The organism is Niveispirillum sp. KHB5.9 (genome assembly GCF_048066115.1).
Classification (GTDB): Bacteria; Pseudomonadota; Alphaproteobacteria; order Azospirillales; family Azospirillaceae; genus Niveispirillum.
The window spans coordinates 55683-113353 of the sequence record NZ_JBLTYX010000018.1; the positions used below are offsets into that span (position 1 = coordinate 55683).

Consider the following 57671-nt stretch of genomic DNA (forward strand, 5'->3'; position numbering starts at 1 on the left):
TCAGGCGTTGCAGCTTTGGCGACGGGCCCTGGTGGCCAGCGTTCGCAAGGATGGGCCGGACCTGTCCGCGCGGCAGCTGGCGCTGCTGCTCACCGTCTTCCTGACGCCGCCGCCGCATACAGTGCGCGGACTGGCCGCGACCCTGAACGTGTCGAAACCCGCCATCACCCGCGCACTGGACCGGCTGGGCCGGCTGGGCTACATCAAGCGCAAGCGCGATCAGGAGGATCGCCGTAACGTGCTGGTCCAGCGGACCGTGAAAGGGTCCGTGTTTCTGACCGAGTTCGGCCAGATGGTGATCGACGCGGAGAAGGCGCCCCAGAACGGCGACGAAGGCGGGGCCGTCGCGGACCCTGTCCTGGATGTCAGCGGCGTCGTGTCTCCCGTCATGGTGGACGGCGCCCGAACGGAAGCCCTGGCCCCATCGGCATGACCGACCAAGCAAAACCCGACCCCCGTATCCATCCCTATCGTGATGATCTGGCCGCCTCCTATCTGCGCGGCCGCGTGCAGGCCGCGCGGTTCATCGATGGCGTACCCTGCCAGGTCCGCAGCGGCTTCGTGGCATTGAAGGAGGAACCGTCCTTCGAGGCGCGGCAATCCACCGAACTGCTGCTGGGCGAAGGCTTCACCGTGCTGGACGAGCATGATGGCTGGGCCTGGGGCCAGAACGAGACCGACGGCTATGTCGGCTGGCTGCGGGTCGAGGCGCTGGAAGCCGACCTGACCGAGGCCACGCACAAGGTGACGGCGCTACGCACCTTCCTGCAGCCCGAAGCCGATCTGAAGCTGCCCTTCCTGGATGTGCTGCCCATGGGTGCCAGCGTCGTGGTGACGGGCGAGCAGGGCGACTGGCGGCAGGTGGAGGGCGGGGGCTGGCTGCATGCCCGCCACCTAGCGCCCGTGGACGCGCATGCCGCCGATTTCGTCGCCGTGGCGGAGCGGTTCGTGGGCACCCCCTATCTCTGGGGCGGGCGCACCAGCATCGGCATCGATTGTTCCGGCCTGGTGCAGGTGGCGCTGCTGGCGGCGGGGGCGGAATGCCTGCGCGACAGCGATCAGCAGGCGGCCTTGCTGGGAACGCTGATCTCCGCCGATGGCACCGGCGTGGAATATCGCCGGGGCGACCTGGTGTTCTTCCCCGGCCATGTCGGCATCATGACCGACGCCACCACCTTGCTGCACGCCAACGCCTTCCACATGCAGGTGGTGGCGGAGCCGCTGGCCGATGTGCTGGCGCGCGCGGGTGCCAAGGGCATCAATGCGGTGAAGCGTCTGGGATAGGGTGTTGTTCAGGGTTTGTAGGCAGTTCCCTCAATGCCTCCCCCGCGAAAGCGAGACCTCTGCGATACTCTTGGGCACCATCGTTGCCATTCTCACTACCGTCACCCCGGCGAAGGCCGGGGCCCAGATCGTAAAGCGAAGCGCTTGTCACCTGGGCCCCGGCCTTCGCCGGGGTGACGGTAGAGTTTGCTGAAACCCTCACGGCCCAGACTTTCGCACAGGTCTCGCTTTCGCGGGGGAGGCAGGGAATGAGCATGTATCCCCAAATCTCAACAGATCCCGGGTGCCCCGCTATGCCAGCGCCTCGCTCAACGCGGTCTGCTGCTCCGTCGTCATCGCGGCCTGTTGTGTGCCGGTGAAGGCGCGTAGCTGGGCCTCCGTCATCGAGTGGAACTGGTAGGGCACCAGCCCGGCGATCTGGGTATTGGTCAGGGCCGCCACCTGTCCCACCGTCACGCCCGTGAGTTGCAGCGCGCTCAACTGCCCGACCTGGGCCGGGGTCAGGTTGGCGAATTGCGTGGTGCTGAGCGCGCCGATCTGCGTGGAGGACAGCTGGGCGAACTGCGTCGTGGTCAGGGACTGCAATTGCGTGCCCGCCAGGTTGGCGATCTGGGTGGTCGACATGCCGCCCACCTGCGTCGGCGACAGGGCGGCGATCTGCTGGCTGCTGAGCGAGCGCAGCTGCACCCGCAACAGGGCGGACAGCTGCGTCCCCGACATGCCGGCCACCGCCGTGGTCGTCAGATCCTGGATCTGGGTCGTGGTCAGCGACTGGAGCTGCGTGGTGGACAGGCTGTTCACCTGCGTGGCCGACAGGGCGTTCATATGGCCGGTACCCAGGCCCGACAGGGCGGTGGCGGGCACGGCACCCAGCCCTTCGGCCGTGACGGCCTGAAGCTGGGAGGGCAGCAGGGCCGCCATCTGGGTGGCGTTGAGATGGCTCATGAAGGTGGCGTTCAGGCCGCCCAGCTGGGTAGTGGACAGGCTGGAGAACTGGACGGCGGAAAGGGCCGCACCCTGCGTGGCGCTGAAATCATTGAGACGGCTGGTGCTCAGCTGGCCCAGCTGGGTGGTGGACAGGGCCACGATCTGCGTCGTGGACAAGGCCGCGAACTGGGTGCTGGACAGCGACGTCAGCTGCGTGCCCGAGAGCCCCTGCACCTGCTGTGCGGTCAGCCCGGCGACGAAGCTGGCCGACAGGCCTTGGATCTGCGTGGCCGACAGGGCGGTCAGCTGGCCCGCCGACAGGTAGCCCGCCTGCGTGGCCGTCAGGCCCGACAGCTGCGTGCTGGCCAGCGTGGCCAGATCGGTGGTGGTCAGCGCCTGCAGCTGTGCCGCCGACAGGGTGGCCATCTGGGCGGCACTGAAGGAGGTGAGGCGGGAACCGGCCACGACCTCGAACTTGGCGGCACTGAGGGCCCCCATCTGGGCGGGCGTCAGCGCCGCGATCTGCTGCTGGGTCAATGCTGAGATCTGGGTGTCGCTGAGCCCGTTCAGCAGGCCGGACGACAGGCTGGAGATGACCGACGGCTGGATGGCGGCGATCTGGCCGGTGGAGAGATTGCCGATCTGCTCGCTGTTGAAGGCGTTGACCTGCGCCGCCGTCAGCCCGGCCACCTGGGCATCGGTGAAATAGGCCATGCGGTTGGCATGCAGGGCCGACAGCTGCGAGGGCGGAACATTCTTCAGCTGGGCCGCCGACAGGGAATGGAACTGCGCCTCCGTCATGCTGGACAGCTGTCCGGAGCGCAGGCCGGCCGCGGCGGCCGTGCTGATGGCGGCGATCTGGGCGTTGCTGAGACGTTCGACCTGGGCGTCGGTCAGCACGCCGATATGGTCGTCCGACAAGGCGGCGATCTGGGCCGTGGAGATCACGGGCAGCTGGCTCTCGTTCAGCATGGGGATGCTGACCGGGTCCAGCGCACCGAACTGGGCCGGGGACAGGGCCTGGATCTGCGCATTGGTCAGGGCGGCGACATGATCGGGACGCAGGGCTCCCATCTGGGCCGTGCTGAAGCCGGCGATCTGGGCCACCGTCAGGCCGGATACCTGTTCTTCCGACAGGGCGCTGACCTGGTTTTCCGACAGGCCGGACAGCGATGCGGCCGGTATGGCGGCGATATGGGCCTGTGACAGGGCGCCCAGCTGCTGCGGGCTGAGCACGGAAACCTGATCCTTGGTCAAGCCGGCCACCTGGGTCAGCGTCAGGCTGCCCACCCGCTCCGGCGTCAGGAAGTTCAACTGGTCGGCGGTCAGGCTCGCCACCTGTGCGGCCGTCATGCCGGACAGCAGTTCCTGGGGCAGGTTGTAGATCTGGTCCGGCGTCAGGCCGGCTACGGCGGCGGGCGACAGTTCGGTGAACTGGGTCACGGTCAGGTTGTTGATGGCACCGTCGGGCAGCACGCCGACCTGGTCGGGCTTCAGCCCGCGCAGCTGGGCCACCGAGAGGCTGGCGAACTGTTCCCCACCCAGCTTGGCGACGCGGTTCAGGCTGAGGCCGCCGATCTGGGTCGCGGTCATGCCGGAAAGCTGGGCGGGCGTGATCTCGCCGAAACGCTCGTCGCTCAGCGCATTCAGCTGTTCCACGGTCAGGCCGGCGATCTGGGCCGGGGTCAGGCTGGCGAACTGCTCGCCCGACAGTTCCCCGAAGAAGGTGGTGGTGGCGCCGGCCATGTGGGCGGGCGTCAGGGCCGCCAGCTGTGCCGGCGTCAGGGCACGGATCTGTTCCTCCGCCAGGCTGTTCAGCTGGCCCAGGGTCATGTTCTTGACCTGGGCGGTGGACAGGGTGGCGATCTGGTCGGGGGTCAGCTGGGTGATGCTGTCACCCGACAGCCCGGCCATCTGGGTCGTGGACAAGGCGGCCAGCTGTTCGGGCGACAGGGCCGCCAGCTGTTCGCCGTTCAGCGCGTTCAGCTGGGTGGTGGACAAGGCGGCCAGCTGCGCCCCGGTCAGGCCGGACACCTGCGACCCGGACAGCAGCGAAATCTGGTCGGTGCTCAGCCCCTTCACCTGGGCCGGGGCCAGCTGGGCCATTTGTTCCGGTGTCAGGGCGGTAATTTCTTCCGCCTGCAGAACCGCGATCTGGGTCGAGGTCATGCCCTTCAGCTGGGAGGCCGACAGGCTGGCGATCTGTTCCCCGGTCAGGGCGCTGATCTGGGTGACGGACATGGCGGCGATGCCGGTGGCCGACAGGCCGGCGACCTGCGTCACGCTGAGCGCCCCGATCTGGCCGTCGGTCAGGCCCTTCACCTGGGTCGTGGAGAAATTGGCGATCTGGTCGGGTGCCAGCGAGGCCAGCTGGTCCGGCGTCAGGGCCGACAGGGCGGCGGGCGTCAGGTTCCTCACCTGCTCGTTGGTCAGGCCGGCGATATGTTCGGGTGCCAGGCCGGAGATCTGCCCGTCATTCAGGGCCGCCATCTGGGTGGCCGTCAGACCCACCAGCTGTTCGCCCGTCAGCCAGGAAAGCTGGGCGTTGCTGAGCCCGCCCAGGGCCGCAGGCGACAGGCTGGCCACCTGCGTGCGGGACAGGGAAGCGATCTGCGTTTCGTTCAAGGCCGCCGTCTGGGTGGCGCTCATCCCCTTCACCTGCGCCGCCGACAGGCCGCCCAGCATGGTGGTACCCAGGGTGGAGACCTGTTCGGGCGTCAGGGCGCCGACCTGGACGGAGGTGAGGTTGCGCAGCTGCGTCTGCGTCAGGCCGGCCAGCTGTTCGGGGCTCAGCGCCCCCATCTGCCCGGCCGACAGGGCCGCCATCTGCGCCGTGGTCAGCGCCTCCATCTGCGTGGTGGACAGATCGCTGAGGCGTTCGGCCGACAGGCCCTTGACCTGGGCGGGGCTCAGTGCCGCGATCTGCTTGGCCGACAAGGCGGCCATCTGTTCGCCCACCATGCCGTTGATCTGCGTCGTCGACAGGGCGCGCAGCTGTTCGGGCGTCAGGGCGGCGATCAGGCCGGAATCCAGGCCCGTGACCTGTTCGGGCGTCAGCGCCCCCACCTGGCCCGCCGACAGGGCCGCCATCTGGGTGCTGCTGAGGCTGCCCAGCCGCCCGTCGGGCAGGGCCTTGATCTGGGTGGCGGTCAGGGCCACCAGCTGGGCCTTGCCCAGGCCGGTGAACTGTTCCTCCGTCAGCAGCGACATCTGCGTGACGGTCAGCGCCTTGATCTGGACCGACGTCAGGCCGTTCAGCTGGGTGGTGCTGAGGGCCGCCAGCTTCTCTTCCGTCAGGGTGGCGACCTTGCCCGCCGACAGGGTGGCCAACTGGGCCGTGGTCAATGCCGCCACCTGGTCGGCATTCAGGCCCGCGAACTGTTCATTGGTCAGCGCGCCGATCTGGGTGCCGTTCAGGCCCTTGATCTGGTCCGGTGTCAGGGTCGACAGCTTGTCGGCGGAGAACCATTTCATCTGCGAGGCGGTGAAGCCCGCCAGCTGGGCGGAGGACAGCGAGACCAGCTGCGCATCCGTCATCGCCCCGATCTGGGTCTGGGTCATGCCCTTGACCTGGGTCGTCGACAACTCGCCCATCTGTTCGCCCGACAGGCTGGCGAACTGGTCCAGCGTCAAGGCGCCGACCTGGGCGGCCGTCAGTCCCTTCAACTGGCTGGACAGCAGGCCGGCGATGGCGTCGGGATGGATGCCCTTGATCTGCGCCGGCGTCAGGGCGCCGATCTGCGAGGCGGTGAAGCCCGACCATTGCACGGGCGTCAGCGCGTTCAGCTGGCTGGGCGTGAAGCTTTTCACCTGGTTGGCGGTCAGCGCGGAAATCTGGCTGGAGGAGAAGCGGGCCAGCGTATCGGTGTTGAGCGCCTTCAGCTGGGTCGGCGTCAGGCTCTTCAGCTTGGTATTGGAAATCGCGCCCAGCTGCGTTTCGCTGAGGCTGTTGAGCTGGTTGCCGGTCAGCACGGCAACCTGGCCCGCTGTCAGGGCGCCGATCTGGTCGGTGCTGAAATAGCCCATCTGGTCATTGCTGAGCGCCTTCAGCTGCGGGGCCGTGAAGGAAGCGACCTGGGCGGTGGACAGGGCGGCAATTTTTTCCGCGGAAAGAAGCGACACCTCGCGCGGGGTCATGCCGCGGATCTGGCTGAGCGACATGGCGGAGAAATCCTCCGCCTCCAGCGCGTTGAACTGGTCGTCGTTCAAGGCCGCCAGCTGTGCCGCGGTAAAACCGATCTGGCTGGAGGACAGGGCGCCGATCTGGCTGCTGGTCAGGCCGTGGATCTGCTTGACCGAGATGGCACCGATCTGTGCCTTCGACAATTCGCCGATCTCGCCCAGGGAGAAGGAGCCGATCTGTTCAGCCGTCAGCGAGGCCATCGCCCGCAGGGGAATGTCACCGACGGAGTTGTAGGAACTGATCGCAACCATGTTCTGGCTCTTTCGCTCATTGGGTTTCCAGCCGCGAAAACCTTATAAGCAAGAGCCGGGCCAACTTTCCGGCATGTTCGTGGGAAAATTCTGCCGCATATGAAAACACCCCGCCGGCCGGGGCCCGGCGGGGTGTTTGGAAGGTTGGACAGATAAGGATAAGGAAGGGGATCAGCCGGCGCGGACGCGCTGGAGGAACCCGTCCACCTCCTTGCGCAGGCGCGTGGCGCCGCCGGTCAGGCCGGTCGCCGCCTCGCGCATGCCGCGGGCGGCATCGCCGGTGCCGGCCGCCACTTGGGCCAGGGACTGCACCTCCGTCGCCGCCTCGCGGCTGGCGCTGGAGGCGGATTGGACCGACCGCGCGATCTCCTGCGTCGCCATGCGCTGCTGCTCCACGGCGGCGGCCACGGTCGTGCTGATGCTGGACACGTCGCCGATGCGGCTGGTGATCTCCCCCAGGGCGCCGACGACGGCGTCGGCGGCATGGCGGACGGCGCCGATGCGGCGTTCGATCTCCTCGGTGGCCTTGGCCGTCTGGCCGGCCAGCTGCTTGACCTCCGACGCCACCACGGCGAAGCCCTTGCCGGCCTCTCCGGCGCGGGCGGCCTCGATCGTGGCGTTGAGCGCCAGCAGGTTGGTCTGGCTGGCGATCGCCGAGATCAGGTCCACGACATTCTTGATGCCTTCCGCCTCGGTATTGAGGTTGCGGACCAGCCCGTCGGAGCGTTCCACCGCGGCCGTGGCCTGACGGGTGCTGCCGGTGACACCTTCCACCTGGCGGGCGACATCGTTGAAGCTGACGGCCAGTTCCTCCGCGGCACTGGCCACCGACTGCACGCCCTGGTCGGAGCTTTCGGCGGCGCGCGACACATGGTCGGCGGCGGTACGGCCATCCTCGGCTACCAAGCCCAGGCGCTCGGCCTCGCTCAGCACCCGTTCCGCCGTCTCGCCCACCGTGCGGACGGAGCCCAGTACCGTGGCTTCGAAACTGTCGGCCAGCGACAACAGCGCCTGACGGGCGCGGGTGTCGGCCTCCACCCGTTCCGCGGTCAGGCGGGCGGCGTCCAGCAGGGCCGCCTTGAAGCTGAACAGGCCGTCGACAAGGCTGTTCAACTCGTCGGCGCGGACCAGATTGGCGGGATCGACCGACAGGTCGTTGTCGGCCAGCCTGCCCATGGCGCGGGCGATATTGTCGATGCCGTCGCGGACCAGCCGGGTGATGACGAAGACCAGCAGCGACACGATGGCGAGCGCCACCAGCAGGCCCACGACCAGCAGCCAGGAGGCCGTCACGGCACTTTGCGCCTGGCGCTCCACGCTGGTGCGGGCATCGGCCTGGATCTGGGCCGTGGCCTTGTCCAGGGCGGCCACGATGGTCTGCACCTTCTCATTGAAGGGCAGGACGGCACCGGCGGCGGTGGCCAGGTCGACCTCCAGCATGGTGGAGACGACGTCGACGGCACCGCTGAATCCTTCCAGCTCCGCAGCCGACGCCTTCACCGCCGCTTTCAGGGCGGGGTCGGCGATGCTGCCGGAGATGGTATCCAGCCGCTTGGCTTCCTTGTCGATGGCGGTCTTCACCGCCTCCAGTTCCTTGATGGCACCCGCCGCCGGATTGCCGCCGGCCACGGACAGCACCGCGAAATAGGCGTTGCCCAGGCTGCCCTTCAATTCGGTCACCAGGGTCTGCATCTCGGCGGCCCGCGCCAGCTTCTCATCCACCAGCACACGGGTGTCGGACGCCTGCGAGCGCAGTTCGACAATGGAAAGACCGCCCAGGACCAGCATGGCCAGGGCGGTGATGACGGGACCGGCCATCAGCTTGGCCAGCAGGGACAACCGGTCGAGACGGGCGAGAAGCGTTTGATACATTTGGCATTTCCTTTTGGATAGGTCCGAACAGCGCGGATATCCGCAAGACCGCCGGAAAGCGGGCCGGGCCTCTCCTTACAGGAGCGCCCGACCCGCAAGCGGATCAGAACGTCTGGGACACGCTCAGATAGAGCCTGCGTTCGGTTTCAAGCACCGTCGTTGCCGGGGTGCTCGCCCGCAGGAAGTCGGTGGCCGTCGCCCTGATCTCGGTGCCGGTGGAGAGGGTGTAGGCAACCGAAGCTGTACCACTGACGTAGGAGTCGATCTTGGTCGGAACCAGGAAGCCGGCATCGGCGCCCGTACCGGACCGCAGCTGGTAGCGGCTGGACTGCCAAGTCATACCCAGGTCAGCGGACAGGGCGCCGCTGGTCCAGCCGATATTGCCCTGCAACTTATGCGTCGGGGTGGCCTTTTCATAATAGACCGGGCGTGTCGGCAGCCTGCCCTTGTTGATGGTCAGGTCATCGTCGATATTGATCCAGGTGTACGAAGCTCCGTAAGTGAAGCCACCTGCAATGGCTCCTCTGATATCTGCTTCCACACCCCAGGAGGAGGATTCGCCAGCGTTGATGAAGGTCTGGGTCAGCGTGCCATTGATCAGGACACGATCCGACGCAGCGCCCGTCGTCGCTTTGACATCCTTGGTCTTCTGGCGATAGGCAGAGAGGCCGAAACTGCCGTTGATCGCCGGCAGCAAATGATCATAGCCCAGTTCGAAACTGCTGATGCTGGCCGGTTTCAGGTTCGGATTACCGACTGAACCAGCGCCGTAGAAGCCACCGAGTTCAAACATGGCGGGCAATTGATTGGCCAGACCATAAGTAAAACGCAACGTATCTTCCGGTGTGGGCTTGTATACCACACCACTGTTGAAACTGAACTTCGTCAAGTCGGTGTCGAATTCCGACACCGTGCGCGGCGTCGGCACTGCACCTTTGTAGCCCAGGTTGAAATTATCGACCCGCGCGGCATTGGTGAAGGAGACATTGTCCGAGACTTTCCAGTCCCACATCAGCGAGCTGGCGAAGATATCGGCGCTGATCCGGCCGCCTGGCGTCGGCCAGCGACCCATTTCGGACTTGCGGTATTCACCGGTGATTTTCACTGTGTGCTCTGGGTTCAGCTGAATCAGATCGGAGATCTGCGCAACCGTGAGACGCGCATCAGATGCACCGGTCCCCAGGTAATCAAAGTCCAGCCAGTTGCGATAGGCTGAGAAGTTTATCAGGCCCACATTGCCAGCATCGACGTCAACATCCAGCTTTGCCGCCCGGGCGACATACTCGATGGCAAAGTAGGTATTGGTCGTGGTGTAATTGTCCTGCAGTGAATAGCTGCGGGACAGTTCAACACCCACCTGGATATTGTCGGCCACCTGCGCCAGACCGGCGGCGGAAACATGGTTGGCCTCCATATCCCTCAGGCGGTTACGCTCGGTGGTGGTGAGCTTGCCGCGCTGGAACTCATCAGCCTCCTTGTAACCAGCCGAAAGCTTCAGACCCAAGCTGTCGCCGAGCTTGAGTGTCTTGACCATATTGGCTTCGCGCTTGTCATTATTGCCGGCGCGCAGCGTGGCGGTACCCGTCTCGTCATACAGTGGGTTCACCGTGATGATGTTGATCACGCCGGCCACGGCGTTGAAGCCATAGATGGCGCCAACCGGACCCTTGACGATCTCAATCTGCTTGATTTCCGACAGGGCCACCGGAATGGTGTTCCACACGACCATGGCATAATGGTCGTTGAACACCTGGCGACCGTTCACTCGCACCAGCAGGCGTCCATAATGGCCATGGTTGTAGCCACGGATGGCCACGTCGGCGGCACCGGTACCCCAGCGCAACACATCCAGGCCGCTATAGCGGTTCAGAATGTCGGGAAGGTTGTCCAGGCCACTGGCCTTTATGTCGGCGGCGCTGATGATCCGCAGCGATGCCGGGGCATCCGATGCCACCTGCGGCTTGCCCGTGGCGCTGGTGGTGACGGGCTGGCCGAACGCGTCCTGGAGGGCGGTATAGTTGATCGTCTGGGCATTGGCGCCGACGGCGAGCAGGGCGGTGGCGCCCAGCAGGATGGATTTCTTCATCTTATGGTTCTCCTGGTGATGACGCCGGCTCAATGCGCGGTCACGAGCATCTGGAAGTTCTTGTCGAAGCTGACGCCGGCCTTGGTCAGGGCGGCCGTGTTGACATGATATTTGGCGGCACCCGATGCCTGGCGCTCGACGGCCAGGGCGCATTTGCCGGCTTCCATGCAGGCCATGTCGCCGATGACCAATTGGCCGGACGCGGCTTTCCCGGATATGTCGCTGGCGCCCGCCACGATAACCGCGACAGCGCCGGTCAGGTCGCCGCCGGCGCCGTCAACCACCTTGGCGGCGACATCGGCGCCAAGGGCGCCCTTCAGCTGATCGCCGGCGGCGGCCTGGCCACTGTCAGTGACGATAGCGACCGGTGTCGGCTTGGCTGGCTTGGGCTGCAGGAAGTTCAGGGCCTTAACCGCAACGACCGCTGTCGGGCCATCGACGGCCGCCGCGGCGGAACCGGCGCAGGCCAGGATCGGCAACAGCATCGCGGCGGTAAGCCCGAGCAGGGACTTGGATCGCAATTGGTGCATTTGGTCTCCCCATTCTCTTCATTATTGGGATTGAACTCGCAGGTTGATAATGCATACATAAGAGTGATTATTGACTCTATGCAACTGTTCTTAGGGTTATGTTTTCAATTAAAAATGATAACTGGTAAAATTGTATTGGATTTAACTGTGCGAAAATTGAATAGATTTACGTTCTGTTGATTTAATGAAATTTAACTCAGCAACTAGACAACAGCTACCTGTGCTTTTTCTTCATGGGCGCGCACCCCCGTGCGATCGCACAGGCGCGCGCGCTTCATGATCAGAACTTCTGCGATACGGTGGCATAGACCCGGCGCTCGGTTTCCAGCGCCATGCCCAGGGCCGTTTCCGGCCGCAGGAAATCGCTGGCCGTGAAGCGGACCTCGGTCCCCGTTTCGAACAGGTAGCCGATGCTGGCCGTGCCGGTCCAAGTGCTGTCGATCTGGACTGGGGCCTGCCCGCCCGTCACCGGACGCAGCAGCGTCCGCTTGGACTGCCAGGACAGGTTCAGGTCCGTGGACAGGGCACCATCCGACCAGCCCAGGTTGCCCTGCAGCTTGTGGCGGGGTGACGCCCCTTCATACCCGACGGGGCGGGTGGCGATCGCGCCCTTGTTCACGGTGAGGTCGTCATTGAGATCGTTCCAGGAATAAGACGCGCCATAGCGCACCCCGTTCGTGGCGCGGCCATCGAACGCCGCCTCGAAGCCCCAGGAGGCGCTGTCACCGGCGTTGATGACGATGGAGGCCGGGCGGCCATTGACGACACTGCGGTCGGAACCCAGGAACGCCTTGATGTCGTCCGTGGTCTGCCGGAAAACCGACAGATGCAGGCCGCCATTGATGTCGGCCAGGGCGCGGTCATAACCCAGCTCGTAGCTTTGCACCTTGCTGGGCTTGATATGCGGGTTGCCGGCTGAGGCGAAGATGCCGGCGGGCGTGGCCGTGGGCAGGTAGAAGCCCCCCAGTTCCAGGATCGACGGCAGCTGGTTGGCCAGGCCGTAGGTGGCGCGCAGCGTGTCGACGTCGGACGCCTTGTAGACCAGGCCACTGTTCAGGCTGAGCTTGCTGATCTGGCGGTCGAAATCGGCGGCGACATAGGGCGGGGAGGTGGCGCCCGAATAGCCCAGATCCAGCCAGTCGGAGCGCACGGCGTTGGTGAAGGACAGGTTGTCGGTCAGCTTCCAGTCCCACATGCCGGCCACGGCCCACACGTCGTAGGAGATGGTGGCGCCGGGGGCCGGGAAGCGGCCCATGCTGTTGTGACGGTATTCGCCGGAGATCTTCACCGTGTGGTCGGTGCCGATCTGGATCAGGTCGGACAGCTGCACCACGCTGGTGGTCACGTCGGACTTGCCGATGCCGTAATACTCGAAATCCAGCCAGTTGCGGTAGGCGGTGAAGGAGATCAGGCCGGCGTCGCCAGCGTCACCCGTCACGTCCAGCTTGGCCGACTTGGTCAGGTAGTCGTCGCCATAGAGGCTGTTGGTGGCCGTGATGTCGGTCTGCTTCATCTTGGAACGGGTCAGTTCCAGACCGGCCTGCACGCTGTCGGTCAGCTGCGCCAGCGCGCCGAAGGCGACATAGGAGGATTCCGGATCCAGCAGGCGCGCGCGCTCCGCTGCGGTGATGGCACCCTGGCTGAACTCGTCCTGCTCCTTGTAGCCGGCGGAAACGCGCACCCCCAGGCTGTCGGAGATCTGGACATTCTTCGACAGGCCGATTTCACGCGCACCATTGTTGCCGATGCGGGCCGTAGCCGTGCCATCGGTGTCATAAAGCGGGTTCTGGGTGATGATGTTGATCACGCCCGCCACCGCGTTGAAGCCGTAGATGGCGCCGACCGGGCCCTTCACGACCTCGACCTGCTTGATCTCCGACAACTGCACCGGGATCGTCGACCAGTTCACCAGGGCGTAATGGTCGGAATAGACCTGGCGGCCGTTCAGCAGCACCAGCAGGCGCGGGCTGTTGGGCTGGTTGTAGCCGCGCATGCCGATATCGACGCTGCCGGCACCCCAGCGCAGCAGGTCGAGACCGCCGACGCGCGCCAGAATGTCGGGTAGATTGTCCAGGCCGGTGGCCTTGATCTCTTCCGCCGTGATGATGCGCAGGGCAGCGGGGGCGTCGGAAGCAACCTGGGGCTTGCCGGTCACGCTGGTGGTGACGGGCTGGCCGAACGCGTCCTGGAGAGCCGTGTAATTGATCGTCTGGGCATGGGCGCCGACGGCGAACAGGGCGGTGGCGCCCAGCAGGATGGACTTCTTCATATAGGGGGACTCCTGGGGGTGACGCCGGCTTAGTGCGCGGTCACGAGCATCTGGAAATTCTTGTCGAAGCTGACGCCGGCCTTGGCCAGGGCCGCGGTGTTGACATGGTATTTGGCAGCACCCGATGCCTGGCGCTCGACCGCCAGGGCGCATTTGCCCGCTTCCATGCAGGCCATGTCGCCGATCACCAGCTGGCCGGCGGCAGCCTTGGCCGACACATCGGCACCGCCGATGACGATCACCGCGACGGCGCCGGACAGGTCGCCACCGGCACCTTCCACAACCTTGGCGGCGACATCGGCGCCAAGGGCACCCTTGACCGCATCACCCGCGGCCGCACCGTCGGCCACGATGGTGACCGGGGTCGGCTTGGCAGGCTTGGGTTGCAGGAAGTTCAGGGCCTTGACCGCCACGGCGGCCGTCGGGCCATCCACCGCCGCCAGGGCCGGGGCGGCACAGGTCAGCATCGGCACCAGCAGTCCGGCCAGAAGGCCGGACCGTGCCGGAGAACGCACATTGCGCATTATGTCTCCATTGAGGCAGGAGGAGGGAAATGCTCCTGTCTCAATGCGTACAGTCGAAGATCAGGGTGCGTCACTACGACCGATATAATCCCTTTGGTTAGGTTTCCACAGAAAACCATCGGCAATTTCGCGTTGTGCTATTTACGCAACATATCATCGTAGTCAGTTATGATATTTTAACCATAAGATTCATCAAAATTTATCTATTAAAATTTCCTGAACATGATGCTTTATTTCACGGTATGCGATCTATTCTGACCCGTGTGTCCATTCTGTTTTCTGCGCTGCAAAAAAGAAACCCACCGATCCCGGCAGGGACGGTGGGTTTCGAATGCACATGACGGGTTTCCCGCCGGTCCCGGAAGGACCGGCAGGGGGCCTTTGTCATCAGAACTGGAACTGCATGCGGACGGCGGTCAGGTCCAGTTCGACATCCTGGCCATTGGCGCGCTCCGTCTTGCTGATGACGTGGTTCACCATGAAGCGGATGGCCGGATTGACGTACCAGTTCAGGCCCAGCGTCCAGTTGGTCTCCTTGCCGGCGGTACCGGTATTGATGCCGGCGGCGCGGTCGATCAGGTCGATCTGGCTGTAGCGGGCCGCGACTTCCCAGGCGCCGAAGCCGTTCTGGCCGACGGGCCAGGAGGGCTTCACACCGGTCCACTCGCCGATGTTGTAGTTGCGGCGCTCACCGGTCAGGACGTAACCGGCGGAGACGTAATAGCCGGAGAATTCCGGATCGGCCAGCGTCTGCACCGCATTGGTGGCGGTGCGGTCGGAATACTCGGCGCCGAAATTATAGTACTCGGCGGCGGCCCAGAAGCTCTTGAAGTTCACGCCCAGGTCGGCGCCGTAGGCATAGGCGCTGTCGATCTGGTTCACCGTGACGTTGGTCAGGCGGTAGGAGGTGTCGCGGCTGCCGATACGCAGGCCCGGACGGTCACCGAAGCTGATGGTGGTGATGGCGGTGCCGGCGGTCTGCGGACGGGACAGGGCCTGCGGGGAAGCCTGGTACACGCCCGACACGCCGATGCCGGCCGAACCCTCGTTGGCCTGCCAGAAGGCATAGGCGGCACGGCCCAGCAGGTTGACCTGATCGTCGAAGTCGGTCGCGGCGGCGCCGCTGACATTGTTCGTGGCGCTGCCCGTGACATAGGCGGCGACGAAGTGGCTGGTGCCCTTGTTCGTCACGCCGACGGCGGTGCGGCTGTCGGAACCGCCGATGCCGACGACGACGTTGCCGATCGGGGCGCGTTCCATGAAGGCGATGTCGTTGGACGAGGTGCTGTCATCCAGCGTGAACTTCGGCTGCATCACGCCGGCGACGATGGTCCAGCCGGGGATACCGGTGTAACCGATGTTGGCGGCCTGGATCTGGGCCCCGCCGCCACGGTTGCTGGCGAAGTTGGCGGTGACCTCATAGGTCCAGTCGGTGAAGACCTTGCCGGCCACGCCCAGGAAGGCGCGGCGGACGCCGAAGCCGTCGGTGCCGTCGGCGGTGAAGTTCTTGCCACCGTTGCCGAAGCCGTAATCCATGTGCACGCGGGCGCGGATGGCGGCGTCGAAGGCCTTGTCGGCCGTCACCACGCGGATGCGGCCACCGTCGGCGGTGACCTTCGGCATGGCTTCCAGCGTCTTCTTGTTGGCAGCGCTTTCCTTGGCGACCGAATCCTTCAGCGAGGTCAGCTGGCCCTGCAGGGCCTGGATCTGCGCGGCCAGGGCATCGATCTGGGCCTGGGACGGGGCGTTCTGGGCCATGGCCGGGCTGGCGGCCAGGATGGCGGCGGCGGCACCGACCAGCAGGGTGGACTTGAGGCTCATTGTTGTTCTCCGGTGGGATCTCTCACGGCGACAAAGCCTGTCAGCGCGCCGATCCCCATTCCGGGGTATGTATCAGCGGCACCTCAGGCCCCGGGGGGAGGGCTAACAGAGGCGCATTGCCGATTTGATGCGGTTTTATTACGACTTCATGACACGGATGAGCTGTTGCATTATAGGCACGGCCCGACGTGCCGGACTTTCATTTCGCAATGTCATTAAATTGTCATCTATGGGGGCTTGTCGCGGCGTCCGGCGGGTGTGCGGGGCCGTTGCGAACAGGGTTGCAACCTACCCCGTTCGGGTAGAGGATGGGCGCCCAGCCCACCGGAGCGCCCATCCAGGCGATGCAGGATCCGCACCCCACACAGGCCCAGCCGCCCGCCGCGCATGCGCGGACGTCGCCGCCCCTGGCGACGGTGCCCGTGCTGTTGCTGCTGACCTTCGCGGTGCTGGCCATTGCCGCCATCCTGTTCACCACGGCCCGGCAGTTCGATGCCGGCGAGGCGGAGCGTACGGGCCATCGCGTGGAACGCATGGTGGCCGGTGCCGGCACGACCTTGGGTATGGTGGTCCGTGACTATGCCGGCTGGGACGACACCATCAACCATGTTGTGAACGAACTGGACACGGTCTGGGCCGATGAGAATATCGGCATCTACCTGTCCGGTGGCTACCGCATGTCCATTTCCCTGGTGGTTGATCGCCAGGGCCGCGTCACCTATGGAGTGGAGGATGGCAAGCGCCTGACCGATGCGCGGATGCGCGATTTCCAGGTGACAGAGGCCATGCGCCGCATGATACACCATACCGTTTCGGCCCTTCCCGGCGCGACGGAACCAGTGACGGGCATCGTGCGCCTGGGTGACGCGCTCTATATGACGGGTATCGCCGATATCAGGCCGGGCCTGGGTGGTCCGTCGCGTGCCGACGGGGCGGTGCTGGTGTTCATGCAGAGGCTGGACCGGGTAGCCATGACGCGCATGCTGGACCCGCTGCTGCTCGAGAATGTCGATGTCGGGTTGCACGCCGCCATCGGCGTGGAAGGCAGCCGCCTGGCGCTGCGCGAGTTCGGCGCCATGGATGCGGAGCCGCCCGTGGGCTGGGTTGCCTGGCGCATGCCGCGCCCGGCGCAGGATTTTCTGGCCGGGGTCTATTGGGTGCTGGCCGTCGTGCTGCTGATCCTGTTCGCCCTGACCGCCCAGGTGCTGATGCGCGTGCAGCGCGCCGCCCAGCGCGAGACGGGGGTGAGCGAGGCGTTGCGGCAATTGTCCGGCCGTTATCGCGGGTTGATCGACGCGTTGCCCGACATGGTCTGCCTGTTGGGCGAGGGGCGGGTGTCGCTGATCAACGCTGCCGGCCTGTCCATGCTGGGGCTGGATATCCGTGATGCGGACAAGGTCGTGGGCCGGCCCTTCCTGGACCTGGTGGCGGAGGCGGACCGCCTGGTCTTCCATCGCGCCATGCAGGCGCGCGGTCGTACGGGGACGGAGTGGGTGACGCTGGGCCTGACGGCTGCGGGCGGCCGGACCCTGCCCATCGAACTGGCCATGCTGCCCGTGCTGGACGGGCCGCTGGGCGAGGTGACGCTGGTGGCCCGCGACCGGCGCCCGGAACTGGCGCGGCGGGAGACGCTGCGCGCCGCGGAGACCCGCGCCGCCGTGGCCGACCGGGCCAAGGGCCAGTTCCTGGCCAATATCAGCCACGAGCTGCGCACGCCCCTGAACGCCATCATCGGCTTTTCCGAGATATTGCGCGACGAATTGCTGGGCGGGCTGGGTGCGCCGCAGTACCGGGAATATGCCATCGACATCCATGAGGGCGGGCTGCACCTGCTGCGGCTGGTCAACGACCTGCTGGATATCGCCCGCATGGATGCCGGCACGCTGGAACTGCGCGAAAGCTGGGTGGAGGTGGCGCCGCTGATCGACCGGTGCGAGCGGTTGCTGCGTCAGAAGGCGGCGGAACGCGGCGTGCCCGTGCGCCTGGACGTGTCGCCCCCCAGCCTGCGCGTGCTGGCCGACGAGGTGCGGCTGAAGCAGATCCTGGTCAACCTGCTGGGTAACGCCATCCGCTTTTCAGAGGCGGGACAGGGGGTGGTGGTCACCGTCCGGCTGGAGGCGCAGACGGGTGACGTGCTGGTGGAAGTGGCCGACCATGGCATCGGCATGAATGTCGAGGCCATGCGCATCGCGCTGGAACCCTTTGCCCAGGTGGAAGGGGGGCATAACCGCCGCCAGCCCGGTGCCGGCCTGGGCCTGCCGCTGGCCAGGGGGTATGCCGAGGCGCATGGCGGCAGCCTGACCATGCAGAGCACGCCCGCCGTCGGCACCACCGTCACGGTCCGCCTGCCGGCGTCGCGCGTCGCCGGCGTCCCCGTGGAGGCTTGATCCGCGCTCCCTCGGGAAGCCGGGGAACGCTCAACGCCGTTCCTTGAACATGGCCAGGACATGGGCGTGCAGGGCCGGGTCGCCGGCCGCCGCCACATTGCCGTCGCAGCCCAGGCGCAGGGGCTGCCCGTTCCAGTCGGTGATGACACCGCCGGCCCCCTCGATCACCGCGACCAGGGCTGCCCAGTCATAGGGCTGTAATCCCGCCTCCACCATCAGGTCGATGAAGCCGGCGGCCAGCAGGCCGAAGGCATAGGCATCGCCGCCCCAGACCATGTAACGGCTGGATGCCTGGGTGATGGCGAATTCCACCTGGTGGAAGGGCATGGTGGCGGCCTGGGTGGCGAGCGCGATGTCGGCGCAGGGCCGCGTCTTCACCGGCTTCCCGTTCAGGGTCGTCGCCCGGCCCGCCACGCCCAGCCAGCGATCGCCCACCACGGGCTGGTCGATGATGCCAAGCACCGGCACGCCCCGGTGCAGCAGGCCGATCAGGGTGGTGAACAGGGGCCGGCCGGTGATGAAGGACTTGGTGCCGTCGATCGGGTCGATGACCCAGACATATTCGGCATTCAGGTCCTGGCTGCCATGTTCCTCTCCCAGGATGCCGTCACCAGGCCGTTCGGCGGCCAGGATGGCGCGGATGGCGCTTTCCACCTCCCGGTCGGCGATGGTGACGGGCGAGGCATCGGCCTTCACATCCACGGCAACCGGCGTGCGGTAATGGCGCCGGGCCACGGCACCGGCGGCATCGGCGCAGCGCAGGGCCAGATCGATCAGGGAATCGGGAAGGTTGGACATGGCGCAACGACTCCGGAAGGCGGATGGCCTGGCAGGGGCAAATAAAAAGGGCGGCATCGCTGCCGCCCCTTCATAGCATGTTCCGTGCGGCTTGCCGATTACGGCAGGGCCACCGGGCTGTCGGACAGCGTGCGCAGATACGCGATCAGCGCGGCGCGATCCTCGACCTTCTTCAGGCCGGCGAAGTTCATCTTCGTGCCCGGCACGGCGGCCTTCGGATTGGCCAGGAACTTGTTCAGATGCTCGAAGTCCCAGGCGCCTTCCTGCGACTTCATCGCGTCGGAATAGCTGAAGCCTTCCATGTGGGCATGCTTGTTGCCGACCACGTTCCACAGGTTCGGGCCGACCTTGTTGGCACCGCCCTTTTCGAAGCTGTGGCACGCGGCACAAGCCTTGACCAGCTTCTGGCCGGCCGCGGGGTCGGCTGCGGCCAGGAGCGGGGTGACCGGATCGGGCTCCGCGGGGGCGGCGGGCGCGGCGGCATCGGCGGTCGCGGATTCCGGCACTTCCACCTTATAGGCACGTTCGGCCGGGAAGTTCGGGTGTACCAGCTTCTTGGAGACGAAACCCGCCAGGAGCGCAATCAGCGTCGCCGTCAGGATCGCCATGAAAATCTTATTGAAGGTGCTGCTCGCCATCAGTCCTAATCCCTTGGGTTCGCCAAGCGCGGGCACAATAACGCCAAGAAGCGGGCACGTCCATGCCCGCCTTCCCGCAAATCCATGCGCGATACTTAGCCGAAGGATGCGTGAACGCACATGGCTTTCCGTCTTGACCCGGCGGACCAAATGTCGCACGGGAAAACCATGACCGATCCGAACCGTCCCCTGACGCCCCACCCGTTGGCTCACCCGCTCGTGGTGATCCCCGCCCGCCTCGGCTCCACCCGGCTGCCGGACAAGCCCCTGGCCGACATCCATGGCGTGCCGATGATCGTGCATGTCTGGCGCCGCGCCAGGGAGGCCGGGATCGGCCCCGTGGTGGTGGCCGCCGCCGAACAATCCATCGCCGACGCCATTACGGCGGCCGGTGGCACGGCCGTGCTGACCGATCCCGACCACCCGTCCGGTTCCGACCGGGTGTGGGAGGCGGTGCGGAGGATCGATCCGGCCGGCCGCCACGACGCCATCGTCAATGTGCAGGGCGACCTGCCCACCATCGATCCGGCCGCCATCCGCGCTGTGTTCGGCCCCCTGTCCGACCCGGGTGTGGACATCGCCACCTTAGGCGCGGTGATTACCGAACCGGCCGAACGCACGAATCCGAATGTGGTGAAGGCGGTGGTTGAGATGGCACCCGGCGCCGATACCGGCCGGGCGCTCTATTTTACCCGTGCCACCGCCCCGTGGGGCGACGGGCCGCTGTTCCACCATATCGGGCTCTACGCCTATCGCCGTACCGCCCTGGAGCGGTTCGTATCGCTGGCGCCGGCGCAACTGGAACAGCGGGAGAAGCTGGAACAGCTGCGGGCGCTGGCCAATGGCATGACCATCGCGCTGGCGCGGGTGGACATCGTGCCGCTGGGGGTGGATACCATCGAAGACCTTGACCGCGCCCGCCATATGCTGGCCCCATCGCCCGCGCCGTAGGAACGGCGCTTTCTTCCGCAACACCGATCCAAGACAGAGCGACCCCATGCCCGCCTCCACCATCGCCTATCAGGGCGCACCCGGCGCAAATTCCGACCTGGCCTGCCGCAGCGTGTTTCCAGACATGGTGACGCTGCCCTGCGCCTCGTTCGAGGATGCGTTCGCCGCGGTGCATGAGGGGCGCGCCCGGCTGGCCATGATCCCGGTGGAGAATTCGGTGGCGGGCCGCGTGGCCGACATCCACCACCTGCTGCCGCGCGGCGGGCTGCACATCATCGGCGAGCATTACCAGCGCGTCGTGCATTGCCTGGTGGCGCCCAGGGGCGCCAGCCTGGAGGGGCTGACGGAGGTGCACAGCCACATCCAGGCCCTGTCGCAGTGCCGCAACTATCTGCGCGAGCGCGGTCTGAAGCCCGTGAACAATGCCGACACGGCCGGTGCCGCCGCCGACGTGGCGCAGTGGGGCGACCCGACCAAGGGGGCCATCGCGTCGGACCTGGCGGCGGAGATCTATGGCCTGGACGTGTTGGCCAAGGGCATCGAGGATGCGGCCCATAACACCACCCGCTTCCTGATCCTGGCGCGGGAGCCCAGCGTGCCGGAGCGCGGCACCGACAGCGTCACCACCTTCGTCTTCCGCGTCCGCTCGCGTCCGGCGGCGCTCTACAAGGCGCTGGGCGGTTTCGCCACCAACGGCGTGAACATCACCAAGCTGGAAAGCTATCTCGTCGATGGCCGCTTCACGGCGGCGCAATTCTATATCGACGTGGAAGGCCATCCGGAGGAACGGTCGCTGCGGCTCGCCATGGAGGAACTGGGCTTCTTCGCCAGCGAGGTGAAGTTCCTGGGCGTCTATCCCGCCCATCCTTTCCGCCGCGATCAGCAGCAGCAGGGCGGCATCTGACGACCGGGCCGCCGGCGGGAGCAAGGCGGTGATCCTGCTGTTGCAGGCGATCGCGCTGTTCCTGGACGTGCTTTACCCCTGAATCGCTTTTGTTCCGTCCAAATTCCGCCATCGGGGGCATATCTGATGGATAGGCCGGCGGATGGCCGGTGACGCCTTTCGCCCGAGGGCCAATAATCATGCGAAGCCGCCTGCTTTCCCTCTCCCTTGCCTCCGTGCTGTTGTTGGGCCTGGGCGCCTGTGCCCCCGACCCGGCCGTCAAGCAGGGAGAGTTGCGCAACCGCCAGATCGCCGCCGGGTCCTGGCGCCTGTCGGAACTGCGGCTGGTCTGCATGGGCAATCCCGACGGTGGCCTGCCCGGCCGCCCCCTGACGGAGGATGAGGCGAACGAGCAGCGCCGCTTGGTGCTGGAACTGTCGTCGCTGGCGCCGGATGTGTGGCCCAATGTGCCGCTGTCCAACCCGCGGGTGGAGGAATTCCGCCGCATCTGTGCGGGCGACCCGGCCACCGGTACCCCGGCCCGTGCCCTGACGCTGCAGGAACGCCTGGAACTGCTGTCGCTGATGGCCACCGCGCCGGTGAGCCTGCCATCGGTGGCGGGCAGTGGCGGCAGCAGCGGCTCGGCCGGTGCGGTGATCTGGAACGATGGCAGTTATTCCAGCGGCGGTGGCGGCTATTACGACGATTTCCGCGATCCGGATTATGACCGGATGCTGTGGGAGCTGGAACGTGACCGGGCACGGTGGGATTACCATCGCTGGGAACAGCGCCGCCGTGAGATCTATTGGGAGCATGAGCGCCGCCGCCGCGAGTGGGAGCGCGACCATGCCCGTTACGAGCGCGAACGGCGCGAGCGGGAACGCGACGCGGCGGAGGAGCGTCGTCGCTACGATCGCCCGCCCGTCTATCAGCCGCCGCCCCAGCGCCCGTCCGACGACGAAGCCCGTCGTCGCCAGGCGGAGGAACAGGCCCGCCGCCTGCAGGAGCAGCGCCGCCGCGACGGCGAGGAGGCCCGCGGCCGTGAGGAGGAACAGCGCCGGCGCAACGATGAGGAGCGGCGCCGGTTCGAGGAGGATCGCCGCCGGGCCTCCGACGATGCGGCCCGGCAGGCGGAGGAATCCGCGCGCCGGATGCAGGAGCAGCGCCGCCAGGCGGAGGATGAAACCCGTCGCCGCGCGGATGACGAACGCCGTCGTGCCTCGGAGGAATCGGCGCGACAAATGCAGGAGCAGCGCCGGGAAGCGGAGGAACAGGCCCGCCGCCGTGCCGCCGAGGATGCGGCGCGTCAGGCGGACCAGCAGCGCCGTCGCGACGCGGAAGAATCGGCGCGACAAATGCAGGAGCAGCGCCGGGAAGCGGAGGAACAGGCCCGCCGCCGTGCCGCCGAGGATGCGGCGCGTCAGGCGGACCAGCAGCGCCGTCGCGACGCGGAAGAATCGGCGCGGCAAATGCAGGAGCAGCGCCGGGAAGCGGAGGAGCAAGCCCGCCGCCGCGCCGATGACGATCGCCGTCGCGCCGCCGAGGATGCCGACCGCCAGCTTCGCGACCAGCGCCGTCAGGCCGAAGAGGCGGCCCGCCGCCAAGCCGATGAGGAGCGTCGCCGCCAGCAGGAACAGGCTCCGCCCCGGTCGAAGTCGGGTGCCGATACCCAGATCCCCTGATCGGGTCGTGGTCGCGGGCAGGAGAGCGGCGGGTGTTCCCGCCGCTCAATGAATGTTCCAGTTGGATGATCCACCGCTTTCGAGGTGACCGGCAATGCGCTCGACATTGGCTTCCGTGTCCATCGCCACGCTGTTGCTGACGGCTGGTTGCGTATCCGATCCGTCCGTCCTGGCCTATTACCCGTCCGGTTCGCAAGGTGCCTACGCACCCGCCGGTACCTATGGGAACCCCTACATTTCCAATTACGACAGGCCCAGCAAGAAGGAGTTGAAGAAGGAGGAGGAGCAGCGCCGGCTCAATGCCTACCTGCAAAAGCTGGCCGATGACCGGGAGGACTATGAGCGTCGCGAGCGGGAAAAGCGTGAGGAACGGGAACGCGAGGAACGGCGCAAGGGGCAGGAGCAGTACGAACAGGCCAAGAAGCTTATCGAGAGGTCCAGGACCCGGCCCCCCTGACAGTCGCCGGGTTCCGCATGATCCAATGCCGGTCATCCGGGGGAGCCATATCAAAGGGTGTATATATCCTTCCCTTTTTCACCCTCCGGCTTGTAGATTGTCGCCGGTTTGCGCGGATGGGGGCGAAGGATGAGTGCGGTGGAAACGGGCGGGGAAGCGGGCGGCGACATCGCCCCGCTGCTGCGCCGCGAGGTGGTGGCGATGGTGCGCTATGCGCTGGGCAATGGCACGGGCATGCCGGCCGAATTGCTGCCGAAACTGTCGCTGCTGGACAAGGATGCGGTGCCGCTGGCCGATCTGGCCGAGTTGCACGGCCAGCTGGCCGGCCTGGTGGCGCCGGCCAGCCCGCGCACCATCCTGCTGCTGGCCGAGGACAGGTACGCGGGACGGCTTTTGTCCAGCTTCGGGCCCCTGCCCAATGTCCGCCGGCTGCTGCTGGCCGCCGTGCTGTTCATGCTGCTCTTCATCCTGGCCAGCCTGTCGGAGCATGTGAACGCCACCACCATCCGCCAGGATATCTACAGCCTGGACCGGCAGCACCTGCTGCATATGCTGATCTATCTGATGAGTGCGGCCGGGCTGGGGGCCAGCTTCAACGCCCTGTCCACGGCCTACCGGTTCGTGCGGGCCGGTACCTATGACCCCAGGCTGGACAGTTCCTACTGGATCCGCATCGTTCTGGGCATCATCGCCGGGCTGCTGATCTCGCAACTGGTGCCGCTGGGGGCGGTGGAGATGCCGGAAGCAACGGCGGCGGGCCATCACGGTTCCAGCCTGGGCAAGCCGGTGCTGGCGCTGCTGGGCGGCTATTCCGCCAACATGGTCAATACCGTGCTGCAAAGGCTGGTCGAGACGGTGCAGGCCATGTTCAAGGGTGACAGCAGCGACAATGCCGCCGCGCAGGAGACCAGCGTGCGTGCCAAGGCCGACCATCGGGTCGAGCAGCACAAGCTGTCGGTGGCCGGCGACCTGCTGGCCTTGCACCATGCCATCCGCAACGGCACGCCGCCGGCGGGACTGCTGGCCCTGACGGGGCGATTGCTGAACCGGACGGCACCGGGATTGGCGCCAACGGACGAATCCACGAAAGATTGAGGCGCATCAAGGGTGGTAGAGGACGCCCGCGTCGGTTATCGTCGCCCGGGCCGTTCGTCTGTGACATGCGGCAGCCATAATTTTCCGGTTCCCTGTCCGGTATGATGATGCGCATCCAGACCGCCCTTTCCCTGTCGCTGCTTCTGTCCCTGGCCCCGATCGCCGGGGCGGGGGCGCAGAACAGCATTCCGCCGCTGCCCGCCGCACCGTCGGACGGTGCGGCCAAGCCGCGTCCGCCGATTTCGGTGCCGGCCACGCCCGACCTGTCCGTGGCGCCCCTGCCCACAGCACCGGCGCAGGCGGAGATACCAGCGGCACCGGTCACGGACTTGCCGCCTTCCCGCTATCCAGGGAACGTGACCGGTCCAGAGCCGGTGCGAATGCCGGCGGAACGCAGCACGCTGGTTTACGCGCCCGGCGCCGAACCGCTGCCGGCCGGGACCGATGCGGTGCTGGCCGATATCGTGGCGCGGCTGAAGGCGCGGCCCACGGAACGGCTGGAACTGCGCGCACATGCTAGCGGCCGGGCCGACCGGCCGACGGAGGGGCGGCGCACCGCCCTGATCCGTGTGCGCGCCCTGCGCGACCGGCTGGTGCAGCAGGGGATCGATCCGCTGCGCCTGCTGGTCTTCGCCGATGGTTCCCCGTCCGATGCCGCCCCCGGCGGCCCACCCCCCGACCGTGTCGACCTGGTGATCCGCCCATGAGCCTGTCCGCCGACCGCCGCAGCTTCCAGCCGGACCAGACCGAACTGCCGGGCCCGCCCGCGACGAAGCCGCGCCGGTTCCTGACCCGGATGGCGCTGTTCACGGTGGCGGTGGCCTTGATCGCGGCGGCCCTGCTGCCAGCCTTGGTGGAGGCCTTCATGGCCAATCCGGGGCTGAACGGCTTGATCCTGTTCACCCTGCTGCTGGGCATCTGGTTCATCTTCCGCCAGGTCACCACCCTGGGGCCGGAGGTGGCGTGGCTGGAGGCCTTCGCCGCCAACCGCCCGGTGGGTACGGCCCCCCGCCTGCTGGCCCCTATGGCCCGCATGCTGGGTGAGCGCCGGGGTGGGCGCTTTACGCTGTCCACGGTGGCCAGTCGCGCGCTGCTGGACGGGGTGGGCACGCGCCTGGACGAGGGGCGGGAGACGTCCAAGTACTTGATCGGGCTGCTGATCTTTCTGGGCCTGTTGGGCACCTTCTGGGGTCTTTTAGAGACCGTGTCTTCTATCGGATCGGTGATCGGTGGGCTGAGTTTCGACAATGCCGATGTGGCCGGTGTGTTCGGCAATTTGCAGGCGGGGCTGTCGGCGCCGCTGGCCGGCATGGGTATGGCGTTTTCGTCGTCTCTGTTCGGTCTGGCCGGATCGCTGGTGCTGGGTTTTCTGGAATTGCAGGCGGGTCAGGCGCAGAACCGGTTCTATACGGAGCTGGAGGATTGGCTGGCCGGCATCACGCGCCTGTCCAGCGGGGCGTTGGGTGAGGTGGAGGGCAGTGGCAGCGGTGGCGCATCCGTGCCGGTCTATATCCAGGCGCTGCTGGAGCAGACGGCGGAGAATATCGAGCGGCTGCAATTCACCATGGCCGGGGCGGAGGAGGGGAGGAAGGCCCAGAACCACCATCTGGCCCAACTGACCGAACGCATCGCCACCCTGACCGACCAGATGCGCACCGAACAGCAGGTGATGCTGCGCCTGGCGGAGGGCACGGCGCAGATGCGGCCTTTGTTCGAGAAACTGGCCGATGGCCTGTCCAATGGCGGCAGCTTGGGCATCGACGAGGCGACGCGGGCCCATATCCGCAACCTGGAACTCTATACCGCCCGCATACTGGAGGAGACGACCCAGGGCCGCATCCAGTCCACCCAGGAATTGCGCAGCGAGATCAAGATCCTGGCCCGCACCATCGCGGCCCTGGGCGACGCGGAGCGCTGATCCATGGCCTATGTCCGGCGGCGCGGGTCACGGGGCGACAGGGTCGATGTCTGGCCGGGCTGGGTGGACGCGCTGTCCAGCCTGACCATGGTGGTCATCTTCCTGCTGATGGTTTTTGTCCTGGGCCAATTCTACCTGACCAACGCGCTGCAGGGCCGCGACCGGCAGCTGGCCGATCTGCAAAGCCGCGTAGCCCAGCTGGCCGATGCGCTGGCCCTGGAACGCGACAGCAATGCCCGGATGCAGCTGGATTTGGGCCAGCTGACCGAACGGCTGCGCGCCACGCTCGCGGAAAAGGATGCGTTGCAGGGGCGGCTGGACGCGTTGGGCGCCGCGGCCGACGCCGCCGCCAATGGGGAGGACCCGCAGGCGGCCCTGACTCGCGAATTGGAAGAGGAAAAGAAGATCAGTGCCGCCGCCCGCAACGAGGTGGCGCTGCTGAACCAGCAGATCGCCGCACTGCGCGCGCAGTTGCAGCAGCTGGTGGCCAGCCTGGATGCGTCCGAAGCCAAGGCCAAGGAGCAGGAGGTGCAGATCGCCGACCTGGGGAAGCGCCTGAACGCGGCGCTGGCCGGCAAGGTGGCGGAGCTGGCCCGCTTCCGCTCGGAATTCTTCGGACGGCTGCGCGAGATCCTGGGCAATCGTGACGATGTCCGCATCGTCGGTGACCGGTTCGTCTTCCAGTCGGAAGTGCTGTTCGACAGCGGCTCGGCGGAACTGGGGGAGGCGGGGCAGGTGCAGTTGGGCCGGCTGGCCAGGACGCTGTTGGACCTGGCGGCGCAGATGCCGCCGGAGATCAACTGGATCCTGCGCGTCGACGGGCACACGGACGTGGTGCCCGTGCGCGGCGGGCGCTGGGCCAGCAATTGGGAATTGTCGACGGCGCGCGCCATTTCCGTCGTGAATTTCCTGGTGCAGATGGGCGTGCCGCCGGAGCGGTTGGCCGCCACGGGCTTCGGGGAGTTCCAGCCGCTGGAGGCGGGCAACAGCCCCGGTGCCCTGGCGCTGAACCGGCGTATCGAGCTGAAGGTGGACAGCCGGTAGGATCAGGCCGCGTTCCGGTCCTGTAACGGCCAGTTCGCCGCTAGGGTGCGTTTGGGCAGGACAAAGCCCAGGGCGCCGAAGATTGCGTACATGATGCGCGTGCCGAAGGGGGGCTTGCCCGTCTCCACGATGGATTTCAGGTTGGCCAGGATGAAATCGCCACCCCATGTCATCTGCTTGGCCGTCTCCGTACCCAGCGGCATGTTGTCCACGGTCAGGGTCACCTCCACCAGCCCGTCGGCCTGTGGCACCAGATCGTAGATCACGACGCAGGGTGCATCATCGAAGCGGGTGAAACGGAACGTGTGGGCGTAGCGGCGCGGCGGGTCGTACTCCACCACCTCTCCCACCACCAGGGTGCGGCTTGCATCGGCGGTGCGCATCTGTACGGCGGCGCCGGCGTGGAAGCCGGTATTGACCAGCAGGCCATTGAACACGGCCTGCTGCGGACTGTCGGTCTTGGTCAGTTCCCGCCAGATGGCCTCGACCGAGCCCTTGATTTTGGTCCGGAAGATCTTCCTGCTTTCCTCGCTCATGCTCGCTGCCCCCTGTTCATTGTCCGGTTTCGACCTTGCGTTTCAGGTCCAGCAGGCTGCCGGCCCAGAAATCATCGAACTCGTCCGACCAGCGGCGGTGGATGGCACGGAGCGGCAGGGTGTTGACGTACAACCGCCGCTCCCGCCCCGCCTTCTCCGACACCACCAGGTCCGCTTCCTCCAGCACCTTCAGGTGCTTCATGACGCCGATGCGGCTCATCTCGAAGCGGTCCAGAAGATCGGAAATGATGCAGCCCGGCTGCGCCCGGATCAGGTCCAGCATCCGCCGCCGTTCCCGGCTGGCCAGCGCCTGGAACACCGCATCGGTCGCCGCCTCATCCAGCTGGTACGGATCATGGTTCATAGGTAACCATAAGGTTACATATTTGGGCAGGAGTCAAGGGGCGCCGGAAAGGGGGGCTTCAAATGTCAAGCGAAGCCGCGGGCCGGGTCGTGGGTGGGGCGTTGCAGCCAGTTGCTGGCGGGATAGTCGCAGGCACCATCCACGACATGGATCGTATAGGCGTGGCGGGAATGGTCGGACCGGTTGGGGCCGGACAAATGCGGCAACAGCCCGTGCAGCAGGATCAGGGTGCCGCGTTTCGCTTCAAGGGGCACATAGCCGTTCTCAGGCGTGCAATCGGGCCAGGGGCTGGCATCCAGCACCTCCATACCGACACCGCCGGTGTCCGTGCGGTTGAAGCACTTCTTCAGACCATCCTTGTGACCGCCGGGCAGGGCCCACATGCAGCCATTGTCCAGGGTCGCGTCCTGGACCGCGAACCACAGGCCCACCACGCTCATCGGGTCGGTATAGAGGAAGGTGCTGTCCTGGTGGCACACCACCTCACCGCCGATGCGCGGCTGTTTGAAGATATACATGGACTGCATCAGCAGCGGCTTTTCCATGCCGATGTCACGGGTGATGGCGCCCAGGCGCGCATCGCGGGAGAAACGGTCGAAGACCGGGTCGCGATCATGCATGGCATGGCCGATCTTGTTGATCGACAGGTGCTTTTCCTGGCGCAGGCGGCCGGCCTGGTCAAACGCCTCCTCCTCGAAGAAGAAGCGGATTTGATTGCCCGACGACGTGAAATAATCGTCCGACGTCTTCTGCTGGTCCACCGTGGAGAAGATCGAGGCATGAGCACCGGCGTCGAACCCGTCGACCAGCCGGCCCGCCTGCGCCATCAGCGCGGCGCAATCGCCGTCGGTGGCGAAGCCGGGCAGCATCAGGAAGCCGTCGCGGTGATAGGCGTCGATCTGGTCTTGGGTGAGGTAGGACATGGGGGCACTGCCGGCAGGATGGGAACGATGCCCCATCCTAGCGCACAGCAGGCCCGTCGCGGCAATCGTCAATAATGCCCGTCGCTGTCCTTGGGCTTCTCCACCCGCATCAGGCCATCGGCGCCCAGATAGATCGCCAGGATCTTCACCGGCTCCTTGCCCAGGTTGCGGCCATTATGCCAGACGATGGTTTCCACGAACGCATCGCCGGCCTTGAACACGCGTTCAGGCAGCCCTTCCGCCTTCACCGACACCTCACCCGACACGATATAGCCGACGACGGGCATGGGATGGCGATGCAGCCCCGTCTCCCCGCCCGGCGCCAGTTCCACCAGCAGCGCCGACACGCGGGCCTGGCCTTCCGGGTATTTCAGCGGCTTGCCATCGCCCGTGGTGACGGTATCCAGCAATTGCTGGAACGTCAGGCCCTTGGCATCGGCCAGGGCAGTGCCGGGCAAAAGCAGGGCGGTGGTCAGCAGCAGGGCGGCGATACGCGTCATCATTCTCTCCCGGAAGATTATTTGTGCCGGGAAAGTACATCAACTGCTGGGTTGGAAACGCCTATCCGTTGGACAGATCAATCACTGCCCTAAAGCACGGGCCCGCAGGAAATGGTCGGCCAGGACGGTGGCCATCATCGCCTCGCCCACCGGCACGGCGCGGATGCCGACGCAAGGATCATGGCGACCCTTGGTCAGGATATCCGTTTCGTTGCCGGAAAGATCGACCGTCTGACGCGGGGTCAGGATCGACGATGTCGGTTTGACAGCGAAACGAACCACGATATCCTGGCCCGTGGAGATGCCACCCAGAATGCCGCCAGCATGGTTGGACAGGAAAGCCGGCTTGCCATCGGGGCCAATGCGCATCTGGTCGGCATTCTCCTCACCGGTCAGGCTGGCCGCCTCGAACCCGGATCCGATCTCCACGCCCTTGACGGCGTTGATGGTCATCATCGCCTGGGCCAGATCGCTGTCCAGCTTGTCATAGATCGGCTCTCCCCAGCCCGCGGGCACACCCGACGCCACGACCTCGATGACGGCGCCGACGGACGATCCGGCCTTGCGGATGCCGTCCAGGTAATCGGCCCATTCGGCCGCCATCACCGGATCGGGGCAAAAGAACGGGTTCTCATCCACCTGCGCCCAGTCCCAGCGCGACCGATCGATTTTCAGCGGTCCCATCTGCACCATGGCGGCGCGGATGCTGATCCCGCCATCGGGGGCGGTCTCCAGCACCCGCCGCGCCACCGCGCCGGCGGCCACACGGCTGGCCGTCTCACGGGCCGACGAACGGCCGCCGCCGCGATAATCGCGGATGCCGTACTTGGCCTGATAGGTGAAGTCGGCATGGCCGGGGCGGAACTTGTCCTTGATGTCCCCGTAATCCTTGGACCGCTGATCCTCGTTCTCGATGAACAGCATGATTGGCGTGCCCGTGGTCACGCCTTCGAACAATCCGGACTTGATCTGCACCCGGTCCGGCTCGCGCCGCTGGGTGACATACTTGCTCTGGCCGGGCTTGCGCTTGTCCAGGAATGCCTGGATGAAACCCTCGTCCAGGGGCAGGCGCGACGGCACCCCATCCACGATGCAGCCGATGGCCGGGCCATGGCTTTCGCCGAAGGTGGTGAACCGGAACAGGGTGCCGAAGCTGTTACCCGCCATTTTTGGATCAGCCCTCGCCCATGCCGGCCAGCAGCTTGCCCGTCTCCACGGCAGCGTCCACCTGGACCATGCCCACCGTGTGATAGCCGCTGTCGACATGCAGGTTCTCACCCGTCACGCCGCTGCCCAGGTCGGACAGCAGGAACAGGCCGGCATTGCCGACCTCGTTGATGGTGACGTTGCGGCGCAGCGGCGAATTCAGCTCGTTCCATTTCAGGATATAGCGGAAATCGCCGATGCCGCTGGCGGCCAGGGTCTTGATCGGGCCGGCGGAGATGGAATTGACGCGGATACCCTGCGGGCCCAGGTCGTTGGCCAGATACTTGACGCTGGCCTCCAGGGCGGCCTTGGCCACGCCCATGACATTATAATGCGGCATGACCTTTTCGGCGCCGTAATAGGAGAGCGTCAGCAGGCTGCCGCCTTCCTTCATCAGCGGCACGGCGCGCTGTGACACGGCGGTGAAGGAGTAGCAGGAAATATCCAGGCTCTTCAGGAAGTTGGCGCGTGTGGTATTGAGGTACAGCCCGTCCAGCTCATTCTTGTCGGAAAAGGCGATGGCATGCACCACGAAATCCAGCTCGCCCCACTTCTCCTTGATGGTGGCGAAGGCGGCATCGATGCTGGCCTCGTCCGTCACGTCGCAGGGCAGCAGGATGTCGGAACCGACCTGTTCGGCCAGCGGCTTCACGCGCTTCAGCAGGGCGTCGCCCTGATAGGTGAAGGCCAGCTGGGCGCCGTGCTGGGCGGCAACCTGGGCGATACCCCAGGCGATGGAACGGTCATTGGCGACACCCATGATGAGGCCGCGCTTGCCGGCCATCAGGCCGCTGCTGGTTTGGGTCGGGGCGCTGTTCGTCATTCTCTTTTCTCCGCCATGGCCGGTCGGCCATAAATCGGGGCGCATCCTACACGAACGGAATGGGGGGTCAAACGCATGGCAGGCGGGGCAGGGTTATTGTGGGAACGGGCGGCCAAGCCCTTGGCGCCGCTGATCGATGCGGCGGGCATCCTGCGCCATGCCGCCCACCGTTTCTCCCGTGACAAGGGCTTCGTGTCGGCCAGTGCCCTGACTTATACGACGCTGCTGGCGCTGGTGCCGCTGCTGACCGTGGTGTTCGCCATCTTCACGGCGTTTCCGGCCTATGGGCGGGTGCGCAAGCAGGCGGAGACGCTGCTGTTCCAGAATCTGGTGCCGCAGGTGGGCGATCAGATCCAGGCCTATGCCGGCACCTTCGTGGCCAAGGCGGGGGCACTGACCGGCTTCGGCATCGTCGGCCTGACGGCCACCGCCATATTGCTGTTCTTCTCCATCGAAAGTGCGCTGAATTCCATCTGGCGGGCGGCGGAGCCGCGCCCGCTGCTGATCCGGTTGCTGTCCTTCTGGGCGGTGTTGACCATGGCGCCGCTGGTGCTGGGCGGCAGCCTGTCGCTGGGCCTGGGGGCCATGGCGCAGTTCAAGGTGGGCGGCTCACCCGTGCTGATCTTCCTCTTGTCGCTGCTGCCGCTGCTGTTCGAGACACTGGCCTTTTCGTTCATGTATGTGGCCATCCCCAACCGGGAGGTGGGGTGGAAGGATGCGCTGATCGGCGGGGCGGTAGCGGGGCTGGCCACGGAGTTGGCGAAGACCGGCTTCTCCCTCTATGTCACGCTGTTTCCCACCTATGAGGCCATTTATGGCGCGGTATCGGTGGTGCCCACCTTCCTGCTCTGGCTCTACCTGCTCTGGTCCATCGTGCTGTTCGGGGCGGAGGTGGCGGCGTCGCTGCCGGAATGGCGGGCGGGCCGGCTGAACGAGAATGGCGAGGGGTTGACGGGCGGTCAGCGCCTGATGGCGGCCGTCGCCATCCTGGATGTGCTGCATCAGGCCAGCCGGCGCGGCGTGGGCCTGCGGCGGGAGACCATCACGCGGCGTCTTTCCGTGGGTGCACCCGTCATCGACGACATGCTGCATATCCTGCGCAGGACCCATTGGGTGGAACGCTCGGGCCGGGGCGCCTGGATGGTGTCACGTGATCTTCACAAGGCCACGCTGGCGGAATTGCGCGCTGCACTCGACCTCGCGATTCGTGGCGAAAAGGTCATGGCTGGGCGCCTGGACAACGCATGGGCGGCGGCAACGGCCGGTTTGATCACAAATGCCGAGCAGTCGGGCCAGGAGATGCTGAACGTTTCGCTGGCAACGATTTTTGCGTCGCAAAATGACCAGACGAACCCTTCGGAACCGGCCTGAAACCTTGAAACCCGCCTGTTACAAGGCGGTACCGGCGGGTTACAGGTGATCGGACCGGCAAGGCGCGGAATCCCTGCGCTTCGGACTGTACGAGTGCAAAGATGCAACGGTCCTTAGCAATGTGGAGTCACCAATGTGAAACACCTATTGCAAGCGCGAGAGAATAGATTGTTATTTGCGGGCAGCAGCTATGCGGCCCGCCGGTGCCTCGGTCTCTGATCCGGGAAACGGTGGGTGGTCCAGGCCCTGAACGGGGGTCTGGTATCTGGGGCAACCCCATCGGTGTCCACCAACGGGCATCTGGAAAAGGGAAAGAGATAGATGAAGCAGTCCGTATATTCCGCGCGGTCGATCCGCGGCCTCCTGATGGCCGGCGCCGCTGTCGGCGCCGTCGCCATGTCCGCCGCTCCGGCCATGGCCCAGGACATCGAAGAGATCGTCGTCACCGGTTCGCGCATCGCGTCGCCGAACCTGGTCGCGACGTCGCCGATCACCGTGGTCGGTCAGGACGAAATCAAGTACCAGGGCACGACCCGCGTCGAGGACCTGATCAACAGCCTGCCGCAGGCCTTCGCCGGCCAGAGCAGCCAGGTGTCGAACGGTTCGACCGGTACCGCCACCGTCGACCTGCGTAACCTGGGCGCCGCTCGCACCCTGGTGCTGGTCGATGGCAAGCGTCTGCCGCCGGGTTCGCCGGGCTCGGGCGGTTCCGCCCCCGACATCAACCAGATCCCCGGCGCCCTGGTGGAGCGCGTGGAACTGGCCACCGGTGGTGCGTCGGCCGTGTACGGTTCGGACGCCGTCGCCGGCGTCGTGAACTTCATCATGAAGGACGATTTCGAAGGCGTGGCCTTCGACTATCAGTTCTCCTTCTACCAGCATAACAACGACAACGCCGTCGCCAGCGTCGTCCGCGCCCGCAACTTCCCGCTGCCCGATGACAGCGTGACGGACGGCTTCACCCGCGACGCCACCGTCGTCATGGGCGCCTCCACGGAAGACGGCAAGGGCAACGTGACCCTGTATGCCGGCTATCGTAAGATCGATGCCATCTCCCAGGCCGAGCGCGATTATTCCGCTTGTACGGTTGCCGCCGGTAACGGCGTGTGGACCTGCTCGGGTTCCGGCACCACGGCTCCGACGCGCATCCTGGCCACCGCCATCGGCGGCGGTACCGCCCCGGGCGACGCCCAGGTCCGTGAGAATGGCAGCGTGTCGGCCTATACCGCCGCCACCGGTGCCTACAATTTCGGCCCGATCAACTACTACCAGCGTCCCGACGAGCGTTACACGCTCGGCGCGTTCGGCAAGTACGAGATCAACGAGAACATCACCGCCTATACGCAGCTGATGTTCATGGACGACCAGACCGTCGCCCAGATCGCTCCGTCCGGCCTGTTCGGCGTGTCCGCCACCATCCGCTGCGACAACCCGATGCTGACCGCTACCCAGCGCACGCAGTATTGCGGCTCGCTGGCTGGCACCAGCAACACCGTCGGCATGACGCTGTTCCGTCGTAACGTCGAAGGCGGCGGTCGTCAGTCCGACCTGCAGCACACCTCCTGGCGCATGGTCGGCGGCTTCCGTGGCGATGTCGGTGGTTGGGACTATGACGTCTATGGCCAGTATGCCCGCGTCAACTTCGCCCAGACCTACTACAACGACTTCTCCATCGCCCGCGGCACCCAGGCCCTGGACGCCGTCCGTGACGCTGCCGGCAACATCGTTTGCCGTGACCAGTCGAACGGCTGCGCCCCGTACAACATCTTCACGCCGGGCGGCGTGACCGATGCGGCCCTGGAATTCCTGCAGACCCCGGGCTTCCAGCGCGGCTATACCGAGCAGAAGATCGCGTCGGGCAGCATTTCGAAGGATCTGGGTGACTATGGCCTGACCTTCCCGACCGCTTCCACCGGCGTTGCCATCGCCATCGGTGCGGAATATCGTGAAGAGTTCCTGCAGCGCACCGTCGATACCGCCTTTGCCACCGGCGACCTGGCCGGCCAGGGCGGCCCGACGCTGGGCGTGGCCGGTGGCTTCGACGTGACGGAACTGTTCGGCGAGCTGCGCGTGCCGCTGGTCGAAGATGCTCCGTTCGTCAAGCAGCTGACCCTGGATCTGGGCTACCGTTATTCGGACTACTCGAACTTCGGCGGCACCGACACCTACAAGATCGCCGGTGACTGGGCCCCGATCGACGATTTCCGCATCCGCGGTAGCTACAACCGCGCCGTCCGCGCGCCGAACGTCCAGGAACTGTTCACGCCGCAGGGCTTGGGCCTGTTCAACATGGACGAGGATCCCTGCGCCGGCGCCACGCCGACCTTCACCCTGGCACAGTGCGCCAACATGGGCGTGACCGCCGCCCAGTACGGCCGCATCGTGGAAAACACCGCCGGCCAGTACAACTCGCTGGACGGTGGTAACCCGAACCTGCAGCCCGAAACCTCCGACACCTACTCGATCGGTTTCGTGGCCACGCCGACGGCCATCGAAGGCCTGACGCTGACGGTTGACTACTTCAAGATCAAGATCAAGGACGTCATCTCGACCGTTCCGTCCGATCTGGCTGTCAACCGTTGCGGCACCACCGGCAACGCGGCGTTCTGCTCGCTGATCACCCGCGACCCGACTACCGGTTCGCTGTGGATCGGCACCGTTGCCAACGTGCTGGCGACCAACGTCAACATCGCCTCGCTGTCCACCTCGGGCATCGACGTCGATCTGGCCTACCGCTTCGATCTGGATGACGTGGGTCTGGCTGATGCCGGCTCGCTGTCCTTCAGCATGGTCGGTACCTGGATGGACACGGCGAAGAGCGAGCCGCTGCCGGGTGAAGGCGAATACGACTGCGTGGGCCTGCATGGCGCCACCTGCGGCGTGCCGACCCCCGAGTGGCGTCATCGTCTGCGCACCACCTGGGCGACTCCGTGGGATGCGAACCTGTCCATGTCCTGGCGCTATATCGACAGCATCAAGGCCCAGGGCACGTCGTCCAACCCGCTGCTGTCCGGCAACGTGAATCCGCTGAACCAGAAGTTCAAGGCCTACAACTACTTCGATCTGGCTGCGACCTTCAGCCCGATCGAAAACCTGTCGCTGTCGGCCGGCGTGAACAACGTGTTCGACAAGGATCCGCCGCTGTCCTCCGCTCTGGCCGCTGTTGTCGGTAACGGCAACACCTATCCGGGCGTGTATGACTCGATGGGCCGCTACGTGTTCATGGGCGCCCAGGTCAAGTTCTGATCTGGTTGTCTTAGGACATGAGTTTGGGAATGGCGGGGCTTCGGCCCCGCCATTTTCTTTTGTGCGCATGTTCCCTCAGGTGCCGGGCGGGCGCATACGGCACCCTTGGCTTCACGCCGCATGTGCGGCGGGCCGGCGGTCGCCAGCCTCCAACAGCCCTGCGGCTGTTGGTAAGAGATCGGGTCAGAATCTTGTCACAGGGTTCGGCCATTTCGTGCCGCCCCGCTGCCGTATTCCGGCCGTGATACGGGGTCAGCCTGTCCATCACGGACCTTCATCGGTCCGGGCAGTGGATTGGACAAGCAGATGAAAAAGGCAATCACCCTGGCCGCCCTGGCGGCCACGTTCCTGGCTCTGGCGCCGCTGAACGCAGCGCAGGCGGGACGCGATGATCACCACGGGCGCGACCGTCATCACCATCATTATTATGATCGTGACCATGATCGCGGCCGCCGCGACCGGCATCACCACCATCACCATTACCGGCCCCCGCCGCCGGTGCATTACTATTATTATGCACCGCCGCCGCGTCCGCCGGCCGCCATCATTTATCATGACCGCAACTATGGCAGCTCGATCCAGCTGAACCTGGATCTGGACGGTCGCCGCCGTTGATGAGGGGGCGCTTGCCTCAGGCGGGTATCAGGTCGAAGGCAATGGTGATGCGTGGCACCTCGTCCTGGAACGGCACGGTGCCGTGCCAGAAATACGAGGGGAACAGCACCAACCGGCCCGGCCGGGGCTGGACCGCATGCAGGGATGGCAGGCTGATCTCCGGCCCCAGATTGGGCACGCCGAAGGTCAGCCAGCCGGATTGGTCGCCGGCATCGGCTGCCGGCGGTACCTGCAGATAATAGACGCCGCTGATCCAGCCTTCGGGATGGATATGGTGGGTATGGAACCCGCCGTCGCGCAGGCGCGAGGACCAGGAACCGGCGAAGGCCAGGCCCTTGCCGCGCCGCCCGAAATAGGGATGCGCCCTGTCGGCCGGCATGGCATCGACATAGCCACGCACGGCGGCCAGAATCTGTTCGCGCAGCGCCACCAGAACCTTGTCGTCGCGCTGGGCGAACAAGTTGGCGCTGGTCTGCGTGCCCTTGCGCAGGGTCAGGTGGATCGGCTCGTTCACCGTATCGTGCAGCCGGTCCAGCAGGGCGAGGCAGTCGCGCAGGAACATGTCGCGGTCGGTCCATCCCGCCGGGGCGGGCAGGTCGAACACGGCCACGCAGCCATCGATATCCGGATTTTCAGCCCCTTCCAGCCGATCCAGCGTGCCCAGCAGAGCCAGGGCGTACTGGTCATAAGGGTCGCGTGCCAGGGCCTGGCGGGCGACATCGCGCGCCGCGTCGCGGTCGCCGGAGCGGGCCAGCGCCAGGGACAGATCGTTGCGCAGCGGCTGGTTCTCCGGGTGTGCCGCAACCAGCTGACGCAGCAGCGGCACGGCCTCTGCCGGACGGTCGGCGCGCAGCAGCAGGGAAGCCTGTCTGCGCAGTATCGACGGATCGTCCGGGGCCAGCGTCAGGGCCAGGGCGCAGTTCTGCATGGCGGCATCGACGAAGCCGAATTCCGCCTGCAATTCCGACGCGATATCCAGCGCGCGGGGTGATTGCGGCTGGGCTCGCATCACGACGTAGATGGCGTCGAACACATTATCCAACCGGCCCAGGGTCCAAAGCCGGCGGGCCAGGTTGCGGTGGGCATCGCGGTCCAGCGGATCGCGGGCGATGACCGTCTGGAACGCCTCGATGCTTTCCTCATAGCGGCCGACATCGCCCATCAGGTTGCCCAGCAGCAGCCAGCCCTCCTTGGCGGCGGGGGCTGCCTGGATGGCGCGCCGCGCCAGCGGCTCCGCATCGGCATAGCGATGCTGGCGGCGCAGGGTGCTGGCCAGATTGAGCAGCGCCAGCGGATGGTCAGGCGCCTGGGCCAGGGCCTGCCGCAGCGTCGTCTCCGCCGCTTCCGGCTTCTCCGCATCCGCCTGGGCCAGTCCCAGCATCAGCAGGCTGGGCACATGCGTGGGTGCCAGACGCAGGGCGGCGGCGCAGGCCTTCTCCGTCTCCGCCAGCCGGTTCAGGGCATGCAGGGCCTTGGCGCGGTGGTAGTGGAACTCGGCATTGTTAGCCACCAGGGCGATGGCGCGGTCATAACAGGACAAGGCGTCGGCCGGCCGGCCCTCGCCCAGATGCAGATTGCCCAGGTTGCTCCACACGCCGGGCTGGCGCGGGTTGGCGTCCAGGGATCGGCGCATATGGTCGGCGGCCAGGTCCGGCCGCCCCACCGCCTTGGCCAGCAGGCCCAGCAGCTGCCAGGCATCGGGATTATGCGGGTCGATGGCCAGGACCTGACGGTAGGCGTTTTCCGCCGCTGTCGCCTGCCCCGCCTTCTGCGCGGCAAGGCCCGCCTGCAGCAATTGTCCGATGCGCTGGGCCGCCGCCCCTGGAAACCCGGCCATGGGATCAGGCCGGCACGGCCAGATGGCCCAGTTCCGCCACCACCTGTTCATAGGTGGCGCGTTTGAAAGGCACGATCAGCGCCGTCAGCTTGTCCATCGCCACCCATTGCCAAGCGTCGAATTCCGGATGCGCGGTGGCGATATTGATGTCGGCATCGGTGCCGGTGAAGCGGCAGGCCACCCATTTCTGGGTCTGGCCGCGATATTTGCCGCCCCAGACCTTGCCGATCAGATGCGGCGGCAGGTCGTAGGACAGCCACTGGCTGCTTTCGGCCAGCAGGGTGGCCTTGGCGGTGCCGATCTCCTCCTCCAACTCGCGCAGGGCGGCATCGGCGGCGGTTTCGCCCTTGTCGATACCACCCTGGGGCATCTGCCAGGCGTCGGGCGTGTCGGTGCGTTTGGCCACGAAGATATGGCCATCCTTGTTGATCAGCATGATGCCGACACAGGGACGGTAGGGCAGGGTGGCGGGGTCGGGCTTGTGCTTGGCCATTGTTTTATCGGTCTTTGGATTGCTGATGCGTTGGTCGGCAGCCTAGCCCAGCGGCGGGGGCGGCGTCACCTGCCGCGATGGATCAAAAATGCCGCGACCTTCCCGTCAAAGGTTAACGGCGTGCCCGATTCCGGGCAGGGTGGACGGGTGGCTGACCCCTTAGAAGCCGGCGGCGAATCGGAATTTCCCCGTTGCAGCGCGATGGTGCGGCGCAGCAGTAACAAAGCGCCGGGAAGCCAGTAAATCCCGCACGATTCCACGCATGACGATGCCTGAAACAGATCGAAAATAAGTCAGTAGCATTGACCTATTTTGTGGGTTACGGTCGAAGTCGACAGGGTCAATAATCGGGCTTCGATAGAGCGGCCCGATAGGGGAGGGTATTAAGAAATGGCCAACGCCGCCCGCACGCTTGCGACCGTCGCCTTGGACGACAAATACACCCTCCAGCAGGGCCGCGCCTTCATGAACGGTACCCAGGCGCTGGTGCGCCTGCCCATGCTGCAACGGCAGCGGGACCAGGTGGCCGGGCTGAACACGGCCGGCTTCATTTCCGGTTACCGCGGCTCGCCGCTGGGTGCCTATGACCAGGCGCTGTGGCAGGCCAAGAAGTTCCTGTCCAAGGGCAATATCCATTTCCAGCCCGGCGTGAACGAGGAACTGGGCGCCACCGCCGTCTGGGGCAGCCAGCAGGTGAACCTGTGGCAGGGCGCCAAGGTCGATGGCGTGTTCGGCATCTGGTATGGCAAGGGGCCGGGCGTGGACCGGTCCATCGATGCCATCAAGCATGCCAACTTCGCGGGCACCAGCCGTCATGGCGGCGTGCTGGCCTTTGCCGGCGACGACCATTCCTGCAAATCCTCCACCCTGCCGCACCAGTCGGATCAGGCCTTCATCCACGCCTTCATGCCCACCATCAACCCGGCCGGGGTGCAGGAATTCCTGGATATGGGGTTGGTTGGCTTTGCCCTGTCGCGCTATTCCGGCGCCTGGGTAGGCTTCACCTGCATCGCCGACACCATTGATACGACCGCCATCGTCGATATCGATCCGGCGCGTCTGGTGATCAACGAGCCGACGGATTTCGAACTGCCGCCGGGCGGGTTGAATATCCGCCTGCACGACACGCCGCTGATCCAGGAAGCGCGGATGATCGATTGGAAGCTGGACGCCGCCCGCGCGTTCGCCCGCGCCAATCACCTGGACAAGATCGTCTTCGGCCATCAGGCCCCCCGCCTGGGTTTGGTCACCATCGGCAAATCCTATCTGGATGTCCGTCAGGCGCTGGACGAGTTGGAGATCAACGAGGAGATGGCCCGCGAATGGGGCCTGGGTATCTACAAGGTGGCCATGGCCTGGCCGCTGGAACCGCAAGGCATGCGGACCTTCGCCCAGACCACCGAGGAATTGCTGGTGGTGGAGGAAAAGCGCTCCGTCCTGGAACTCCAGATCAAGGAGCAGCTGTTCCATTGGGACCGTCGCCCCCGCGTGTTGGGCAAGACCGACCATACCGGCAAGCCCCTGTTCACGGAGAAGGCGGAGCTGAGCCCCGTGGACATCGCCCGCGTGCTGGCGGCGCGCCTGCTGTCCTTCGGGCCCAATGATTACGTGTCGGAGCGTCTGGCCCGCATGGAGCACCGGGTGCGGCAGAGCACGCCGTCATCGACGGTGGTGCGCACGCCCTTCTTCTGCTCCGGCTGCCCGCACAACACCTCCACCCGCCTGCCGGAAGGCAGCCGGGGTCTGGCCGGCATCGGTTGCCATTACATGGTGACCTGGATGGGCCGCGGCACCGACGTGTTCAGCCAGATGGGTGGCGAGGGTGTGCAGTGGATCGGCCAGTCGGCCTTTTCCGGCGAGAACCATGTCTTCGCCAATCTGGGCGATGGCACGTACTTCCATTCCGGCCTGCTGGCGGTGCGTGCCGCCGTGTCGGCCAAGGTCAACATGACCTACAAGATCCTTTATAACGATGCCGTCGCCATGACCGGCGGGCAGCCGGTGGACGGCACCCTGTCGGTCTATGACATCGCCCAGCAGCTGGATGCCGAGGGCGTGGCGCGCATCGTGGTGGTCAGCGACGGGCCGGAGAAGTACGGGCTGGGCCGTGGCCTGCCGCACGGCACCAAGGTGTTCCATCGCGACGAGCTGGACCAGGTGCAGCGCGACCTGCGCGAGGAGAAGGGCGTCACGGTCATCATCTATGAACAGACCTGTGCCGCCGAGAAGCGCCGCCGCCGCAAGCGCAACAAGTACCCCGATCCCGCCAAGCGGGTGGTGATCAACGAACTGGTCTGCGAAGGTTGCGGCGATTGCTCCGCCAAATCCTCCTGCCTGTCGGTGGTGCCGGTGGAGACGGAGTTCGGCCGCAAGCGCCAGATCGACCAGTCCAGCTGCAACAAGGATTTCAGCTGCCTGAAGGGTTTCTGCCCCAGCTTCGTGACGGTGGAGGGTGGCACCCTGAAGAAGCCCAAGCCGGCGGCGGCAAAGGGTGAGGATTGGGGCGTGCTGCCGGAGCCGGTGATCCCGGTGCTGGACAAGCCCTGGAACATCCTGGTCACCGGCATCGGTGGTACCGGCGTGGTCACCATCGGCGCCATCCTCGGCATGGCCACGCATCTGGAAGGCCGCGGCTTCACCGCCATGGACATGGCCGGTCTGGCGCAGAAGGGCGGGTCGGTGACCAGCCATCTGCGCATCGCCGAGCGTCCGGACCTGATCCACGCCAACCGCATCGTGGCCGGCGGGGCCGATCTGGTGCTGGCCTGCGACATCGTCGTGGCGGCCAATGCCGATGCCCTGTCCAAGATGGCGGCGGGCCGCACCCGTGCCGTGGTCAACACGGCGGAGACGATGACGGCCGCCTTCATCGCCAATCCGGACGCCAATGTGCCGTCGGGCAGCCTGACCCGTACCATCGCGTCGGCCCTGGGCGGAGTGGATGCCGTGTCGGCCATCGATGCGCAGAAGATCGCCACCGCGCTGTGCGGTGACAGCATCGCCACCAACCTGTTCATGCTGGGCTATGCCTATCAGCAGGGCCTGATCCCGACGACGGGGGTGGCTATCGAGAAGGCCATCGAGATGAATGGCGCCGCCGTAAAGATGAACACGGACGCCTTCCGTTGGGGCCGCCGTGCGGCCATCGATCTGGCCCGCGTGCTGGAGGCCGCAGCACCCAAGCCCGACAAGTCCGGCGCCTTCGGTCATCGCCGCGCGTCGGAGACGCTGGCGGAGATGGTGGAGCGCCGCGTCGCCTTCCTGACCGATTACCAGGACGCCGCCTATGCCGGCCGTTACAAGGCTTTGGTGGACCGGGTGCAGGGCGTGGAGGCCGAGCGCACGCCCGGCCGCGATGCCCTGTCGCGCGCCGTTGCCCGCTACCTGTTCAAGCTGATGTCCTACAAGGATGAGTATGAGGTGGCGCGGCTTTACAGCGATGGCCGCTTCCATGCCCAGATCGCGAGCCAGTTCGAGGGCGACTACAAGCTGAAATTCCATCTGGCGCCGCCGGCCACCGCACCGCGCGACCCGATCACCGGCCACCTGAAGAAGCAGGAATTCGGACCGACCATGATGCTGGGCTTCAAGATGCTGGCCAAGCTGAAGGGCTTGCGCGGGTCCAGCCTGGACCTGTTCGGCCGCAACCCGGAACGGGTGATGGAACGCCAGCTGATCACCGACTATGTCACCGTGGTGGAGGAGCTGCTGTCGGGCCTGTCGCCCGCCAACGCCCATCTGGCCGCCGACATCGCCGCCATCCCGGAGAAGATCCGTGGCTATGGCCATGTGAAGGAAGAGCACTTGGCCAAGGCCAAGGCGGAGGAGGCGGAACTGCTGTCCCGCTGGCGCCGCCCGGTGCCGCCGGTCAGCGCGGCGGCGGAGTGATCTCTCTCCTGTGACGGGCCGCATAGCGCCGGCCTGTCACAACGCCTATCCTGTCCAACTGACCAGGAGGCATAATGGACAAGTTGCAGGCCATGCAGGTTTTCGTGCAGGTGGTGGAGCTGAACGGCTTCGCGCGGGCTGCCGACAAGCTGGGCCTGCCGCGCGCATCCGTCACCACCATCATCCAGAACCTGGAGGCCCATCTGGGCACCAGCCTGCTTCAGCGCACCACCCGCCGCCTGTCCCTGACCGCCGATGGCGAGGCGTTCCATGAGCGCGCCATCCGCATCCTGGCGGAGGTGGAGGAGGTGGAGACGGGCTTCATCGAAGGCAGGCGCCATCCCAAGGGGCGGCTGCATGTCGATATGCCCACTTCCATCGGCCGGCTGGTGGTGATCCCGGCGCTGCGGGAATTCCATGCCCGCTATCCGGATATCGAACTGAAGCTGGGCATGAACGACCGGCAGATCGATATCGTGCAGGAAGGTGTCGACTGCGTGCTGCGGGTGGGGGAACTGGCCGACAGTTCGCTGATCGCCCGGCGTCTGGGCTTGCTGTCGCGCGTCACCTGCGCCAGCCCGGCCTATCTGCAAAAGCACGGGGTGCCGAAGGGCCTGGACGATCTGGCGAGCCACAAGGGTGTGCGTTATTTCTCTCCCAATTTGGGTAACCGCTCATACCCGTTCGAATTCATGGCCGACGGGACCGCGCTGGAAGTCCCGCTCACGGGTGCCATCTCCGTCAATGACAGCGAGGCCTATATCGCCTGCGGCCTGGAAGGCTATGGCTTGATGCAGCCGGCTTTGTTCATGGTGCTGACCCAGCTGCAAAGCGGTGAACTGGTGGAGGTGCTGCCCGAATACCGGCCGCCGCACATGCCCATTGCCGCCGTCTATCCCCAGAACCGTCAGCCGTCGCAGAAGGTGCGGCTGTTCGTGGATTGGGTGGTCAGCCTGTTCGAGAAATGCCCGCTGTTGCAGGGCTCGGACAAGGCATTCGACTGCTATCAGCAGGAAGGACGAGCCGTCGCGTAGGTCGCGGGTGAGCGATAGCGAACCCCGACACCTTGAAGGCATTGTCGCTTGTCGGGGTTCGCTTGGCGCTCACCCGCGACCTACGGATTGTTCGCCCCAGACGAATTGTCTGCTCAGAAAAACCGGCTTTATTCATTGCGCCTGATGGGCGATGCTGCACCCGCTCACATGCCTCCGGATGTTCATCCGTGGGGCTTATCTTGTTTATCATCTTGAACTTAAAGGACTTCCCTCGCCGTCCAAAATTGCATGGGTGGCAGATGAAAATAATTTAATCCCTGCGACGGCCATCACAGTGGCAGCGCAGCAAATCCGATAAAAGCAACAATTGAGGGAGCTTCATCCATCCGGATGCGGTTCCGTAACCCGAAACCAAGGTGCTGGACAAGGGTCCCGGAAGGCCGGGCACCCAGCGGCGGAGCTGTCACGAAGGCAGGCCGGCCGTTCCGTGGTCCCCCGTCGCTGACGGCGGGAAACCCTTGTCCTCGCTCTTCTCGCAGGAGTTGACTCAATGTCTGTTACGCGCAGCAAGCTGGCCTATCTCATGGCCGCCGGTGTGTCGCTGGCCGTGATCGCCGGTGTCTCCATCCAGGGACAGGCCGAGGACAAGCCCGTCGCCATCGCCGCCGCCCCCGCCGTGGAGGTGGATGTGGCCCCCGTCGTGGCCCGCAAGGTGGTGGATTGGCAGAGCTATTCCGGCCGGCTGGAAGCGGTGGAGCGGGTGGATGTCCGTCCCCGCGTCTCCGGCACCATCACCGAAATCCACTTCAAGAACGGCGCCCAGGTGAAGAAGGGCGATGTGCTGTTCACCATCGACCCCGCCCCCTACCGGGCCGAAGTGTCCCGGGCCGAGGCGCAGCTGGCCGCGGCCCAGGCCCGCGTCCGCTTCGCCGGGGCTGAACTGGAACGCGCCACCAAGCTGGTGGCCGACAGCACCATTACCCGTCGCACCATGGACGAGCGCGAGCATAATGCCCGCGACGCCCAGGCCACCTTGCGCGGTGCCCAGGCGGAGCTGGAGGTGGCGCGGTTGAACCTGGGCTATACCAGTGTTGTCGCCCCCATCGCCGGCCGCGTTTCCCGTGCGGAAATCACCGTGGGCAATGTCGTGGCGGCCGGGGCGGGTGCGCAGTCGCTGACCACCCTGGTTTCCGTCTCCCCCATCTATGCCTCCTTCGATGTGGATGAGCAGACCTATCTGCGCCATATCGCGTCGGTGAAGGATCAGGCTGGTGTGCCCGTGCAGCTGGGCTTGGCCAACGAGGCGGAATATTCCCGCAACGGCACCATCGATGACGTGGACAACCGGCTGGACCCGGTGTCGGGCACCATCCGTGTGCGCGCCCGCTTCGACAATCCCGACGGGTTGCTGGTTCCCGGCCTCTATGCCCGCCTGAAGGTGGGCGGGTCCGATCCGCAGCCGGCGGTGATGGTCGATGAACGCGCCATCGGCACCGACCAGGACAAGAAGTTCGTGCTGGTCGTCGGCGACGACAACAAGGTCTCCTACCGCCCGATCCTGCTGGGCAGCCGGCAGGAAGGCCTGCGCATCGTCACCGGTGGGTTGCAGCCGGGTGAGCGCATCATCGTCAACGGCATCCAGCGCGCCCGTCCCGGCGACGTGGTGAAGCCCAAGGCGGTGGCGATGGAACGCCCGGCCACACAGGTGGCGGCGCGGTAAGGTTTCCGGCAAGTGCCGTAGGTCAGGTCGAGGCGCAGCCGAGCCCTGACAGGACAAGGCAATGTGTTTTGCTGTCAGGGCTCGGCTGCGCCTCGACCTGACCTACGGTTTGTCCCGGCGTCGCCGGGACAGAGCCCGCTCTTTTATCCTTCATCCAAGCCCATTCCACTCCGCGTTCTATTCGCGGACCGAGGCTCCTATGAACATCTCCCGTTTCTTCATCGATCGGCCCATCTTCGCGGGTGTGCTGTCGGTGGTCGTCTTCCTGGCGGGGTTCATTTCCCTGTTCCAGCTTCCCATCTCCGAATATCCGGAGGTCGTGCCGCCATCCGTGGTGGTGCGGGCCCAGTATCCGGGTGCCAATCCCAAGGTCATCGCCGAAACCGTCGCCTCGCCGCTGGAAGAGCAGATCAACGGCGTCGAGGACATGCTGTACATGCAGTCCCAGGCCAACAGCGACGGCAACATGGCGCTGACCGTGACCTTCAAGCTGGGCACCGACCCGGACAAGGCCACGCAGCTGGTGCAGAACCGTGTGGCCCAGGCGCTGCCCCGCCTGCCGCAGGATGTGCAGCGGCTGGGTGTCACGACGGTCAAGTCGTCGCCGACGCTGACCATGGTCGTGCATCTGCGCTCGCCCGACAACCGCTATGACATGACCTACCTGCGCAACTACGCCGTCCTGAATGTGCGCGACCGTCTGGCGCGCATTTCCGGGGTGGGTGAGGTGCTGCTGTGGGGGTCGGGCGACTATGCCATGCGCGTCTGGCTGGACCCGAACAAGGTGGCCGAGCGTGGCATGACCGCCAATGACGTCATCAACGCCATCCGTGAGCAGAATGTCCAGGTGGCCGCCGGCGTCATCGGCGCCAGCCCGTCGGTGCCCGACGCGCCGTTGCAGCTGTCGGTCAATGCCCAGGGCCGGTTGAAGACGGTGGAGGAATTTCAGGACATCGTCCTGAAGACCGCCGATGGCGCTGTCACCTATCTGCGCGATGTGGCACGGGTGGAACTGGCCGCGTCGCAATATGGTCTGCGGTCGCTGCTGGACAACCAGCCGGCCGTGGCCATCGCCATCAACCAGGCGCCGGGCGCCAACGCGCTGGCCATTTCCGACAATGTGCGCGAGACGATGGCGGAGCTGCAGGCCGACATGCCGGACGGCGTGGAATATTCCATCGTCTATGACCCGACCCGCTTCGTGCAGGCCAGCATCGATGCCGTGATCCATACGCTGTTGGAGGCCATCGCCCTGGTGGTGCTGGTGGTGATCGTGTTCCTGCAGACCTGGCGGGCATCGATCATCCCGCTGCTGGCCGTGCCGGTCTCCATCGTCGGCACCTTCTCCCTGATGCTGCTGTTCGGCTTCTCGATCAACGCCCTGTCGCTGTTCGGCATGGTGCTGGCCATCGGCATCGTCGTCGATGACGCCATCGTCGTGGTGGAGAATGTGGAACGCAACATCTCCGAGGGCCTGTCACCCAAGGAGGCCACCTACAAGGCCATGCAGGAGGTGAGCGGACCCATCATCGCCATCGCCCTGACCCTGGTGGCCGTGTTCGTGCCGCTGGCCGCCATGTCGGGCCTGTCGGGCGAGTTCTACAAGCAGTTCGCGATGACCATCGCGATCTCCACCGTGATCTCCGCCTTCAACTCCCTGACCCTGTCCCCGGCCTTGTCGGCGCTGCTGCTGAAGGGCCATCACGATAAGCAGGATTGGCTTTCCCGGGGCATGAACAAGGTCCTGGGCGGCTTCTTCCGGGGCTTCAACCGCGTATTCCAGCGCGGGTCGGATGCCTATGGCAAGGGTGTCGGCGGCGTGGTGCGGCACAAGGGCGCCATGATGCTGGTCTATGTGCTGCTGCTGGGCCTGACCTTCGTGCTGGGCCGGGCGGTGCCGGGTGGCTTCGTGCCGGCGCAGGACAAGGAATATTTGATCGCGTTCGCCCAACTGCCCACCGGCGCCTCGCTGGACCGCACCGAGGACGTGATCCGCACCATGACCGACATCGCGCTGAAGCAGCCCGGTGTGGCCAGCGCGGTGGCCTTCCCCGGCCTGTCGGTCAACGGCTTCACCAACTCGTCTTCCGCCGGCATCGTGTTCACCACCCTGAAGCCGTATGAGGAGCGTCAGAAGGAGGGCCTGTCGGCCAATGTCATCGCCACCAACCTGCAGGGCCAGTATAATGGCGTGAAGGAAGCCTTCGTGGCCGTGTTCCCGCCGCCGCCGGTGATGGGTCTGGGCACGCTGGGCGGGTTCAAGATGCAGCTGGAGGATCGTGGTTCGCTGGGTTACGAGGCTTTGGCCAAGGCCGCCAACGACTTCGTGATGAAGGCGCGCCAGACTCCGGAACTGGGGCCGACCTTCAGCAGCTACGAAATCAACGTGCCGCAGCTGGATGTGAACCTGGACCGCGTCAAGGCCAAGCAGCTGGGCGTGCCCGTCACCGACGTGTTCGAGACGATGCAGGTCTATCTCGGTTCGCTCTATGTCAACGACTTCAACACGTTCGGCCGCGTCTACCAGGTGCGGGTTCAGGCGGATGCCCCCTTCCGCGCCCATGCCGATGATATCGGCCTGCTGAAGACCCGTAATGAGCAGGGCACCATGGTGCCGCTGTCGTCGCTGGTGACGGTGACGCAGAGCTATGGTCCGGAAATGGTCGTGCGCTATAACGGCTATACCGCCGCCGACATCAATGGCGGCCCGGCCCCGGGTTATTCGTCCGGTCAGGCTGAGGCGGCGGCGGAGCGCATCGCGGCGGAAGTGCTGCCGCGCGGCATCAAGTTCGAATGGACGGACCTGACCTATCAACAGATTCTGGCCGGCAATGCCGCGCTCTGGGTGTTCCCGATCTCGGTGCTGCTGGTGTTCCTGGTGCTGGCCGCCCAGTATGAGAGCCTGACTCTGCCGCTGGCCATCCTGATGATCGTGCCGATGAGCCTGATGTCCGCCCTGGCCGGCGTCTGGCTGACCGGGGGTGACAACAATATCTTCACCCAGATCGGCTTCATGGTGCTTGTCGGATTGTCGGCGAAGAACGCGATCCTGATCGTGGAATTCGCCCGCGAGCTGGAGCATCAGGGCCGCACCGTGGTCCAGGCCGCGATCGAGGCCAGCCGGCTGCGCCTGCGCCCCATCCTGATGACGTCCATCGCCTTCATCATGGGTGTGGTGCCGCTGATCACCTCGTCGGGTGCGGGTGCGGAGATGCGCCATGCCATGGGTGTGGCGGTGTTCGCCGGCATGCTGGGCGTGACCCTGTTCGGCCTGCTGCTGACCCCGGTCTTCTATGTGCTGCTACGCTTCATGGTGGGTGGCCACCGTAAGCAGAGCCAAGCGGAAGTCCCGGTGCATATGGTGCCGGCGGAGTAATCCTTCTCCGTTGATGCCAAGTGGAAAACCCCCGTCGGAGCGATCCGGCGGGGGTTTTTCGTATCTGGTCCCTGGATGCGTGAACTGGGATCATCTGTGCCTGTAGTTCACAGATATTGTGCTGACGCTCCGGATACCGCACGTGCCCGGAGAGGCATAGATTGATGTCCATGAACATCAACCGGCGAGCATCAAGGAGTTTCGCCATGGACTTGCAGATCAAGGGCAAGAAGGCCCTCGTCACCGGTTCCACCGCCGGTATCGGTTTGGAAATCGCCCGGCTTCTGGCCAAGGAGGGGGCGTCCGTCATCGTCTCCGGCCGCGACCGGGCCAAGCTGGATCAGGCGGTGGAGAGCATCCGCGCGTCCGGCGCCACGGATGTCACCGGCGTGCTGGCCGATGTGACGGTACCGGCGGGCGTGGAGGCACTGCTGGCCGCCGTGCCGTCGGTTGATATCCTGGTCAACAACCTGGGCATCTATGAAAGCAAGCCGTTCGCGGCGATCAGTGACGAAGACTGGCAGCGCTATTTCGACGTCAATGTGATGAGCGGCGTGCGCCTGACCCGGCATTATTTCCCGCAGATGCTGGAACGCAATGAGGGCCGCGTGATCTTCATCTCCAGCGAGACCGGCCTGGCTGTCGATCCCGGCATGATCCATTACGCCATGACCAAGACGGCGCAGCTGTCCATCGCCCGCGGCCTGGCCGCCGCCGCCAAGGGCACCCGCGTCACGGTCAATTCCGTGCTGCCCGGCCCCACAAGGTCGGAAGGCATTGTCGGCTTCCTGAAGTCGGTGGCCAGCAGTCCGGATGTGAGCGATGCCCAGGCCGAGGCGGAATTCTTCGCCGGTGCCCGCTCCGCCTCGCTGCTGCAACGGCTGATCGAGGCGGAAGAGGTGGCGAACATGGTGGCCTTCCTGGCCAGCCCGCTGTCGGCGGCCACCAATGGCGCCGCCATCCGCGTGGAAGGCGGGCTGGTCAATACGCTGGCGTGAGGGCTTGCCGGAGGGCACTGTCGTTCCCAGCCCCTCAACCGTCACCCCGGCGGAGGCCGGGGCCCAGATGACAAGCACTTCGCTCTACGACCTGGGCCCCGGCCTTTGCCGGGGTGACGGTGGATATTGGTGAAATCTCAGTGCCTTGAACCTTGCGTTACGGCGTGATGTTCACCGTCACGCTGGTCGGCTGGATGTTCCAGCCGCGCAGTGCGACCGCCGGCGCCCCTGCCCCTGCAGCCCCCGCCGGATAGGTCACCGTGACTTGCCGTGTCTCCCCCGGCAGCAGGGTGACATAATTGTCGCTGATATAGGCCGGCAGGATACGGCTGCCATCCGCCTTCTGCGGGGTCAGCTTGGCCAGCAGGGCGGGAGTGGTGCCGGGGTTGGTCAGCGTGACGTCCAACGTCACCTCCCCATTCGCCCCCACCTTGCCCTTGGCCGACAGGGTCACGGGCGTGGCCGGCAGTTCGTTCAGGCGCTGATGCGACGGTGCGTCGGCGGCCACCCAGTAATCGTTGCGCGACAGGGTGGCCCCCGCCTTGTCCTTCAGTTCCAGGCTGACCAGCACCAGCTTCTCCGCCGCCAGGGCGGCTTTCAGGTCCAGTGGCTTCAGATGGTTGGCCGACCCGGCGGCGGCATCCAGGCTGACGCTGCTGTCGGCAAGGGTCTTGCCGGACAGCAACCGTGTACGGATGGCAAGCGACAAGCCTTTCTGGTCCTGGCGGGTATTGTTTACCACCGTGATTCCGTGGTCGGGCAGATCCAACTGCGCATGCACCGGTTCCGACGCCTTCTTGACGCCATAGAAGGCGCCATGGGTGTCGTAATCATGGGTCAGGATCTGCCACATGGTGCTGGGCCAGGCGGGCTGGGTCATCCACAGCATGCGGCCGGAATGCCGGGTCCACAGGCCGGCATTCATGCCCTCGAAGATGGCGCGGTAGCCCTCGTAATTCAGCATCTGCGCCTTGCGCTCGAAATCCTCCAGGCTGGTGGCCGCCCCGAACTTCACCGCCATGGCGTCCATGAAGGTTTGGGTGGCGCCGTTCCCGGTCTGATGCCAGTCATGATAGGCCCAGGTATCGGAGATCGGCCATTGCTCGCTGGCCGGCACGGCTTCCTTGAACGCCTCCAGTGTCGGGAAGGACGGGGTGCCCAGTTCCACCGAGAAACCCTGGGCGTGCTCGGTGAAATAGGTGTCGGGCTCCCGATAATTATAGGGCCCGCTGCCGGCCAGATTGACGCGGTTGGACGAGCCGGTGAAGTGGCGGGTGCCATCCTCCACCCGGATCATGTCCGCCAATGCCTCGTTCAGAATGGGCTGCGGCACGCCCTCGTTCCGGCCGAACCACAGGACGATGGACGGGTGGTTGCGATAGCGGCGCACCGTGTCCGTGGCGTTGGCCATGAACAGCGGCACATCCTGCGGTTCCAGCTGGTAATCCTGGGTGCTGGCCCAGAAATCGTTCAGCACCATCAGGCCGTATTCATCGGCCAGCTCGAAGAATTCCTCCTCCGTGTTCTGGCCCACCCAGTTGCGGATGACATTGACATGGGCGTCGCGGTGCAGGCGGAAATAGGGCTCCAGCCGGCTCTTCTCCACACGCTTGCGCCAGTCATCGGTGCCCCAGTTGCCGCCACGCGCCGCGATGCGCACGCCGTTTACCCGGATCACCAGATGCGGCGACAGTTCCGCGGCCTCGGCCGGGGTGACGGCGGGCGAATTCTCCGCGCCGGGATAGAGCGAGGCGGCCCAGCCGTCCGGCACCTTGCGGATGCCCTCATGGCTGACATCGATGATCTTCTCCCCACGCGCCTTGGCCGTGGTCAGGTCGACCTCGACCCGGCGCAGCGCACCCCTCTGGTCCATCAGCGACAGCTCATAGGTGACCTCGCGGATGCCGAAGCGGATGTCCCTGGTGTCGGACGGCTGTCCATCGGCGGTGACGGAGACCTTCATCTGATGCAGGGCCTGTTCGCCATAGCCGTTGGGCCACCAGAGCTTGGGATTCTTCACCGACAATTGCGGGAATTCGGCCGGGGCCAGGGTGACGGTGTCGCCGCCGGCCGGGATGCTGGCATGCTTGGTGACCGATACACCGTCGAAGCTGGCGGTGACGGCGGCATTGATCGGCTTGTCCGACAGGTTCTCGACCGGCACGGAGACACTGATATCGGCGATGGAATTGTCCGCCTTGGGCAAGGCCGTCACCACCTGCGCATCGCCCAGGCGCAGATCGCCCGTCGCGGTCAGGGTGACGTCGCGCCACAGGCCGGTATTGCGGTCGCGAACCGAGGGGATCCAGTCCCAGCCTTCAGATGCCACGAAGGTGGGGCCGTCGAGCGCCATGATGCCGCCATTCTCCCCCACCGCGGAGGTCAGGCTTTCCTCATGCGGGATACCGGGGCGGGGCGGGGGGCTGACGCGGATGGCCAGCGCATTGGGCTGGCCGGGCTTGGCGATACCGGTCACGTCGAACCGGCCACGGATGAAGGCGCCCTTCATGCTGCCCAGACGTTGGCCGTTCAGCCAGACCTCCGCCTGGTAATTCACGCCGTTCAGCGACAATTGCAGGTGCTTGCCGGCCTGATCCGCCGGCACGGTGAATTCGCTGCGGTACCAATAATCCTGCTTGTTCAGGCTTTCCGGGATGGCCAGGTTGTTCAAGCCATAATCGGGATCGGGATAGACACCGCGATCGACCAAAGTGGTTAGCACCGTGCCCGGCACCACCGCCGCGTACCAGGATTTCGCATCATATCCCGGTTGCGACAACGCAACCCCGCCGGCAGTGAGCTTCGGCGTCTCCGCCAGCTTCCAGGCGCCCAGCACCCATTCATTGGCGGCTTTGGGCGCCAGGGCCGGCGTTTCGATGACCGGCTTGGCGACGGGGGCGGAGAAGCCGGTCTTGGATGTCGGCCGGGTCCAGGGGTCTTGCGGGGCCACCTGCCCATACATCTGCCGCACCTGCACGGGCCAGGTCGGGGCACCGCTCTCGAAATTCATCAGGTCGGCCACGGGCTTGGGTCCGCTGGCCAGTGCCTTCACCTCATCCGCCGACAGGGCACGGGGCAGGGCCGAGAACTCGGCCAGCCGGCCGGTGAAGGGCACGGCATTGGCCGGCACGAAGGCGGCGCTGCGGCTGCGGCGGGGCCCAAGCTGGATCTGGGCCAGGGCTGCCGGGGTCTGCACCTCGCCCGACGCCACTTCCCGCCCGTCGACATAGAGGCGGGCGCGGCCGCCATCGAAGCTGGCGGCCAGGAACATCCATTGGCCGGCACCCGGCACCTTGCCGCCGCTGATGGTCCTGGCGCCTGCCACCAGGGCGGGTTTGCCATCGACCAGCGCCAGGAACCAGGCCGGCGCCTTGCCGTCGGCCGTGGCGAAGCCGCCCAGCAGGGTCTGACCCTTGGGCGCCGTCTCCTCCTGCACCCAGCCATACAGCGTGAAGGGAGTGTTGGCGGGCACGGGCGCGCCGGGGGATTGCTTTTCGTCCAGCTTCGGCTTGGTGATGCCATCACCGCCGGCGGGAAGTTCCACGTCGAACGGGCCGAAACTGCCTGGCCCCGCCCCACCGCTGCCACCCAGCCCCTGATGCGCCTGTCCCCAGGCCAGCGGTACCGCCAGACCGGCGGCCAGCGTTGTCATCATGGATGCGCGCAGCCAACGGCGGGCAACTGCCTTCTTCATCACGGTTTCCTTCCCTGCCGGCCCCTGTTCCGGGACCTTCTCATCATGAGCGCCGTCGATCTTGATGCGACCGACAGCGATGTCAAAATAAATAAATCAAATTTCATAATTGGGAAAGCGCGAAGCTGTGCGGGTTTCCGCTTTTACCTGCTGCACTGCACCTTCGATGGCTGGGTGGCGGACTGGGCATGCCCGGCGCTGCTTATGGGGTGGACCCGGAAGCGGCTTCGGTCCATCCTGTCGCCCTCCAAAAAAGACCCCATCTGCCGCCGGGAGAATTTGGGCAAATGAGTGCCAAGATCGAGATCCGTCACATCCCCCATGCCAAGCCGACGCCCGCCGATGTCCGGGCCGGCCTGATCGCCGACCCCGGTTTCGGGAAGGTGTTCAGCGATCACATGGTCACGGTACGCTGGTCGGCGGAAAAGGGCTGGCATGACGGGCAGCTGCGCGCGCGCGAGGCCTTCACCCTGGACCCGGCCGCCGCCGTCCTGCATTACGCCCAGGAAATCTTCGAAGGCATGAAGGCCTATCGCACGGCCGATGGCGAAGTGTTGCTGTTCCGGCCGCTGGAGAATGCCCGACGCTTCCAGCGTTCGGCCGAGCGCATGGCCATGCCGGAACTGCCGGAAGAGATTTTCCTGGATGCGGTGGAGACGCTGGTCCGCGCCGATGTGGACTGGATTCCGGGCGGGGAGGGTTCCAGCCTCTATCTGCGTCCCTTCCTGTTCGCCGATGAGACGTTCCTGGGCGTGAAGCCGGCCGCCAGCTATATCTTCTGCGTCATCGCCTGCCCGGTCGGTGCCTATTTCAAGGGTGGGGCCAAGCCGGTCTCCGTCTGGGCGTCGCAGGATTACACCCGCGCTGCTGCTGGCGGCACCGGCGCCGCCAAGTGCGGCGGCAATTACGCCGCCAGCCTGATCGCCCAGGCCGAAGCCATCCGCAATGGCTGCGACCAGGTGGTATTCCTGGACGCGGCGGAGAAGAAGTGGGTGGAGGAACTGGGCGGCATGAACGTGTTCTTCGTCTTCGATGACGGCACGTTGCTGACCCCGGCCCTGACCGGCACCATCCTGCCCGGCATCACCCGCGACAGCATCATCAAGCTGGCCCGCGCCGACGGACTGACGGTGACCGAGGCGCCCTATTCGTTCGAGCAGTGGCAAGCCGATGCGGCGTCGGGCCGGCTGCGCGAAGTGTTCGCCTGCGGCACGGCGGCTGTGGTGTCGGCCATCGGCACCGTGCGCCACAAGGGTGGCAGCTTCAGCATCGGCGGCGGCAGCGACGGGGAGGTTACCCGCACGCTGCGCACCCGCCTGACCGCCATCCAGCGCGCCGAGGCCCCGGACACGATGGGCTGGCGGCATAAGGTGGTGGTGTAAGCAGCGACGCTCTGCCAAAGAAAAAAGGGGGCGGACGGGGATGACCCGCCCGCCCCCTTCGTCATTCCGGGAAAATCACTCCGCCAGCAGCTTCTCCATCTGGTCCATGGTGGCGTCCATGCGGCGCACCAGGGCCTGGTAGGGGGCGGGGGTGGCCATGTCCAGGCCCGCCTTCTTCAAGAGCGGATACGGGTATTCCGACCCGCCGGCCTTCAGCACGTTCAGGTAATTGTCCCGCGCTTTGGCGCCGCCCTTGGAAATCTGTTCGGCGAAATAGGTGCCGGCGGAGATGGAGGTGGCGTACTGGTACACATAGAAGGGACGGTAGAAATGCGGGATGAAGGCCCATTCCGCGCAATATTTCTCATCGATCTTCAGCACGCCCTCGGCGTCGCCATGATACTTCTTCAGCAGGCCGCAATAGATGTCCTTCATCTTGGCGCCCGACAAAGCCTCGCCCCGCTCCACCGCGTCATGGGTGGCCAGTTCGAATTCGGCGAACATGGTCTGGCGGAAGAAGGTGCCGCGCAGGTTTTCCAGCGACTGGCCCAGATAGAACAGCTTCTCCTGTTTGGTCTTGGCGTTGGCCACCAGATAATCGGTCAACAGCATCTCGTTCGCCGTCGACGCGATCTCCGCCATGAACAGGGAATAATTGGCCAGTTCATAGGGCTGGGTGGCCTGGGCCAGGGCCGAATGCATGCCATGGCCCCATTCATGGGCGTAGGTGGACATGGAGTTGTAATCATCCTGATGGTTCAGGAAGACATACGGGTCCACGCCATAGGTGCCCCAATGATAGGCGCCGCTATCCTTGCCGTCGGACGGGTAGACATGCATGGTCCGCTTGGACGTCAGCTCGGCCAGCTTGTCGGTATATTCCTTGCCCAGCGGCTTCATCGCGGCCAGCGTGATGGTGCGGGACTCATCCAGCGTGAACTTCTTGTCCAGATCGATGACCGACGGATAGATGTCGTAATAATAGAGATCGGGCAGCTTCAGCATCTTCTGCCGCAGCTTGAAATAGCGGTGCAGGGTCGGCAGACCCTTGTTCGCCTCCGCCACCAGGGTGCGGTAGACGCTTTCCGGGATGTCGTTATTGGCCAGCGACGCGGCGACGGCGGTGGGATAGCCGCGCAGCTTGGCATCGATGGTGCCGGCCTGTACGGCCGCACCCAGCGTGTTGCCCATGGTGGTGGCATACTGGCCGAACTTGCCCCAGAACGTGTCGAACACCTGCTTACGGACGGCCCGGTCGGCATGCTGGCGCAGGGCGGAATAGCCGGCCTGGTTCAGCTTGCGCTTGGTGCCGTCGGGCAGGGTGATCTCCGGCCAGTCGATATCGGCATTGGCCAGGGCGGAATAGGTGTTGCTGGCTGCCCCCAGCACCGGGCCATAGGCGGCCAGGGCCGCTTCGGTTTCCGCCGTCAGCGTGTGGGCCTTCAGGCGCAGGATGTCGTTCAGGCGGAAGGCGTGCTTGGCCAGGCCCGGATCGGCCTTGATGAAGCCCTGCACCTTGTCGGCACCCAGCGCCTGGATTTCCGGCGACAGCCAGGCCACGGCGGATTGTGCCTGGCTGGACAGGGCCTGGCTCAGGCTCTGGCGTTCCTGGTAGGTGTCGTTGCGGGTGTCGGTCGAATATTGCAGATAGGCATAGACCAGCACCTTCTCCACCACATGCCCGACCTCCGACATGCGGTCCAGGCTGGCGCGCAGGGTCGCGGCATCCTTGCCCAGCGTGCCCTTCATCGCCTCCAGGGCCGGCAGGTCGGCCAAAGCCTGCTTGCGGGCGGCATCCCAGGCGGCGTCATCCTTGAAGATCGGCGTCAGGTCCCAGATGAAACGCGGATCGACCTTGGCCGGTGCCGAGGCGGCCGGTGCCGTCTGCTGCGCACCGGCGGTGGTCAGCGGTGAAAGGGCGGCGGCGAGTGCGATGGCCGATGCGCCCAGCAGGCGGCGGGTGGAATTCACGCGATGGCGATGCTTGTTCATGCTGTCCCTGTCCGTTCGGGGGCCGTGTTCGCGTTGTCCGCGCCGGCCGTTGGTGGGAAAGTTATAAATCGGTGGCTTGAAGGTGCCGGACGGAAATTTGTAACGGGGTGGT

40 protein-coding genes (1 of these 40 only partly in view) are annotated in these 57671 nt (G+C 65.6%); 21 read left to right on the forward strand and 19 right to left on the reverse strand.

Translation table 11 applies throughout. The features are described from left to right. On the forward strand, positions 1 to 433 hold the 3' portion of the coding sequence (locus ACM9HJ_RS23795) for a MarR family transcriptional regulator (RefSeq protein ID WP_416574269.1). 14 nt of this gene lie to the left of the window's left edge; only the last 433 of its 447 coding nucleotides appear in the window; its start codon lies beyond the left edge, outside the window; it ends in the stop codon at positions 431 to 433. Continuing rightward, a complete protein-coding gene (locus tag ACM9HJ_RS23800) occupies positions 430 to 1284 on the forward strand; it encodes a C40 family peptidase (protein ID WP_416574270.1) in 855 nt (284 codons plus the stop codon). Before ACM9HJ_RS23795 ends, ACM9HJ_RS23800 begins: the two co-directional genes overlap by 4 nt. Positions 1285 to 1575: 291 nt before the next feature. Here the strand turns inward: ACM9HJ_RS23800 and ACM9HJ_RS23805 are convergent, their stop codons facing one another. From ACM9HJ_RS23805 to ACM9HJ_RS23835, 7 genes are all read right to left on the reverse strand, one after another. Next, positions 1576 to 6645 (reverse strand): hypothetical protein, encoded by a 5070-nt coding sequence (locus ACM9HJ_RS23805; protein WP_416574271.1) that lies wholly within the window; start codon positions 6643 to 6645, stop codon positions 1576 to 1578. Positions 6646 to 6816: 171 nt separating this feature from the next. Further along, positions 6817 to 8517: a methyl-accepting chemotaxis protein gene (locus ACM9HJ_RS23810; RefSeq protein WP_416574272.1), complete on the reverse strand. Its 1701-nt coding sequence runs from the start codon at positions 8515 to 8517 to the stop codon at positions 6817 to 6819. Between the two features lie 103 nt (positions 8518 to 8620). After that, entirely contained in the window at positions 8621 to 10603 is a 1983-nt protein-coding gene (locus ACM9HJ_RS23815; RefSeq protein WP_416574273.1) for a TonB-dependent receptor plug domain-containing protein, read from the reverse strand. Positions 10604 to 10632: 29 nt separating this feature from the next. Further along, on the reverse strand, positions 10633 to 11133 hold the full coding sequence (locus tag ACM9HJ_RS23820; RefSeq protein ID WP_416574274.1) for a hypothetical protein: 501 nt from the start codon (positions 11131 to 11133) through the stop codon (positions 10633 to 10635). A gap of 280 nt (positions 11134 to 11413) precedes the next feature. Further along, positions 11414 to 13402 carry a TonB-dependent receptor plug domain-containing protein gene (locus tag ACM9HJ_RS23825; protein WP_416574275.1) on the reverse strand — a complete coding sequence of 663 codons (1989 nt, stop codon included), beginning with the start codon at positions 13400 to 13402 and terminating at the stop codon, positions 11414 to 11416. A 29-nt stretch (positions 13403 to 13431) separates the two neighbouring features. Further along, on the reverse strand, positions 13432 to 13926 hold the full coding sequence (locus tag ACM9HJ_RS23830; protein WP_416574276.1) for a hypothetical protein: 495 nt from the start codon (positions 13924 to 13926) through the stop codon (positions 13432 to 13434). 387 nt (positions 13927 to 14313) lie between these two features. Continuing rightward, complete coding sequence (locus ACM9HJ_RS23835) at positions 14314 to 15747, reverse strand: porin (RefSeq protein ID WP_416574277.1); 1434 nt, start codon at positions 15745 to 15747, stop codon at positions 14314 to 14316. A gap of 308 nt (positions 15748 to 16055) precedes the next feature. Here ACM9HJ_RS23835 and ACM9HJ_RS23840 point away from each other — a divergent pair, with 308 nt between their 5' ends. Next, positions 16056 to 18134, forward strand: coding sequence for an ATP-binding protein (locus ACM9HJ_RS23840; RefSeq protein WP_416574278.1), 2079 nt, complete (start codon positions 16056 to 16058; stop codon positions 18132 to 18134). A 30-nt stretch (positions 18135 to 18164) separates the two neighbouring features. Here ACM9HJ_RS23840 and ACM9HJ_RS23845 read toward each other — a convergent pair whose 3' ends face one another. Together ACM9HJ_RS23845 and ACM9HJ_RS23850 are read right to left on the reverse strand one after the other, a co-directional pair. Then, positions 18165 to 18932 (reverse strand): inositol monophosphatase family protein, encoded by a 768-nt coding sequence (locus tag ACM9HJ_RS23845; RefSeq protein ID WP_416574279.1) that lies wholly within the window; start codon positions 18930 to 18932, stop codon positions 18165 to 18167. Between the two features lie 98 nt (positions 18933 to 19030). Beyond that, positions 19031 to 19570 carry a c-type cytochrome gene (locus ACM9HJ_RS23850; protein ID WP_416574280.1) on the reverse strand — a complete coding sequence of 180 codons (540 nt, stop codon included), beginning with the start codon at positions 19568 to 19570 and terminating at the stop codon, positions 19031 to 19033. Positions 19571 to 19738: 168 nt separating this feature from the next. On the opposite strand from ACM9HJ_RS23850, the gene ACM9HJ_RS23855 reads away from it, so the two are divergent. The 8 genes from ACM9HJ_RS23855 (at position 19739) to ACM9HJ_RS23890 (ending at position 27600) form a co-directional block, all read left to right on the forward strand. Further along, positions 19739 to 20521 (forward strand): 3-deoxy-manno-octulosonate cytidylyltransferase, encoded by a 783-nt coding sequence (locus ACM9HJ_RS23855; protein WP_416574281.1) that lies wholly within the window; start codon positions 19739 to 19741, stop codon positions 20519 to 20521. Between the two features lie 46 nt (positions 20522 to 20567). Then, positions 20568 to 21425 carry a prephenate dehydratase gene (locus ACM9HJ_RS23860; protein ID WP_416574282.1) on the forward strand — a complete coding sequence of 286 codons (858 nt, stop codon included), beginning with the start codon at positions 20568 to 20570 and terminating at the stop codon, positions 21423 to 21425. Between the two features lie 179 nt (positions 21426 to 21604). Continuing rightward, entirely contained in the window at positions 21605 to 23086 is a 1482-nt protein-coding gene (locus ACM9HJ_RS23865; protein WP_416574283.1) for a hypothetical protein, read from the forward strand. A 94-nt stretch (positions 23087 to 23180) separates the two neighbouring features. Next, positions 23181 to 23543: a hypothetical protein gene (locus ACM9HJ_RS23870; RefSeq protein ID WP_416574284.1), complete on the forward strand. Its 363-nt coding sequence runs from the start codon at positions 23181 to 23183 to the stop codon at positions 23541 to 23543. 129 nt (positions 23544 to 23672) lie between these two features. After that, the gene (locus tag ACM9HJ_RS23875) at positions 23673 to 24638 is read left to right on the forward strand and encodes a hypothetical protein (RefSeq protein ID WP_416574285.1); all 966 of its coding nucleotides are present in this window, start codon (positions 23673 to 23675) and stop codon (positions 24636 to 24638) included. A 101-nt stretch (positions 24639 to 24739) separates the two neighbouring features. After that, the gene (locus tag ACM9HJ_RS23880) at positions 24740 to 25345 is read left to right on the forward strand and encodes a hypothetical protein (RefSeq protein WP_416574286.1); all 606 of its coding nucleotides are present in this window, start codon (positions 24740 to 24742) and stop codon (positions 25343 to 25345) included. Further along, on the forward strand, positions 25342 to 26556 hold the full coding sequence (locus ACM9HJ_RS23885; RefSeq protein WP_416574287.1) for a flagellar motor protein MotA: 1215 nt from the start codon (positions 25342 to 25344) through the stop codon (positions 26554 to 26556). Before ACM9HJ_RS23880 ends, ACM9HJ_RS23885 begins: the two co-directional genes overlap by 4 nt. A 3-nt stretch (positions 26557 to 26559) precedes the next feature. Then, on the forward strand, positions 26560 to 27600 hold the full coding sequence (locus tag ACM9HJ_RS23890; RefSeq protein ID WP_416574288.1) for a peptidoglycan -binding protein: 1041 nt from the start codon (positions 26560 to 26562) through the stop codon (positions 27598 to 27600). Positions 27601 to 27602: 2 nt separating this feature from the next. Here the strand turns inward: ACM9HJ_RS23890 and ACM9HJ_RS23895 are convergent, their stop codons facing one another. The 6 genes from ACM9HJ_RS23895 to fabI all read right to left on the reverse strand — a co-directional run bounded on the left by ACM9HJ_RS23895 (position 27603) and on the right by fabI (position 31952). Further along, positions 27603 to 28136, reverse strand: a complete 534-nt coding sequence (locus tag ACM9HJ_RS23895; RefSeq protein WP_416574289.1) for an SRPBCC domain-containing protein — start codon at positions 28134 to 28136, stop codon at positions 27603 to 27605. Positions 28137 to 28152: 16 nt separating this feature from the next. Beyond that, positions 28153 to 28500, reverse strand: coding sequence for an ArsR/SmtB family transcription factor (locus ACM9HJ_RS23900; RefSeq protein WP_416574290.1), 348 nt, complete (start codon positions 28498 to 28500; stop codon positions 28153 to 28155). A 65-nt stretch (positions 28501 to 28565) separates the two neighbouring features. Further along, positions 28566 to 29423, reverse strand: a complete 858-nt coding sequence (locus ACM9HJ_RS23905) for a phytanoyl-CoA dioxygenase family protein (protein ID WP_416574291.1) — start codon at positions 29421 to 29423, stop codon at positions 28566 to 28568. A 68-nt stretch (positions 29424 to 29491) separates the two neighbouring features. Next, complete coding sequence (locus tag ACM9HJ_RS23910) at positions 29492 to 29926, reverse strand: cupin domain-containing protein (protein WP_416574292.1); 435 nt, start codon at positions 29924 to 29926, stop codon at positions 29492 to 29494. Positions 29927 to 30004: 78 nt separating this feature from the next. After that, positions 30005 to 31090 carry a chorismate synthase gene (aroC, locus tag ACM9HJ_RS23915; RefSeq protein WP_416574293.1) on the reverse strand — a complete coding sequence of 362 codons (1086 nt, stop codon included), beginning with the start codon at positions 31088 to 31090 and terminating at the stop codon, positions 30005 to 30007. Between the two features lie 7 nt (positions 31091 to 31097). Beyond that, positions 31098 to 31952 carry an enoyl-ACP reductase FabI gene (gene fabI / locus ACM9HJ_RS23920; protein ID WP_416574294.1) on the reverse strand — a complete coding sequence of 285 codons (855 nt, stop codon included), beginning with the start codon at positions 31950 to 31952 and terminating at the stop codon, positions 31098 to 31100. Positions 31953 to 32027: 75 nt separating this feature from the next. Here fabI and ACM9HJ_RS23925 point away from each other — a divergent pair, with 75 nt between their 5' ends. The 3 genes from ACM9HJ_RS23925 (at position 32028) to ACM9HJ_RS23935 (ending at position 37184) form a co-directional block, all read left to right on the forward strand. Continuing rightward, positions 32028 to 33323, forward strand: coding sequence for a YihY family inner membrane protein (locus ACM9HJ_RS23925; protein ID WP_416574295.1), 1296 nt, complete (start codon positions 32028 to 32030; stop codon positions 33321 to 33323). A 321-nt stretch (positions 33324 to 33644) separates the two neighbouring features. Continuing rightward, entirely contained in the window at positions 33645 to 36569 is a 2925-nt protein-coding gene (locus ACM9HJ_RS23930) for a TonB-dependent receptor domain-containing protein (RefSeq protein ID WP_416574296.1), read from the forward strand. 306 nt (positions 36570 to 36875) lie between these two features. Then, on the forward strand, positions 36876 to 37184 hold the full coding sequence (locus ACM9HJ_RS23935) for a hypothetical protein (protein WP_416574297.1): 309 nt from the start codon (positions 36876 to 36878) through the stop codon (positions 37182 to 37184). A 16-nt stretch (positions 37185 to 37200) separates the two neighbouring features. Here ACM9HJ_RS23935 and ACM9HJ_RS23940 read toward each other — a convergent pair whose 3' ends face one another. Both ACM9HJ_RS23940 and ACM9HJ_RS23945 read right to left on the reverse strand, forming a co-directional pair. After that, positions 37201 to 39021, reverse strand: coding sequence for a tetratricopeptide repeat protein (locus ACM9HJ_RS23940; protein ID WP_416574298.1), 1821 nt, complete (start codon positions 39019 to 39021; stop codon positions 37201 to 37203). A gap of 4 nt (positions 39022 to 39025) precedes the next feature. Beyond that, positions 39026 to 39514: an RNA pyrophosphohydrolase gene (locus ACM9HJ_RS23945; protein ID WP_416574299.1), complete on the reverse strand. Its 489-nt coding sequence runs from the start codon at positions 39512 to 39514 to the stop codon at positions 39026 to 39028. Positions 39515 to 39904: 390 nt separating this feature from the next. On the opposite strand from ACM9HJ_RS23945, the gene ACM9HJ_RS23950 reads away from it, so the two are divergent. From ACM9HJ_RS23950 to ACM9HJ_RS23970, 5 genes are all read left to right on the forward strand, one after another. Continuing rightward, positions 39905 to 43402: an indolepyruvate ferredoxin oxidoreductase family protein gene (locus tag ACM9HJ_RS23950; RefSeq protein ID WP_416574300.1), complete on the forward strand. Its 3498-nt coding sequence runs from the start codon at positions 39905 to 39907 to the stop codon at positions 43400 to 43402. 74 nt (positions 43403 to 43476) lie between these two features. Next, positions 43477 to 44436, forward strand: a complete 960-nt coding sequence (locus ACM9HJ_RS23955) for a LysR family transcriptional regulator (protein WP_416574301.1) — start codon at positions 43477 to 43479, stop codon at positions 44434 to 44436. Between the two features lie 511 nt (positions 44437 to 44947). After that, positions 44948 to 46117, forward strand: coding sequence for an efflux RND transporter periplasmic adaptor subunit (locus ACM9HJ_RS23960; protein ID WP_416574302.1), 1170 nt, complete (start codon positions 44948 to 44950; stop codon positions 46115 to 46117). A gap of 199 nt (positions 46118 to 46316) precedes the next feature. After that, positions 46317 to 49493: an efflux RND transporter permease subunit gene (locus ACM9HJ_RS23965; RefSeq protein WP_416574303.1), complete on the forward strand. Its 3177-nt coding sequence runs from the start codon at positions 46317 to 46319 to the stop codon at positions 49491 to 49493. 206 nt (positions 49494 to 49699) lie between these two features. Beyond that, positions 49700 to 50491 carry an SDR family NAD(P)-dependent oxidoreductase gene (locus tag ACM9HJ_RS23970; RefSeq protein WP_416574304.1) on the forward strand — a complete coding sequence of 264 codons (792 nt, stop codon included), beginning with the start codon at positions 49700 to 49702 and terminating at the stop codon, positions 50489 to 50491. A gap of 157 nt (positions 50492 to 50648) precedes the next feature. Here ACM9HJ_RS23970 and ACM9HJ_RS23975 read toward each other — a convergent pair whose 3' ends face one another. Beyond that, positions 50649 to 54185, reverse strand: coding sequence for a glycosyl hydrolase 2 galactose-binding domain-containing protein (locus ACM9HJ_RS23975; RefSeq protein WP_416574305.1), 3537 nt, complete (start codon positions 54183 to 54185; stop codon positions 50649 to 50651). Positions 54186 to 54230: 45 nt separating this feature from the next. On the opposite strand from ACM9HJ_RS23975, the gene ACM9HJ_RS23980 reads away from it, so the two are divergent. Further along, a complete protein-coding gene (locus tag ACM9HJ_RS23980; RefSeq protein WP_416574306.1) occupies positions 54231 to 54476 on the forward strand; it encodes a hypothetical protein in 246 nt (81 codons plus the stop codon). Further along, the gene (locus ACM9HJ_RS23985) at positions 54473 to 55567 is read left to right on the forward strand and encodes a branched-chain amino acid aminotransferase (protein WP_416574307.1); all 1095 of its coding nucleotides are present in this window, start codon (positions 54473 to 54475) and stop codon (positions 55565 to 55567) included. Before ACM9HJ_RS23980 ends, ACM9HJ_RS23985 begins: the two co-directional genes overlap by 4 nt. 75 nt (positions 55568 to 55642) lie before the next feature. Here ACM9HJ_RS23985 and pepF read toward each other — a convergent pair whose 3' ends face one another. Continuing rightward, positions 55643 to 57559 (reverse strand): oligoendopeptidase F, encoded by a 1917-nt coding sequence (gene pepF, locus ACM9HJ_RS23990; protein WP_416574308.1) that lies wholly within the window; start codon positions 57557 to 57559, stop codon positions 55643 to 55645. Between the last annotated feature and the right edge of the window lie 112 nt (positions 57560 to 57671).

Excerpts from the sequence above, each read along its gene's own strand:
- ACM9HJ_RS23925 (WP_416574295.1), top strand. The coding sequence starts at position 32,028 with ATGGCAGGCGGGGCAGGGTTATTGTGGGAACGGGCGGCCAAGCCCTTG.
- ACM9HJ_RS23930 (WP_416574296.1), top strand. The coding sequence starts at position 33,645 with ATGAAGCAGTCCGTATATTCCGCGCGGTCGATCCGCGGCCTCCTGATG.
- ACM9HJ_RS23975 (WP_416574305.1), bottom strand. The coding sequence starts at position 54,185 with ATGAAGAAGGCAGTTGCCCGCCGTTGGCTGCGCGCATCCATGATGACA.
- ACM9HJ_RS23960 (WP_416574302.1), top strand. The coding sequence starts at position 44,948 with ATGTCTGTTACGCGCAGCAAGCTGGCCTATCTCATGGCCGCCGGTGTG.
- ACM9HJ_RS23810 (WP_416574272.1), bottom strand. The coding sequence starts at position 8,517 with ATGTATCAAACGCTTCTCGCCCGTCTCGACCGGTTGTCCCTGCTGGCC.
- ACM9HJ_RS23965 (WP_416574303.1), top strand. The coding sequence starts at position 46,317 with ATGAACATCTCCCGTTTCTTCATCGATCGGCCCATCTTCGCGGGTGTG.
- ACM9HJ_RS23860 (WP_416574282.1), top strand. The coding sequence starts at position 20,568 with ATGCCCGCCTCCACCATCGCCTATCAGGGCGCACCCGGCGCAAATTCC.
- fabI (WP_416574294.1), bottom strand. The coding sequence starts at position 31,952 with ATGACGAACAGCGCCCCGACCCAAACCAGCAGCGGCCTGATGGCCGGC.
- ACM9HJ_RS23835 (WP_416574277.1), bottom strand. The coding sequence starts at position 15,747 with ATGAGCCTCAAGTCCACCCTGCTGGTCGGTGCCGCCGCCGCCATCCTG.
- ACM9HJ_RS23955 (WP_416574301.1), top strand. The coding sequence starts at position 43,477 with ATGGACAAGTTGCAGGCCATGCAGGTTTTCGTGCAGGTGGTGGAGCTG.
- ACM9HJ_RS23950 (WP_416574300.1), top strand. The coding sequence starts at position 39,905 with ATGGCCAACGCCGCCCGCACGCTTGCGACCGTCGCCTTGGACGACAAA.
- ACM9HJ_RS23910 (WP_416574292.1), bottom strand. The coding sequence starts at position 29,926 with ATGATGACGCGTATCGCCGCCCTGCTGCTGACCACCGCCCTGCTTTTG.
- ACM9HJ_RS23820 (WP_416574274.1), bottom strand. The coding sequence starts at position 11,133 with ATGCACCAATTGCGATCCAAGTCCCTGCTCGGGCTTACCGCCGCGATG.
- ACM9HJ_RS23945 (WP_416574299.1), bottom strand. The coding sequence starts at position 39,514 with ATGGCCAAGCACAAGCCCGACCCCGCCACCCTGCCCTACCGTCCCTGT.
- ACM9HJ_RS23875 (WP_416574285.1), top strand. The coding sequence starts at position 23,673 with ATGAGTGCGGTGGAAACGGGCGGGGAAGCGGGCGGCGACATCGCCCCG.
- ACM9HJ_RS23850 (WP_416574280.1), bottom strand. The coding sequence starts at position 19,570 with ATGGCGAGCAGCACCTTCAATAAGATTTTCATGGCGATCCTGACGGCG.
- ACM9HJ_RS23815 (WP_416574273.1), bottom strand. The coding sequence starts at position 10,603 with ATGAAGAAATCCATCCTGCTGGGCGCCACCGCCCTGCTCGCCGTCGGC.
- ACM9HJ_RS23985 (WP_416574307.1), top strand. The coding sequence starts at position 54,473 with ATGAGTGCCAAGATCGAGATCCGTCACATCCCCCATGCCAAGCCGACG.
- ACM9HJ_RS23885 (WP_416574287.1), top strand. The coding sequence starts at position 25,342 with ATGAGCCTGTCCGCCGACCGCCGCAGCTTCCAGCCGGACCAGACCGAA.
- ACM9HJ_RS23865 (WP_416574283.1), top strand. The coding sequence starts at position 21,605 with ATGCGAAGCCGCCTGCTTTCCCTCTCCCTTGCCTCCGTGCTGTTGTTG.
- ACM9HJ_RS23940 (WP_416574298.1), bottom strand. The coding sequence starts at position 39,021 with ATGGCCGGGTTTCCAGGGGCGGCGGCCCAGCGCATCGGACAATTGCTG.
- ACM9HJ_RS23880 (WP_416574286.1), top strand. The coding sequence starts at position 24,740 with ATGATGATGCGCATCCAGACCGCCCTTTCCCTGTCGCTGCTTCTGTCC.
- ACM9HJ_RS23840 (WP_416574278.1), top strand. The coding sequence starts at position 16,056 with ATGGGCGCCCAGCCCACCGGAGCGCCCATCCAGGCGATGCAGGATCCG.
- ACM9HJ_RS23935 (WP_416574297.1), top strand. The coding sequence starts at position 36,876 with ATGAAAAAGGCAATCACCCTGGCCGCCCTGGCGGCCACGTTCCTGGCT.
- ACM9HJ_RS23895 (WP_416574289.1), bottom strand. The coding sequence starts at position 28,136 with ATGAGCGAGGAAAGCAGGAAGATCTTCCGGACCAAAATCAAGGGCTCG.
- ACM9HJ_RS23805 (WP_416574271.1), bottom strand. The coding sequence starts at position 6,645 with ATGGTTGCGATCAGTTCCTACAACTCCGTCGGTGACATTCCCCTGCGG.
- ACM9HJ_RS23970 (WP_416574304.1), top strand. The coding sequence starts at position 49,700 with ATGGACTTGCAGATCAAGGGCAAGAAGGCCCTCGTCACCGGTTCCACC.
- ACM9HJ_RS23890 (WP_416574288.1), top strand. The coding sequence starts at position 26,560 with ATGGCCTATGTCCGGCGGCGCGGGTCACGGGGCGACAGGGTCGATGTC.
- ACM9HJ_RS23800 (WP_416574270.1), top strand. The coding sequence starts at position 430 with ATGACCGACCAAGCAAAACCCGACCCCCGTATCCATCCCTATCGTGAT.
- ACM9HJ_RS23855 (WP_416574281.1), top strand. The coding sequence starts at position 19,739 with ATGACCGATCCGAACCGTCCCCTGACGCCCCACCCGTTGGCTCACCCG.
- ACM9HJ_RS23825 (WP_416574275.1), bottom strand. The coding sequence starts at position 13,402 with ATGAAGAAGTCCATCCTGCTGGGCGCCACCGCCCTGTTCGCCGTCGGC.
- ACM9HJ_RS23980 (WP_416574306.1), top strand. The coding sequence starts at position 54,231 with ATGAGCGCCGTCGATCTTGATGCGACCGACAGCGATGTCAAAATAAAT.
- aroC (WP_416574293.1), bottom strand. The coding sequence starts at position 31,090 with ATGGCGGGTAACAGCTTCGGCACCCTGTTCCGGTTCACCACCTTCGGC.
- pepF (WP_416574308.1), bottom strand. The coding sequence starts at position 57,559 with ATGAACAAGCATCGCCATCGCGTGAATTCCACCCGCCGCCTGCTGGGC.
- ACM9HJ_RS23900 (WP_416574290.1), bottom strand. The coding sequence starts at position 28,500 with ATGAACCATGATCCGTACCAGCTGGATGAGGCGGCGACCGATGCGGTG.
- ACM9HJ_RS23870 (WP_416574284.1), top strand. The coding sequence starts at position 23,181 with ATGCGCTCGACATTGGCTTCCGTGTCCATCGCCACGCTGTTGCTGACG.
- ACM9HJ_RS23845 (WP_416574279.1), bottom strand. The coding sequence starts at position 18,932 with ATGTCCAACCTTCCCGATTCCCTGATCGATCTGGCCCTGCGCTGCGCC.
- ACM9HJ_RS23905 (WP_416574291.1), bottom strand. The coding sequence starts at position 29,423 with ATGTCCTACCTCACCCAAGACCAGATCGACGCCTATCACCGCGACGGC.
- ACM9HJ_RS23830 (WP_416574276.1), bottom strand. The coding sequence starts at position 13,926 with ATGCGCAATGTGCGTTCTCCGGCACGGTCCGGCCTTCTGGCCGGACTG.